Source organism: Legionella yabuuchiae (assembly GCF_900640115.1).
GTDB lineage: Bacteria > Pseudomonadota > Gammaproteobacteria > Legionellales > Legionellaceae > Legionella_A > Legionella_A yabuuchiae.
In genome coordinates this window covers 1-57,671 of sequence record NZ_CAAAIW010000015.1, presented here as the reverse complement: position 1 = coordinate 57,671, position 57,671 = coordinate 1, and the positions used below count along the sequence as shown (strand labels likewise).

Sequence of the window (57,671 nt, the reverse complement as noted above, 5' to 3'; positions counted from 1 at the left end):
TCACATTATCTAATAATACCTTATCGCTAAATTGTTCTCGATTAGGGGTATCCAGCATGCGCCAACTACGACGAATCAGTTCATTATTCTGACAAAGATAGGCAATACGTTTTAAGGTACTTCGTTTCTCAATGCTATTAGGGTTTACAATGCCATCGCGAGTAAACTCAGTATAACTTGGCTCACCAATGAATGAAGGAATTAATAACATATCATTGCCTCGAATCGCGCGATCGATGATCTGTTTTGTATCTCGTTCAATAATGGTCATGGTTAATTGCAATGAATTAAGACGATCGGCTTGTTCATTAACACGCGATCGTGTAGTAAACGCATGATACATCGAGGTTGAGGTAATGACGGCAAGAATTGCAAACACAGCCAAAGCGATCATAATTTCAATTAATGTATAGCCCTTTACGGTCATGGCAAATACCTATAGGCAATCAACTCATCTGTAAACGGTCCGGCTTGATTTGTGCTGACCTTAATGGAAATCAGCTGCGTTTTTTTAAATGGTCCGGGCAATAGTTGGGCTCGCCAGTACCAGTTCTGATTAAGCATTGTGGTGACTTCTGTAATTGGTTGTCCTGATGGAACAGTGATTAGCCCAAGCTGGATAGCACTGACACCTTGCATAGCAACCCAGTGGCTAATGGTCCGTTCTTTGATACGCTGGGTATAAGCCACATCTTGAGAAGTAGCTCTTAAAAGAGCAGTAAGAGCAATGGCAATCACCGCCAGCGCTAACAAAACCTCAATTAATGTAAACCCTTTATATTTGTTTGATATACTCATTTAGCCAGAACCATCTCAATCTGTCCGTCATGTTTGCCTTTAACCGTAACGAGATTTGACTGATTGTCTGAGTCGAACATTACAGCAAAAGGACTCATATCTCCTGAAGCGTTAATGATAATTTCTGGTCCATCTTGTTGTGATTGTTTTCCATCCCAATGCATATGCGCAGAGCTAGGAAGTTTTTGAAATGAAAAAATTCCTTTGTCAGAGACATTATGCCAGGCTCCTTGTGGATCGTACCGTACGACCTGATATCCATGAGAGCGTAAGTCTATACCCAAGGTGCTAGCTTCTAATATGGCTTGTTGCTGCGTTAATTTAATATAGTTTGCAAATTGTTCTGCTGCGATGATAATTTTCCTTTTTCCGCCAAAGTCCCCAAACGATAACAGTGCAAAAGTCACAGCAACGCCGATGATAACAAGGACAATCAAGATTTCCAGGAGGGTAAATCCCGAGTTAAACATCTGTGTAGTAGAACGCTTACTTGGCATCCCAGTTGCCAATTTCTGAGTTAATGCCTTTGCCGCCTGGTTGTCCATCCGCGCCGAGGGTGAATATATCAATTTCACCGTGTTGGCCAGGATTTAAATACAGGTAGTCTCTTCCCCAAGGATCTTTGGGCAACGACTTAAGATAAGGTTTCCAGTTTGGCGGCACAGGATTTGTCGTTGGCTTATCCACTAAAGCCGCTAAACCTTGATCTGTAGTTGGGTAGTATCCATTATCTAAACGATATAAATCTAGGGCATTTTGTATAGATAATACGTCTTGCTTGGCTTTAACAACACGGGCCTCGTCGGGTCTACTGATGATTTTAGGAACGACAATAGAGGCTAAAATGCCAAGAATAACCACAACCACCATAATCTCAATAAGAGAAAAACCACTGCGTTTGTTCATATAACTAACTGCTCCATAGAAAAAATCGGCAACAACGTTGCCAGTACAATAAATAAAACCACCGCCCCCATTAACAAAATAATTAGTGGCTCGAGTAGTGTAAGCGCTGTATCAATCAAACGCCTCACTTCTTTATCTAGATGAGAGGCTGCTCGTTCCATCATTTCAGCAAGTAGGCCACTTTTTTCACCGCTTGCAATCAGATGAATGGCCATGGGGCTTAAAAATCCTGTCTTTTTCAAGGCGATATGAATTGCAGTTCCTTCCCGAACTTGAATTGTAGATTCATTAAATGCTTTTCGAATCACTAAATTATTTAGAAGACTCGCTGAAACTCTCATTGTCTCGAGAACGTTGACTCCTGCAGCAAACAAAATACTAAAAGTATGAATGTATCGGGCAACATTAACAGAACGAACCAGATAAGCCACTATAGGTACTTTAAGCATAGCACGATCCCAGTACATTCGAACGGTCTGATTACGAAGACTTCTTTTAATCGTAAAGGAAAGCAATATCAAAGCAATTAAAATATAGAACCCATAGGAGGCAATAAAGGCGCTGATAGCAATTAATACTTGGGTCATGGGAGGTAACGTTTGTCCGCTGGTACTAAATACTTCTATAATCTTCGGAACCACAAAGGCTAATAAAAAGCTAATAATAGCCAGAGATACAAACACCATTAAGCTGGGATAGATGAGGGCTTGTTGAATTTTTTGGCGAGTCTGTTGCTGCTGTTCTGTGTAATCCGCTAGTTTTTCTAAAACAACATCAAGGCGCCCTGATTGCTCACCAGCCGCGACGGTAGCTTGGTATAATTCTGGAAACGCATAAGGGTATTCAGCCATCGCTTGTGCGAGAGAATACCCTTCAACAACTTTGGCTCGAACGCCCATAATAAGCTGACGAGTTTTATCTTTATCGGTTTGTTCTATGACCCCACGTAAGGATTCTTCAACAGGAATTCCTGCGGCCAATAAAGTTGCCAACTGACGAGTGAATAATGATAAATCTTGCGCAGAAAGCTTATTTTTAGGCTTGCCGTGATGCAGGCGTTTTAAAGGGTGAATTTTCGTTGGTACCAGCTCTTTTTCTCGAATTAATTGTCTGGCTTGGCGCTCTGAATCGGCTTCGATCACCCCTTTACAGGTTGCACCAGATTTCGTTATTGCCTGATATTGGTATGCTGCCATTTCAACCCGTTTGAATAATCCATGCCCACCAAACTCTGTTCAATAGGGCAGAGCTCTATGAGATTTCTTATGTAGAAAAAAATAATCCTTCTTTAAATAGTTTAATCTATTGGGTTTAATAAGTCACTTAAGGTAAACTAATAAACAGAGTCAGTATCGTGGGTATAGCTAATGTAAATTGGGCTCTGGAATGATAAATCTAGCGCTTATGTTTTTGGCATTTTTTATATTAAATATCCTGTCATGCCCCGAAACTACTCTGAATCTTAGTCACAACGATTCGATCTTGGGGAAAAGCCAGATTTAAGCGCAGGTGAATTGTGCACAAGCGTCAGGAAATTACCGTAGTGCTGTTACATGGAGATAACGATGAGTAAAGATGTACTGCTTCAAGCGATAAACGAACACGAGATTAAATTTATCGATTTACGATTTACAGATACAAGAGGAAAAGAACAACATATTACAATACCTGTATCGGCTGTAAATGATGATTTTATTGAGCATGGGAAAATGATTGATGGCTCTTCGTTCAAGGGTTGGCAAAAAATCCATCAATCTGATTTGGCCTTGGTTCCAGATTTTGACAGTGTTCATCTTGATCCGTTCTATCAAGAAAATACTCTGTTTATTCGATGTAATGTCGTTGAGCCGCAAACAATGCTTGGGTATGACCGAGATCCGCGTTCTTTAGCATTACGTGCCGAAGCGTACTTACAATCCACCGGGATTGCAGATAAAGCCTATTTTGGGCCTGAGCCAGAATTCTTTTTATTCGACGATGTGCGATGGGAAACCAACATTAGCGGCTCTTTCTATAAAATTGATTCAGAAGAAGCGCAATGGAATTCAGGTAAAGTCGTTGAGGGTGGCAATATAGGACATCGACCGCAGATTAAAGGTGGTTATTTTCCAGTGCCACCCGTGGATTCATCACAGGATATTCGTTCAGCCATTAGCCGAATTTTAGAAGACCTTGGCATTGAGGTTGAAGCACATCATCATGAAGTAGCAACCGCTAACCAATGCGAAGTAGCAACCCGCTATAACAGCTTAACGAAAAAAGCCGATGAATTACAGATTCTTAAGTATGTGGTTCACAATGTTGCGCATAACTACGGTAAAACGGCGACTTTTATGCCCAAACCATTAGTTGGCGATAATGGTAGTGGCATGCATTGTCATCAATCACTCAGTAAAGATGGAATAAATTTATTTTCTGGTGATCAGTATGCCGGTTTATCAGAAACCGCCTTATATTACATTGGTGGCATCATCAAACATGCTCGCGCATTAAATGCGTTCACGAACCCCGCTACAAACAGTTATAAACGACTAGTCCCAGGTTTTGAAGCCCCCGTGTTATTAGCCTATTCTGCACGTAATCGGTCCGCTTCTATTCGAATTCCTCATGTCAGTAGCCCAAATGCTCGTCGAATCGAAGTCCGCTTCCCAGACCCAACGGCTAATCCCTATTTAGCGTTTGCCGCGATGATGATGGCCGGTCTTGATGGAATTCAAAACAAAATTCATCCAGGGCAACCCATGGATAAAGATCTGTATGATCTACCTCCTGAAGAGTTAATTGATGTTCCTACCGTAGCAAGCTCATTAGAAGAAGCAGTCAACCATTTGCGTCATGATCATGAGTTTTTATTACAGGGGGATGTATTTAGTAAAGAATTTATTAAAAGCTATATTGAGTTGCGTGAACAAGATATTGCGCAAGTTCGAAGTTTAGTACATCCTTTCGAATTCGAGCTATATTATAGTAGTTAATTGTATTTTGGGGCTATTAGGGAACGTTTCTTTATACCATGGATATGACCGTGTAAGAGTTTAGAAATAGCCCCAAAACAATCCGAAACAAATGATATAGCTGGAGCATCGATGAAAAAGATCGTTCTTTTAGCCGTTCTAGTGTTACTAAGCCTGCCTATGCAAGCACAAATTTACAAATGGACTGATAGCAGTGGTACGGTTCACTTTACCGATAAACCCCGCCCTGGTGCAGAGAAGGTAGATTTGCCTGCTGTGCAAACGTTTTCTAGTCCTCCTATTGAGCAAGCTTCTACTCCTGAGCCACCACAACTGGGCGATGAAGTCAAAAATTATAAAATCGAAATTGTAGAGCCTCAAAATCAGGCTACTATTCGTAATAATCAAGGCTATATATCCGTTATGCTACAGGTAACTCCAGAACTCAAGGAAGATGATAAAGTACAAATCCTTTTTGATGGCTCACCGCTTGGCGAGCCCCAAGCCAATACAGTGTTTGCATTACAAGACGTCAACCGTGGCTCTCATTCGATTGCAGCTCAACTTGTTGGAGCTGATGGGAAAGTCATCAAAACAAGTGAAACCATAACTGTGTTCATGCACCGTCCTCGCGTTGGGATGGTTCCACAAACGCGACCTGCTGGCAGAGCCCCTTGAAATTTTTCCTAGCATCCCAATATATCTCTTAAATAGGTTGCTCTGGATTCACCCGATTGCATTCCACAAAAAGTTATTTTATCGAAAGTGCTATTAAAAGCTATTCGGCCCAGAGTTTTTTAAATTTTTAAAAGTTACGGAGATTTATCAATGACAAGTAAACAGCAAACGATGGGATTTCAAACTGAAGTCAAACAAATGCTGAATTTGGTGGTTCATTCATTATACAGCAATAAGGAAATTTTCTTACGAGAATTAATTTCAAATGCTTCAGATGCATTGGATAAACTTCGATTTCTTGCGTTATCAAATAGTGAGTTATACGAAGGCGATTCCGATTTAAAAATAACCATTGATTTCAATGAAACACTTAAAACGATAACGATTAGCGATAACGGCATTGGGATGAGTCGCGAAGAGGCGATTGAAAACTTAGGAACAATCGCTAAATCTGGTACTAAGGAATTTTTAAGCAAGCTCACTGGTGAATCCGCCAAAGACTCTCATTTAATCGGTCAGTTTGGCGTAGGATTTTACTCCGCATTTATTGTTGCAGATAAAGTCACTGTAAAAAGCCGCAGAGCAGGACTTAAGCCCGAAGAGGGGGTCGTATGGGAGTCAGCCGGGGAAGGTGAGTTTACCATTGCCCAAGAAACGATTAAACAACGCGGCACAGCAATTACGCTTCACTTAAAAAAGGAGGAAGAGGAGTTTTTAAGCGAATGGAGGCTTCGAAATATTATCAACAAATACTCGGATCACATTTGTTGGCCTATTGTCATGAAAGTGACCGCAACTGATGATAAAAAGAAAGAAGCCTACGAAACAGTGAATAAGGCAACGGCATTATGGACATTACAAAAGTCTGAAATTAGTGATGAAGAGTACCAAGAGTTATACAAGCATATTTCTCATGATTTTCAAAATCCTTTAGTTTGGTCACATAACCATGTTGAAGGGAAACAGGATTACATCAGCTTACTGTATATCCCTAGTCATGCACCATTTGATCTCTGGCAACATGAAGTAAAGCACGGCTTGAAACTGTACGTTAAGCGCGTCTTTATTATGGATGATGCATCTCAATTTTTACCTCGTTATTTAAGGTTTGTTAAAGGTATTGTTGATGCAAGCGATTTACCATTAAATATTTCACGTGAAATTCTGCAAGATAACAAACAAGTAGAAAGTATTCGATCTGCGTGCACAAAACGTGTTCTTTCAATGCTTGAAAAGTTAAGTCGAAACGACTCTGAAAAATATCAACAATTTTGGGATGAATTTGGTCTGGTAATGAAAGAAGGGCCGATTGAGGATCCGACAAATCAAGATTCACTCGCAAAACTGATGCGTTTTGCTACCACTGCATCGGACTCAGAAAAGCAGACTGTTTCTCTTCAAACCTATGTGGATCGCATGCAGAAGGATCAGGATAAAATCTATTACATAACGGCTTCAAGTTATAATGCTGCCAAGAATAGTCCTCATTTAGAAATATTTAAGAAAAAAGGGATTGAAGTTTTATTATTAAGTGATCGGGTTGATGAATGGTTAGTGAGTTATTTAACTGAGTATGATGGAAAGGCACTGCAATCCATCAGCAAAGGAAAAATCGATTTAGTGGATGAAAAAGAGGTTAAACAACAGGAAAAGTCCTTCGAACCGATGCTCAAACACATTAAAGAAGTGTTAGGGGAGCGAGTTAAAGACGTTACCATCACTCATCGTCTTACTGACTCACCTGCTTGTGTTGTAGCTGATGAAGGCGATTTAGGATTAGAGATGCAGCGTATTCTTCAAGCCGCGGGTCAAAAACTTCCTGAAACAAAACCGATTTTTGAAGTTAATCCTGATCATCCTTTAATTAAGCAACTCCATGATTGCCAGGATGATGATCGCTTCGCCAAGTGGACGGTTGTCCTATTTGAGCAAGCGGTATTGTCTGAAGGTGGTCAACTTGATAATCCTGCGGATTTTGTAAAACGCATGAATGAGTTGCTTTTAAGCGCTTAATTTCATTTCTGCTTCGATTGTAAAGAAGCGCTTGGATACCATGGTTCAGGATTCAGAATTAGAATATTTTTTTCTGAAGCCTGAACCTTATTACAATATAAATTATTCTTGAATCTTACCAAATAGCCAAGTCTTTCCGTTTGAAACCACAACCGATTCTACACCTGACAATTGATCATATTCTTGTTTTGGGATTGTAAAGATCATCTCATGTTGATTTCCATCCTCACCAAAGCGACTTTGCATAAATTTCTTTTCACCTATGCTTAATATTGGTAAGGAATCAGAAACAATAAATTTTTCCCGACTTTCCAAATGAATTTCTACAAGTTCTTCATCTGCGCGGTATGGATGAGCAGGACGAATAACTCGAATCGCTTTAATCTTATTGAATGGTGTCTGAACTAGTAAAGCCTCTGGTACTACCATTTGGGTAGATGATGAATAGGGTATTGAAATTGGTCGCATAGGTATTGGCGGTCTGTTTTCATAAGTAGACGCTATCCCTTTGCCATAATCTTTATTAAATCGAATATTTGATAAATAAATACTTCCAGTAAGCGTTTGATCAAATGCAAAGCGAACGGCATGGATATTTTTTAGATCAATCCCATCAAATTGTGTGAGTGGAATTCTAATCGTTTGAAATATGGGGTTAAACTGATATTCATTGTAACTACCGGGTCCGTTCAATAGCGAAAACTCACTTAGTTTAACCGGGTTGGACGGTTTTAAATTTGCATCGACCAGATGAATACTAAAATCGGTTGTGCTAAGTGTATTTAAAATACTGTCTGAGCGGGTAATTCGAAAATCGAGCGTAACGAACGAGGACACATCCTTTCCTTGACCTTTCGCTGACCACACTGACTCAAAAAAAGGTGTGTCTCCTGTATTTTCCCAGTGAATAATCGCCGCTCTTTGTTTTATTTTAAACGACGGATCAATATTCTCATGTTCAATTCGTATCAGATGGTGATTATTATTAAAGCCAGATGAGTTTACGCCAGTAGCTTGATTAAAATCATCAACAACCGCGATCGAGTCAAGATCACGTGAGGGTAAATAATCACGATCAATTTGAGTAATTTTTTTGAGACGGGCAGGAAGAGGGTATAATGGATTGAAATGTGTAAAATCTTCCTTTTTATCAAGTAAATGAGCGCTGAAAAACGCTAATGCACTAGTTTCAGCAATAATTTGCTGAGATTCTGAACCTTGCGCTTCTTGAGAGTAGAGCTTATCAGTATGTGCGCATATTTCAAAGCGCACATCTGGTATTTGCCACTCAGTATTAAAAAAATTGTGGTTTGCACCCCATACTTCATAGAGTGATTTTTGTGTCTCATCCATAAGAGAGTAATTACTAATCATTCGTTCGAAAGGGTTTTTACCCTGTGCGTCAACTACGTCTCCATCGCATAAAGGAAGAAGTTGATTCCAAGCGACTTGATCCGCGTTTAAATAATCTAGGGCATGAGTCACTGCATTAACGATTGGAAAATCAGTACCGCCAATTTCATAAAGCGCTTTAATGGATAGCTCTGGAATTAGGGTTTGCCATAGACTTCCTGGCTCTTGATAAAGAGCATAGGCTGCGCGAATCCCTTGTGCTCCACGTGAATGCCCAAATAAGCCAACGCGGTTAAAATCTATCTTTCTAATCAATTGTCTAAATTTGGGTTGCAATTTCTTTGAAAGAGAACCGCGTTCAAACCATTTATTGAGCAATGCAAGATGTTTTAAGATTAAACGTCCACGAGCCTTGATTAAGGCAACATCATCCGGTGAACTTTTGCCGCCATTAATTCCACGATTTGCATTAATGGATACTGTAATGACTCCCCAAGAAGCTAATTGTTTGGCTAAATAATTGTATCCTTCATGGTTAGGTACAACCACATAACCTTGAGGACACTTACCAGTCGTCGTGTATTTTGAATTATCATCTATTCGCGGGTTTTTACCTCGGCCGCAGGTTGCGTGATTACCATGTAACATGACCACTAGTGGTAAAGAATTTAATTCTTTAATGTTGCTTGGAAAAAAGACACGCGCCCAAATTTCTGTTTTTTCATCTTTCAATATTTCTGGGTGTATTTTCGCTGGTAAGCGATATTCTTCAGAATCCACCTGATAAGGGCCTTTTTGATAAGCTAAGGCCAATGCGTTATCGGCTACACTGGGCCTTACAACGAAAAAAACAGCGATAAAAAAAAGACAAAATGAGGAAGATTTCATAGAGACCTCGCAGAATATGACTACAGAAAATAAAAAAGGCCCGCAATGGCGAGCCTTGATTGTAAAAACGAAGATGTTTATTCCTCAGTCAAGCGGAAGTATTTTGTTCCAAAATATCGTTGAAGCTTTTTACGAATAGTTCCGCGGCTGATCCCCAGCATTTTGGCGGCTTGAAGTTGATTACCTCTGCGCTTTTCCATAACCGCTTGTAAAAGAGGGGGTTCAACTTCTGAAAGAATCATGTCATAAAGGCCAGAAATAGATTTATTTTTATTTTCAGCAAGAAAACGATTAACTAATCCATATACCAATTCTTGTAGGCCTTTTTCTTGAGTTGCGCTGGCGCTGCTAACATTTCGTGATTCAGTAACATTCATTGTAACTTCCTTATTTTTAGTTAAATCTTACAGTCCAAGTACTCTCATGGATTAAACAGAGAGAAATTCATTTTACACGAACAGAAATCAAGAATCTAGAATCTTGGAAAGAATATAGGCCTTTGATTGCATACGATTTTTGCAACAAAGGTTTGCATCATGAGCAGTTGGCTTCTTTGTCAATCAAGTTGGCAATGCTGCAGTCAGCCTGGTTGGGCGAAAGTGAATTTTTTAAAGCCACCAGGTTGTTTACCATTCGCTGCGAAAACGCCTCATCTGACAATATATCTTTTACGATGTGAGATAATTCGTTAACGTTTAAATCATATTGCAACAATTCAGGGACAATCATTTTATTTTGTAATAAATTTGATAATCCCAAATATTTAACTTTGATTAACTTCGACGCCAAGAGATAAGTGAGCAAGGACGCTTTGTAAATAATGCACATCGGTTTTCCAAGCAGGGCGCACTCAAGCGAGGCTGTTCCCGATGCTACGATTACACCATCGCTTACAGCAACAACATCAAGAGCATGACCAGAAACTAACGTATAAGAAAAGGTTTTGTCCCGTAAAAAATATTCAATCTCACAGCTATTAATAGTACCTGCTACTGGAATAATCACATGCACATTATCAATTGTTTTATGTATGTGCTCTAGTGCCTGAGCCACTACAGGCATGTTTTTTTTAATTTCATGTGTCCGGCTGCCGGGGAGAACTGCCAAGTATCGTTTATGCTTTGGTAGTCCAAGAGAGGTTAATGGATCTGCCAACGGCTTATGATGTTCAATACGATTGACCAAGGGGTGTCCTACAAAAGAAACCGGTACACCAGCGTTTTCATAAAGGGATTTTTCAAATGGGAGTATAACCGCCATTCGATCAATGTGCTGTCGAATGGTATGAATTCTACCTGCTTTCCAAGCCCAAATTTGGGGGCTAATGTAATATAATATACGTAAACCAAGCTCTCGTTTAGCAAACTTAGCTAATCGCAAATTAAATCCCGGGTAATCGACTAAAACGAGCAAGTCAGGCTTTGATTCGCTAAGATGAGCTTTTATGGCTTTGAACGCTTTTTTAATGACGTTGAAATGGCGCAAAACCTCCGTAAAACCGGTAACACCAAACTGCGCCAGTTCGCTAACGAGCTCAGCGCCAGCCGCTTTCATATGTTGTCCACCAATCCCTGTTATTTTCAGAGAGGGATTTTCTAATTTTAATTGATGAATGACTTCGGCAGCATGCTGATCACCAGATTCTTCACCAGCTATAAAAACAATGTGTTTATGCGGCCGCATATCGTGCGATTAGATGGTTGTTAATTAAAGTCGTGATCTTTTCCGCGGTAGAAAGCGCATTGCGGCCATCGTGACCTGTGACTAAGGGTTCACTGTCTTCTTGAATACATTTTACAAAAGCCTTAATTTCCTCGAGTAATGCATCTCCTTTTTCAAAGGCGGATTGATGACGAGTGATTTCAGGGATACCAGGAAACATTTCACCTTCTCCCTTTTGAAACACCGCAAATTGTTTATTTTGATAATCAATAGAGATATAAGTGTCTTGTTGAAAAATACGAGTTTTCCGTTCAGATTTAAAACTTATTCGGCTGGCTGTTACATTGGCTACGCATTGATTTTCAAACGTGATTCGGGCATTAGCTATATCAATAGCCTTAGTTAAAACTGGTGCTCCTTGGGCATCAATACTTTTGATAGGGCTGTGAACAATTGACTGAATAATATCGATGTCATGAATCATTAAGTCCAAAATAACATTCACATCGGTTCCGCGGGGATTAAAAGGGGCGAGCCGATGAGACTCAATGAATAAAGGTTGTATGAGATGCTCTTCCAACGCTAACCGAGCGGCATTAAAACGCTCTAAATGACCAACTTGTAATTTAAGACCATTTTCTTCAGCCAACGAAATTAACTCCTCGGCTTGAGCTACGGTTTCAGTAATTGGTTTTTCGATAAGAACGTGCATGCCATGCTGTAAACACTCTTTGGCAATTGCAAAATGAGCGCTGGTGGTTGCAGAAATGCTGACCGCATCAACCTTGCCAAAGAGCTGTCGATAGTCCTTGACGCCTTGAACATTCAGTTCTTTTGATACGGCGTCAACAACGCTTGAATCAACATCACAGACCGCAACCAGTTCTACACCATCCAATAATTTATATTTTTGCGCATGAAAGCGACCAAGGTATCCAACCCCAATAACAGCACATTTTAATTGAGTCATAACAAAGCACATTTAAATAATTTGGCGCTATTATCGCATTAACGAAATCCCATAGCAATTTATACCCAAGACACTTTATACTCGAGACACCTCAGGGATGGGACGATAAATCATCTCCCAAGATAGAAAAGGTAGACACAATACCTTTACGCTGCCTAAAATTTTCATCCGTATTTTACTGACTTTTTTGAGTGCATTGTGGTATTGTTGCTCATTATTTGCTCTTCTAGTCAGGATTGAGTCATGCCAGAAAAAGCCGCAGTACTTGATGAAAAAAACAACCTGGTATTTGTAACTCTTTTTGAATCTTATTTGGCCAAATTTGTTCTAGAACACCCTGAGTTTTACTCTAGTGCCTATAAAAAACTATTGATATCTCTTGAACGTCTGCTGAATATCGAAAATGAAACCCTTCAAAGAATCTTATCAACTAAGCCACATTCACTTGATTTGGATCGAGTTCTTTTTTCAATATTTTCTCAACTTAAGACGCAGTATTCGAGGTATGATTCACTGCTTGACGTAGTAAGTCAGTTTCATTTGCCGGCTGCAGATTATCTTGTAAAGCTATTAACGGATCACATATTTACACCAGCGACATCCATTACAATACACTCATTTGCTCAAATGAGTATGTTCAAGCCAATTGATGATTCATCTGCTAGACGGAGTCCATATAATCCGTCACGTAGTTCTTTATTGTTTCATGAACGAAACCGAGGCGTCCTTGAAAAATCATCTGAGTTTTTAGAAGAGGAAGAGGGTACCCAAACTTTGGGGATTGTTTCCGATGAATTTGCGCCAAAAGATTTGATAGATTACTTCGAAAAACCTATCTATCCCGCAAGAAATATATACAAGCCTAATGAAGAGAGCTATGTAGCGAAATGGCTGAGACAAAGGAGTTGTCCTGTTATTTCTGGGGCCTCGGGATCCACAGAGGCTTTATTGGCCCGTATTTTCCCTCTAATACCGGCTTTGACCTCAGAAGAGAGGAAAATAATTTTGTTTGCACAGGCTTGTAATATGATTGCAAATGGCCATCATTCTTTTTTTGAGACAATGATCGTTGCCGACTCTTTTGGCTATAAGCTTGAGGATAAACCTTCCTTGCTTGAATTTTATTTGCAGTGCGTCCCTGAATCAATTCTTAGCAGCGAGGTATTTCAAGATTTTCTGGCCTCGGAAGCGGTTCAATCCTTACCCATGAATAAACAAATGACACCTACGGCACATGAGTCCGAAGACGATGAAGCGCTTTGTGAAGAAATTGCGCGTTTAACAGCGGTTTGTCCTTAAACATGGCGTCCCAGGCAGGATTCGAACCTGCGACCTGCCCCTTAGGAGGGGCAAAATATTAAATCCATCATTGTCCCATAAAATCTTAAATTCGTTTTAAAGTATACCTTTTTCTCATTTGCTTTTATTCAAAAAGCTGTTTGGCAAAGTGGACAAGTTATTGCTGTTCCTTCTACCAGATCAAAAGCCGATGTTGATAAAAAAGCAATTAGAGCTAGTAACAAAAGACGTAAATGCCCTGTATTTCATGATTAATTTTATTTGTGACTAATTTTCAATCATATCACAATTTTGTGATAAAATGCCCCCCAAATTTTATAGGGGAAATATGATGGATTCTTTTTTTTCTGCATTAAATCCCGTGTCTTCAAATTCTGGTATTACTTTTCGTGCTACAAAACATCCTTATTCAGAGAACCTGCTTCAACAAAATATGCCAGATTTAACCTTAGATTTGGTTATTCCTTTTTTATGGAGTCGTAATCTATCAATCCTGGATGGCATTTATGAAACATTTTCTGTGTTTTATGGCGATCATTTTGATAAAAATTATCGAGGTTTTGGTCAAAAAGGGATTTTAGATTTTACACTGTTACCTTTATTGTCGCGAAAACTGATTGCAGATACTTATCTCGAAGAGCGGAAAGACAGTCACTTTCTTAATTTTTTAGCATGGGCAGTAGCATTACCGATCAAAGCAATAACTTTCGGGGTAGCATTAGCGTTTACTATAGCCATAACACCTATTGTTATTGGTATAACCATATTGAGGTGTTTATTTCCTGGTTCTCCACCTCCTCCGCCACCAGGTGGGGCAGGTGCGGCGGACGCCGCAGCTATGGTTTTATCTACGCAGGCAGCTTATGCTGCTTTGCATGTTGCGTTACACCGTCTTGAGTTAATGGAAATACGTAATCCAAACAATATTCGACGTCTACTGCAAGAACCACAAAATTTAGCTCTAGTATATGCAATGGAGCGTTTAACACATGTTGTTAATGAGGATGGTTATCTTATAGGAAATCAAGAGATTTTTGATTTTCTTTTAGAACACCGTACTTTTTGGACTGATGTCAGAATTATTGAAAATCTAGATGGTTTGCGCGCAGTTAATCAGCCTTTTGTTAGATTCGACCAATTGCAAAGAGAGGTGGCAAGACCAGTTGCGAGAATTGCTCAAGACGTGAATGGCCCTCAAAGTACTCATACGGCAAGTGTGCATAATAGCACTTCTAAATCGGCTACTCGATTACAGGAATGTTATAAAAGTAATGCCACAGCGTTTAATACAGTGCTAGATATTTCAATAGCTCAAAGAGTTAGATGTTATGACAAGAATTTGGTTGGTCAACGTTCAGATCAAGAGATATTGGATAGTTTAAATTCAGCAATAAATAAATTGGTTCATTCTGCTCATACTGATGCAACTTCAGGTGTTTCTTCAAGATTGTTGTTACAATATTGTTGGGCTGCAGTACATGATTTGAATCAATGGCGTGAAGGAGTAACCCAGGAAACAGCAGAAGCTTGTTTTTATGCGGCATTGTATGAAGTAGATCGTGAATACGCGTTGTCAGAATCAGGTGTAGATAACGGACAGTCAGGATCTCATCAAGCGTGTGCGAGCGGTACCTTTAACAAAATGATTGAGGGTATGGCAAAAATTAATAAACTTTGTGAAGTGAATTTCATTACACCAGCTACTGCCGCTTTGCAGTTACCTTGTGTTGTTCGTCAAGTATTGAAAGAATATTTAGCTGAGAACTTTCAAGCGCTAGAACAAATAAAAAATGAAGGATTATCTGCTGTATGGTCTGAATTACAACCATGCGTATTAGAAGAGATGCAACGTAATTTTTCTGCTATCTATCCCTCAGCAAGTGGGCATATAAATCCTAACTTGTTGGCATTAGTTGAGGCGGGAGAATATACTGACCTGACTCAAGATCTACAAATGTTGGAACAACAAGCACAGCAGAAGAGTGCTAGCCAACAGACTGGTGAGCGAGAAATGATGATGTGCTAAGGGAAATATTTCTAGCTTTTGGCAATGATGCCTATGCTAGATGATTTTTTGGTTTATGCGTTAATCTGCTTCTAACAAAATTCTAGTGTTTCTTTCTCTAAGTCTATTCGCTGATGCGGAAGCCTAAATGTATCAATCAATTTTAAATTTTAGCACCCATGTAAGCACCAATAAAATAAAATACTTCAAAAACTTTAATTTAAAACTCATAACCCATTGTTTTTATTGGCGTCCCAGGCAGGATTCGAACCTGCGACCTGCCCCTTAGGAGGGGGCTGCGCTATCCAGCTGTGCCACTGGGACGCTTAAGCGACTAAGTGTATCCTTATGAATTTAGTATGTCTACTTCACATCCCAATATAATTTGGTCCGCCACCACCTTCAGGGGCATACCAAACAATATTTTGACGCGGATCTTTGATATCACAGGTTTTACAGTGTATACAATTTTGTGCGTTAATTTGTAACCTTGGACCAGATTCCTCTTGGACTATCTCATAGACAGAGGCTGGACAATAGCGAGTTTCAGGGGAAGCGTAGATTTTATAATTAACATCTATAGCCAAAGATTTATCTATTAACTTCAAATGACTGGGCTGGTTTTCTTCATGAAATGTATTGGTTAAATATACGGACGACAAACGATCGAACGTAAGAACTCCGTCGGGTTTTGGATAATGTATTTGTTGACATTCTTTCGCTGGTTGTAAGGTGAGATGATCGGCATGGTTTGATAGAGTCCATGGAGAGTATCCTCGAGTTACATAGGTTTCAAATGCTGCGTTAATAAGGCCTGGTATTAGACCATATTTAAATCCCGGGCGTATATTCCGCACGTTGTATAATTCATTCTCTAACCATGATTGTTGAAGTTTTGTTTTATAGTCCTTAAGCTCAAACACTTCCTCTGTCGTTTCTTTTAAAGCATTAAAGCATACTTCCGCAGCCACCATAGCGGATTTAATCGCCGTATGAATGCCTTTTATTTTAGGTACATTCAAAAATCCAGCAGCATCACCAATCAACACACCACCAGGAAAGGTTAGCTTTGGCATGGATTGCCAACCACCTTCGCTTAGAGCACGCGCACCAAACTCAATTCGCTCACCTCCTTCAAGCAATGAGCGAACCAAAGGATGGGTTTTAAACCGTTGCATTTCAGAAAATGGGTTTAACCACGGATTTTGATAATCTAACCCCACCACAAACCCGATTGATACTCGGTTATCTGAACAGTGGTAAATAAATGATCCGCCATACGTTTTATGATCCAATGGCCAACCCACCGTGTGAATCACTTCGCCAAGCCTGTGATTTTTAGGTAAAATTCTCCAGATCTCTTTAATTCCTAACCCATAGGTTTGCGGTTGACAAGACTTACGAAGATCGAAGCGATTCATTAAATTTCGGCTTAGTTGTCCTCGACATCCTTCTGCAAAAAGAGTTTGTTTCGCGTGTAAATGCATACCTGGCTGATAAAGATCCGTTTTTTGACCATCTTTATCGACGCCCAATTCACCAGTAGATACTCCAATCACTTTACCTTCACCGTTATAGAGAATATCAGTCGCGGCAAAACCTGGGTAAATTTCACAGCCCAATTCTTCAGCAATACCCGCTAAAAACTGACACAATTGACCTAAACTAATAATATAATTGCCTTTATTGTGCATAGGTTTTGGGGTTGGTAAACGAAGCGCGCGTTGTTTTGATAAATAAAAAAATTTATCCCGCTTCACAGGTGTATCGAGAGGGGCATCTTGCCAATGCTGTGGAAGAAGCTCTTTAAGGCTTCCTGGCTCTAAAACAGCTCCTGATAAGATGTGCGCCCCTACGTTTGCTCCTTTCTCCAAAATACAAACGCTTAAATCGTGCTGTTCTTGTGCTGCCAATTGTTTGAGTTTAATGGCTGCCGCTAATCCAGATGGACCTGCGCCCACAATGACCACATCATAATCCATTGTTTCGTAACTCACACCAGCTCCCAACAGGTAAAAACAGAATAATCGCTTGTCTGGTCATGAAGATCAAGAACGAATTTATTACGAAACATTATGTACATTGCAAAGAATTCAACCGGAGAGGTTAATACCAAAACTACAGCAATGTTAACAGTGTATCATCATTGCAAGATAGTAGGGCCGTTTTCGCGACATCCTTAGATATTTTTTATTGACATGATTTGTTCTTACCATATGATGGAAAAAGATAATTGCCACTAAGTTGGGCCAAAAATATTAAAAAAAATCAATAGATTCAGTGTTATTAGCTTGTGTAGTAGGGCTTAACTGCTTTTTTTTAGGTTTAAAGAGATAGGTGTGCTGTGTTGACTATAATAAGTCTTATAAGTACTCATTTTTAATATTATTTCTTAAGGACAGCTATGCAAGTGTTACCATTTAAAGAATCCAAGCTTGGTTCCCTTGGCGTAGAGGTAGAACTGCAGATTATTGATAGTGAGACCTTTAAACTGACTTCTTGGGCTAAAGAGATCATAGATGAGCTGAAACATACAAAATATGAGAATCGAGTCAATCATGAAATTACCCAGGGTATGATTGAAATTAATACTTCGGTTCATGAAGATCCTGAGGCCATTCACACTGATCTTTTAGAGTTACAAACGGTTCTTTTAAAATTAGTTAAAGATAAAAATATCACTTACTGCGGCGGAGGAACGCATCCGTTTCAAGATTGGCATGATCAAAAAATTTTCCCTGATCCTCGCTATAAAAAGGTGTTAAAAAAATTTCAATTTTTATGTCAGCAGGCGACTATTTTTGGACAACACGTTCATTTTGGTTGCGAAACCGCCGAAGATGCAATTTATTTAACTCACGCGCTTGCGCAATATACGCCTCACTTCATCGCCTTGAGTTCATCATCCCCATTCTTCCAAAGCATTGATAGTGGTTTTTGTTCTTCAAGAAACACACTATTTAATGCTTTTCCTATCTGTGGTTACATGCCTTTTATAGAGAACTGGACTGAATTTACCAGCTATTTTTATCATCTGAAACACTTGGGTCTTATTGAAAGTATGAAAGATGTTTACTGGGATATTCGCCCTAAACCTGAGTTTGGTACGGTTGAAATTCGAATATTAGATACCCCATTGACGTTGAAAAGGGCGGCGGCAATTGCCGCCTTTATTCAGGCTTTATCATTATATTTGATTCAGGAAAAACCCTTTGTACCAACCAAAGAATTTTATTTTTTATACAGCAGCAATCGATTTCAAGCTAGCCGTTATGGCCTAGAGGGCAAACGAGCAGACTGCATTACTTACCAAAATCATATTATTAAAGACGAGCTTTTAGACCTCTTTGAAACGTTAAGACCTTATAGTAAGGAGAAAAGCTCAGGGAGATTATTTGATGATCTGCATCAATCCGTGATTGAACACCAGTGTGATGCATCAATACTTCGCGAAATGTATAACCATAATACTCACTCCTTGGAAGCTGTTGTAGCTGAGCAATGCAATCGATGGCTTAAGGACTCTAGGGATAGGCTATGAATAAGTCTTCAACCAAACCGTTTACCATCCAATTGAATCAAGAGCAAATCAAAGCCTTAGAAACTGGGAGCCTGGCTGATTATTTAAAACCAGAACAAATTGCTATGCTAATTCATCAATGCAAAGCGTTTAGTTTTTTAAAAGGACAATGCATTATTCAACAAGGTAAGCCTGTGGAAGGGGTCTTTATCATTGTTGAAGGCAAAGTTGATATTGTGGTCAAGATACTCGGCGAAGGTAATACTAAATTTGAAACCCTTGAACATAATGGCTTTATTGGGGGAATCAGTTTTATTGAAAAGGGTTTATCACCAACCTCTGCAATCGCACAAACCCCCGTGGTTTGTTTATTCCTGTCAGCGACTTATTTTGATTTTTTAAACGCGATTGACCCAGATGCCAGATACAAAATTACAAAAGCTATTAACACCCAACTTTGTCTTAGTATGAAATATACCCATGATCGAGCCGTTGAACTTATTACTCAATCTCCAATGTTAAGCTTGTCGTTTATCGGCAGAGCATTACAGTCGGTAACCGAGCCAACTAAACTACCTTTGCCAGGTGAAGACGATCCGAAGCTTAATTCTTTACTATTAAACCCTTTATTTTATAATTTTACCAATGAAGAAAAATCAGAACTGTTAGAACATTCCTGCTTTATAAAAGCCCCTAAAAATTGCATTTTACTTCATGAAGGAGAAAAAAAGTCCTCCTGCTTTGTTGTACTACATGGCGCGGTGCAATCAAGCATCTTACAAGACAATAAGCTGGCTAAGCTTTCAGTGATTGGGCCAGGTTCATTGTTTGCAGGGGTTGCGTGTATCGATAAAGAATCAACGTTTACGATAAGCTTTATCACCTGCGAATCATCGATTTTGTTTAAACTCTCTGAAGAGGATTTAAATTATTTTAAACAAGAAAAGTCCATTGTTTGGTATAAGCTGTTTAATCTCATCAGCCAGTCTCTGGTGGCACTTGGCAAATCAATTAATAAGCTGGATGTCAGGCTGCATATTGAAAAATACAATAGGTGACCGAAATGTGCAGGATATTGTCTTATCTGGGAAAACCGACGTTAGTTGAAGAGCTTTTATACAAGCCTGATAATTCGTTTATTAAACAAAGCTATAACCCCAAATATATGTCTTCCTTGTTAAATCTCGCTGGATTTGGTATGGCTGCATGGGTTGATCATTCCTATGATCCCAGGAGACCGTTTCTCTATAAAACACCTGAACTCCCATTCTACGATGAAAATCTCAGAAATTTGGCCACAAAAATTACTCCTCGCTGTTTGATAGCTCATTTGAGAGGGGTTGATTATCATGAGGCACAAGTGATAGCTAATCAAAATGTTCACCCATTCTTATTTTCTGGGGTTAACATCGCGTTAGCCCATAATGGTCATTTATATGATTTTGATGTAATGCGCTATGATTTATTAAACTATATTAAAGAAGAATTTCAGCCGTTTATTCGTGGAACGACGGATAGCGAATGGATTTATGCTGTATTTCTTTCTCAGCTTCCAAATCCCTCTGCTGCTCATTTTGATGCTGAAGAGATTATCAGCGCACTTCTTGAAACATTTAAAATTTTAAAATATGTGCGCAAGCAACATGATATTGCGATTAATTCACCAGTTAATTTATTTCTTACCAACGGTGAGTTTATTGCGGCCACTAGATACGTTTTGGATTATGGCTGGCTACCTGAAAACGGGACTCCGTCGAGTCATTTTGCTTATCATTCACTTTGGTATACCTATGGAGAACATTACGGCTATTTTGAAGAGGAGTATAAAATGAAAGGTGGAGGTAAAAAATCAAGCATTATTATTGCTTCTGAACCCTTGACGGAAGACACGACGACTTGGTTAGAAGTGCCAGAATACACATTGCTATTTGTTCACAAAGAGGATCAAGAAGTTAAAATTATTTCACGGGATATTAACTTATAGAGTCACTCTAAGAAATACCAATTTCTTAAGATATATACCCGTAATCTTTCAAAATGCGTGTTTTTAGGCGCCTTTATTTTTTGTCCTGCCGCATTTTAAAAAGCGAGTAATGGCTCATTCCCTTGCGAGTTTTTTAAAATGCGGCAGGGCGAAAAAGAAAAAGCATAAATCACGCATTTTGAAAGATTACGGGTATAAATTTGCACCTTGGCAAATCACTAAGCAACGATAAAACGCTCGAATGTTACAGTCCTTTCAGAGAATACACACAAGGTTATCCACAGAATTTGTGGACAAAAAGTCGGTGTCGCGAAATTGAATTGATTTCTGTAGATAGAATTTTAGCAAATTTATAAAATTCCTACGTCATTTCAAGCTTTGCGAGGAATCTCCTGACTGTGGATAATCCAGCTTTGGTGCATGTGGTGGGTGAAATCATCACAAAGCTGGCAATACGCAGAAATCATGAGGTGGTTTATGCAAGTCTGTCGAGATAGTGCGGTGAAGAGCATCGCCGCGACTCTACTCGACCGGGCTGCAATCAAACGCTCATGCTCTGCGCCATTGGCGGTGGGTTTAAATGTTCACGCGACTGCGTGAGCTCGATGGCTCTCACTTCATCTAGGCGGCTAACGGCCGCCAAATCAACCCGCGAGGTAATGACCCGCCGCGCGGCGCGCGGCATCAGGTGCCAACCCCGAGCCAATGCAAAATCAAAACCGAGACCAGAATTAGCAGATGTTAAAGGAAACCAGGATTCGCACCGCAAAGTAGTCCAGTGATCAAAAGTTAAAATTCGTGGTAATGCCGGTTCATTAAAAAGTGGGCAGGGATAAAATGCATGGTCCGGTCTACAATATTCTTGAGCCACATGAGCAGGCACATCGCGCTGCGCTTTGCCTACCTCCATCCAAGCAGCTTCCATTGCAGCCCAGTTACTTGCAGCATACCATGCATCATAGTTATCAACGTAAAATTGAAGGGCTTGTATCAATGGCGCAAAATCAAAATGATGCGTGCAATAGGCAACACCGTGTTGGGTATACGAAAGTCCTGTGTGTTCTATTTCTGTAACACGAACTAACATCTCTGCTTTGGTCGCATCATCCATATAACGCTCTAGCATGCGACACATGTGGGTATCTTTCGCCCAATAGGCGTATTCATAAGCAGAACAATTGAAGGTTCGACCAGAATAATCGGCAAATCTTCCTTGATGCAGGAGGGCTTGTTGTATCTTTCCCTCATTATCTCGATATACATCTGTAAATAACAGCTTTACTTTATCCTGCTCTCCATAGGCCACACGTTGCAGGAATTTATCCAACAACCGTTTTGGTAGTTGGAAAAGTGTATGCATTCTCTTTGAAACACTTCCTAGGCTTCTTATATCTGATTCATTTAAATTATCTTTAATTTCCAAAAGCATGTCATCAGGTAGCGCATCCAAATCAAATATCAGATAAGGCAACGATTGTTTAATCTCTTCAGATAAACCAGTGGTTTTTAATGCTGTATGTAAGGCAGTTATCAGCTCGACTTTATTCTTTGGTGGTAATTCATTAAAGTGCAAAAAATCTCGTTTTATACTTCCTGAAATGCGTTTGTCTTCAGGATGCTCATGAATCCATTTCACGGCATCTTTATACAAAAATTCATCGGCTTGACTTGGCATCGCTGTGCTCCAAATCTATTTGGATAAATAGTAGCACAAAAGATCAAAATAAAACCATCAAAACAGCTCAAAGAAAATAGTTGACTACAACTTTCTTCTATGTAAAACGCTATTTCTCGACACGGACCTTTTTGGTCGGTGTCGGGAAATAAAAATTAATTTTTTAGGCCATTTTAGGAATGCGAGCGTATTAGAGAAATCTCCTGAATTCCTCTATTTTCGTATGGTGAAGTGTGGAAAAAGGTCTTGCCGCAAAATAGGGCACAGTAAAAAAACGCCTAGGTGAATAAGTACCTTTAGTTTTCTTCATTAAAAATCAGTAACTGCTCTTTCCCGGCCGACTTCCCGCGGCTTGACTGCGGAATCCAAGACTTTTTCTACATCACTGGATCCTGGGTCAAGCCACAGGAAGTCGGCAAGGAGAGAACAGTTACTTTATATCTAAATAAACTGTTTCGCGACAGCGACCTAAAGGTCGATTATCAGTATTTATACGTATATTATTTAATCATTTTGACAGTTAAACTGTTTATATTGGACAAAATATTTGGAGTAAAGTAGATGAAAAAATTAAAGCGCATATTTGTCATAGGACATCCTGCAGTAGGCAAAGCTTATTTTGCTAAGCATTTGGCTGATAGACTTGGCTATCAATTCGTTGATGCTGATATGGGACTTGAGCACAGAATAGGTCTTACCCTCGGGGAAATACTAGGGCAAGCCGGACTTGAGCATTACGAGCGTTCACAAGAAATAATATTCGATTCATTATCAAAACGGAGTGGAGTTGTAGTCGGGCTAGATTGTCACATTGGAAAAACTCCAAAGATACGGGAGTGCTTAAAGAGTGCTTGTGTTGTATTTTTAAAAACGGCTCTTGAGACACAAATCAGGCGATGTGGCAGTCGACATGAACCGCTTATTAGTGATCAAAATTACGAAGAAGTCCTTAAGACGCTGCATCATGATCGCAACGACTATTATAATGAAATAAGTAATGTTGTTTTGTCCTCAGATGATGGAGATGTCGAGAGGCTTATTGATGTGGTCTTAGATTATCTGAAACAGAATGAATTCATCCTAGACAAGCCAACAGGACTCACTGATAAAGATCTCGTGTTCTTCAAGTTCAAAAATGATACTTTTGTTCGTATTTCAGAGCAACAAGCAATTTGTCTAAAATATCTATCTAAGGGACTGTCAGCAAAGGAAATAGCCCGTGAGATGGATATATCATACAGGACTGTAGAGGTATATATTGCTCAGCTAAAAGAGAAGCTTGAATGTGATTCCAGCAAAGATCTTATTAGTCTGTATTTATCTAAACATTAATGCTGGTAACTTCTATTGTTACTCAAAACCTTATCGTATTAGCATATTCAGATGCGTACCCTAAAACCCTCATGTTTTTGTTCATTAAATCTTTGCTATGGTTTTATCTGCTTTTTGTCTATTTATCATCGAGATCAAAGAACAGGAGCAAGGCACTGTCATTAGCTAATACCCAAAAAACCAAGCTCGGTACGGATGTTAATTAATCTATACCCGTGATCTTTCAAAAGGGGTCTAAAAACACGCATTTTGAAAGATCACGGGTATATAAGTAATGCCATTGAAATTTGATTAAAGTATTGTCCATCAACTAAAAGACTATTGATGTGTTTGCCCTCGATGTTAAAGCCAAATTTTTTATAAAGATGTATTGCTCTTTTATTATCTTCTCTAACAGATAATTCAATTCTGGTTAAGCCTTTCTCTTTGGCTAACTCTAGAGCTTTCTTAATCAGTTGATGACCTATGCCATGACCTCGAAATTCATTGATGATTCCCATTCCCAACGTTCCTAGATGTTTACATGCATGCCGATTAGAGCCGACAATATCACACCATCCAATAATTTTTTCATATGATATTGCTACAACTTGTGGCCATGATTCTTTTATATTCGTCAGAACAAACTCTTTGGTCATTTCTAATGATGGAGAATCTAAGAAGGCTAAATAAAGTTTTTCTCTAGCAACACAGCCAACGGCCTGGCGAAATTGCTCTATGTCATGTTCAGTGATTGATCTGATTTCAATATTCATAATCACTTTTTTAAGTAAGTCACTTAATAGTGGTTCATATATTAAATGATTTTTGCTTTATTAACCACTTGATGAGACAAGTTAGTGCTAGTTCCCAAATGACATGATTCTTCATTAGGAAACAGCGGTACATTGGGGGAGGGAACATCACATTGGGAAGAACCCTAAAGAGGTTCCCCCAATAGCAGTACACCTTGCAAAGTATAGAGGCGGTTTTCTGAGAAAATTAAATGCATAACTATAGCGGGTTAAGCGGTATATTTAAAATTCACAAATAATTGATTGGCTTTCAAGCGTCCTGTCCAGGCAGAGGAGTCTTGATAACTTGTAGTAATACCACTCATCGTACTTGGCCCGTCAAACTTACCTCCATCAAAGTAACGATAGCCGATATCGAAACTTAAATGGTCTAAGGCAGGATTAACATTTAGACCAAGAGATCCCTGCCAAGCAAATGCATTCTTGTTCAAGTCTGGGCTAGTGGAGCTTGTAGTGGCATCTCTATAACTTGGTGTTTTAGCCGCATAGGAATCAGTAAGATTATTGCGAGCGTAGCCAATTCCTGCACCAATAAAAGGGGTTAAACTAACACTTGTTACGGTAAAATAGCGCTCGGAAGGGTGGAGAAAGGCATTTAATAATATGGCGTGATTGTTTAAGTTAAAATAACGATGCCTGGCATTGCTTGTACTGGCTGTGGCTGAAGAATAGCTTTGATCCACAAGATAATTGTATGCTTCATTGTTCAAGTAATTTAGACTAATGTCAAAATAGCGATGGATTTGCTTACCCACAGCAAAGGAATAAAACCCACCATCGCTCAACGTGTTACTATTTTTCTCATTAGCCGTACTCCAGTATGATGGATTTGAATCACCACCAGGTTTTACGGCCCAAGAATACTTTGTACCAACCTCACCAAACCATGAGTTGCTAGGAATTTCAGAACCCACCGTCCCTGCGAAAAGTGATAAAGGGGCGGTTAATGCCAATATTGTTATTCGTTTTTTGAGCATCTAAAGTTCCTGTGAGTTATGAGCAGGACAATTATAATTTTAAACAAAATAAGTTCAATAGGAGCTTACACTTAACACACGACAAAATCATAATTTGATGAACTACAGCGCTGTACATGACAAAAAACCTGTCATGCCCGCGCAGGCGGGCAACCATCCATCAAAATAATCCGATGCCCAAATCAAGCCACTGGGGGTTGTTTTGCTCGATAAGGTTTATTTTCATTGTCGGTTCCACTTCTTGATGCGTTTTTCTCTGGTTATTGCTTCGTAAACATCAGAATGAATTTCATAATAAACCAAATGATGAACGTTGTACTTTTTAGTGAATCCTTCAGCCAAGCCTTCCTTGTGTTGCCAAATGCGTTGCACAAGGTTACTTGTTATGCCGGTATATAGGGTTCCATAGTTTTTACTGGATAATATGTAAACCTAATATTGCTGTTTTTCATTGTTCATCCTGGTTGGTTGCTAAAAAAAATTACTTCCTGCCGGATCATCGCTATTTTTCCATAAGATAATCCGCTGGCTACCAGCCACTCACAAAAAACAATTTAAAAATAAATCCTGCTATTTGATGGTAATCCAAAGGAAATTCGGAAAAAAATCGTTGTATTCTACGGTACCTTGACGCTTGGAGGGCGTCACTGAATACAACACAAGCCAATTGGTTTAAATTAACGGTACGTGTAGCAAGCCATGCAAGCAACATAGTTACAAAACATGTCATTCTCGCCTTGTTCCAGCCAAAATACATATTTAAACGATCCTTCAACTCTCTGATACACTCTATACCCGTAATCTTTCAAAATGCGTGTTTTTAGGCGCCTTTATTTTTTGTCCTGCCGCATTTTAAAAAGCGAGTAATGGCTCATTCCCTTGCGAGTTTTTTAAAATGCGGCAGGGCGAAAAAGAAAAAGCATAAATCACGCATTTTGAAAGATTACGGGTATATAACCTCCTTTTGACGATCGAGATTATAGGATTTTCATTCTATGGTAGCGAGTTATCTTAATTTACTTCAATGCCAATCCAAAGATTAAAATTTAATCAATTGTTAAATCCAACCTTTTAATCGTTCTTTAAGCTTTTCATAGTATAATTTTTTGACATATTTATGATAAGCTCATTTGTTTAAACGGTTAGGATAGATTGATATGCCGAAGAAAGGTGAAGAAAAAATGAACGAAGGTGCAAGTGGAGATTCATTATCTTTACTAGAGCAATTACCCACTGAACTGATTCAAAAGCATATAGCGCCATGCCTTTCGGGCAAAGCCTTAGCTGCTCTTTCTAACAGCTCAACGACGATGTTTTCTCATTGTCAGTCTCCTGCAGCTAAAAGACTTATATCGCATGTTGTTAAAGGTGAGGAAGCCGAAGCGCTTGAAATGATTGATGCCAACCCTCGTTTACTACTTATTCCTTCTCAAGCCACCGATTACTCTGGTCGCTCCTACACAGGTTTCATGCCCTTTCAGGTCGCTTTGCTTTGTCACGATGTGACGTTATGGAAAAAGATAGAACCTTATTTTGATACACTGCCGAATGGACAGGAAGAAAAGGCAAGACAGTTTAAAGCATTATTTCCACAAGGTCTGCCTAAACAAGAACCCTATGATTTTAATACCCTGGTTCAAGTCATTACTAATAGTTCAATTGCTGATATTACGGCAGCTATTTACAAGGCGGATAATGACACAACCATTTGTCATGCTTTGAAGGGGTTTAGAGCAACTTTTACAGATTTAGCAATGAAAGAAACGTTTTTTAATCCATTGCACTTAATTGAGGCACTTAAAGTCTACGACGCGCAATTTGACTATTGGTCGTCGAATCAAAAGGCTTTATTCCTGCCCCAAGTTATTGGTTATATTCAGCGCTTTCTACCGACAAGTTATGCGCAAGCCCTCTGTCAAGGTCTTAATTTTGTTGTCGAAGAAAAAAAACCGCTTTATCGTTCATTAAAATTCCAATATGAACATGGTGTTTCTTATTTCCCATTGGATGATTCGAGTGGTCTTGGTTTCGATTTTGGCGTCTTTGAGATAAGTGGTTCGGCGGGTATACTGTCGGCTGCTTGGCCGCGTGTAACATTCATCGTGCGCAAGCTTGATAAACTAAGTCGAGCAAATACAGCAGAGCTATTTAGACTTGAGCATCGCATTCAGCATGATGGACAATCCATTAAATGCCTCGACACTCTGAGCTCGCGGTCGTGTTGTGAGATTTTTTAACGGATTGGTATTATTGTAACCTTACACACTGGCGAGAATTTAACGTTTAAAAAATGGTGACGTATTCAAAATGAGTCAACTGTTGTTGTTTAACAAGCCCTATGGTGTCCTATGCCAATTTACTGGGAGTCCGGGCGAAAATACGCTTGCTGATTTTATCCAGTTGCCAGGCTTTTATGCCGCGGGGCGATTAGATAAAAATAGCGAGGGATTGCTTTTATTAACAAATGATGGCGCTCTACAGCATCGATTAAGTCATCCTAATTTTAATAAAAAAAAATACTATTGGGTTCAAGTAGAAGGTATTCCGGATGATGTGCAACTAGATCCATTGCGACGAGGTATAAATATTAGGGGGATACAATATTTACCAGCCAGAGTAACAAGGATTGATGCGCCTAAGATTTGGCCACGGCATCCTCCCATTCGATTTCGCCAATCGATACCCACAAGTTGGCTTGAGATTATTTTAGAAGAAGGTAAAAATCATCAGATTCGAAAGATGACAGCGGCCATTGGTTTTCCAACGCTGCGATTGATTCGACACCGCATTGATCGCTGGGATTTAAATGGCCTTGCTCCAGGGGAACATCGTTTCTACGATAATGAATGTCTCTAAGATTACTCTTCATTTTTGCGATAAAGGATTGCGGTGTTGCCTATCAATTGGATCAGTTCTGCATTCAATTGATTCGCCATCTGCTCTGCAATAGTTAACCGGTCTTCTTTTTCTGCGCCACTAATTTTAACTTTTATAAGCTCGTGAGCAAGAAGGGCTTTATTGGTTTCTTCAGTGACGGCTTCGGTTAATCCTTTGGCGCCTATCATAACAACCGGTTTTAAATGATGCGCTCTTGATTTTAATGATTGTTTGAATGATGTATCCATAAAAATCCTAAAAAAATGCTACTATTTTAATGTTTTTGGCTAAAAAATGATAAATTATTGCACGTATTGCTGGGAAAAGATAGCATATTTCAGTATCATTAACTTACTTAATCATAAAAGCGCTTATTTATGTCCCGCTCAAAGAGCAGCAAACGTTGGCTGCAAGAACATTTTGACGATCTTTATGTGAAAAAAGCTCAGTTTGAAGGTTATCGTAGCCGCGCGGTCTATAAGTTAAAAGAGATAGATGAAAAAGAAGATTTAATCAAGCCCGGAATGACCATTGTCGATTTAGGCGCGGCGCCCGGTGGTTGGTCACAGTATGCGGTTGACAAACTTAATCACTCAGGCAAAGTAATCGCTTTAGATCTCTTACCGATGGACGCACTTCCTGGCGTGGTTCAACTTACAGGAGACTTTCGTGAGGAGTCGGTTTTGAATCAATTGTTAGAGCTCATTCCAAAACGAGGCGTTGATCTGGTTTTATCGGATATGGCTCCTAATATGAGCGGCTCGGTCGCAATTGATATTCCGCGAGCTATGTATCTTGCAGAACTTGCATTTGACTTTAGCGATAAAATGTTAAAACCTGGTGGGTCAATGCTTATAAAAATATTCCACGGCAGTGGATTTGAAGAATTGTTAAGGCAGACAAAAGCAAAATTTAAACGTGTTGCGGTCCGAAAGCCACAAGCTTCTCGTTCACGATCGCGTGAAACTTATTTGCTGGCTAAGGACTATAATGTATAGTAACTTAGATGTTCGCGCGTCGTATAATTCGTCCTTAAAAAGAGGTTAATGCTTTGAACGACATGGTAAAAAATTTATTTTTGTGGCTGATCATCGCCATTGTTTTGGTTTCGGTGTTCAGTAATTTTGGCCCCCGTCATGCCACGACGGAAAAAATTGCGTATAGTCAATTTCTCAAAGAAATTGATCAAGGCATGATTAGCTCGGTCACGATTGAAGATAATAAAGTGATTAAGGGCACAACAAAAAATAATCAACGCTTTGTAACCTATATGCCTATTCAGGATAGTGCGTTACTGGGCGAGTTATTAAAAAATAAAGTAGAAGTTACAGGTCAGGAAAAACAACAAGAAAGTTTCCTTCTGCATTTATTTATCAACTGGTTCCCCATGCTTCTTTTAATCGGAGTCTGGATTTTTTTCATGCGTCAAATGCAAGGTGGCGGCGGTCGTGGTGCGATGTCCTTTGGGCGATCGCGTGCTCGTTTGCTTGGTGAAGATCAAGTCAAAGTCACCTTCGCGGATGTTGCCGGGGTTGAAGAAGCAAAAGAAGAAGTCAAAGAGCTTGTGGATTTTCTACGAGACCCGAGTAAATTCCAAAAACTAGGCGGGCGCATTCCACGCGGAGTGCTATTGGTTGGCTCTCCCGGGACCGGTAAAACACTATTGGCTCGCGCTGTAGCTGGGGAAGCTAAAGTACCCTTTTTTACCATATCCGGCTCAGATTTCGTTGAGATGTTTGTGGGTGTCGGTGCCTCAAGGGTTCGCGACATGTTTGAGCAAGCTAAAAAACAAGCCCCCTGTATTATTTTCATTGATGAGATCGATGCGGTTGGGCGTCATCGCGGAGCAGGCCTTGGCGGTGGGCATGATGAACGTGAACAAACCTTGAACCAGCTTCTGGTGGAAATGGATGGATTTGAAGGCAATGAAGGCGTTATTGTGATTGCTGCGACGAACCGACCAGACGTATTGGATCCTGCATTGCTTAGACCGGGTCGATTTGACCGACAAGTTGTGGTTCCGCTGCCAGATATTCGAGGTCGAGAGCAAATTCTTAAAGTACATCTCAGTAAAGTTCCAATTGAAAGCTCGGTTGAAGTGTTACCAATTGCACGCGGAACTCCAGGATTTTCAGGCGCTGATCTGGCGAACTTAGTGAATGAAGCGGCGTTATTTGCAGCCAGGGCAAATAAACGCAAAGTCGGTATGGTGGAACTGGAGAAAGCAAAAGATAAGATTATGATGGGCGCGGAACGACGCTCCATGGTCATGGATGAGAATGAGAAAAAGCTAACCGCTTATCATGAGGCCGGGCATGCGTTGGTCGGCTTAATGGTTCCAGAACATGATCCCGTCTATAAGGTGACCATTATCCCTCGCGGTCGTGCGCTGGGGGTCACGATGTTCCTACCAGAAATCGATCGCTACAGCCACAGTAAGCGAAGATTAGAAAGCCAGCTAGCCAGCTTATTCGGCGGTCGTATCGCTGAAGAGATTATCTTTGGTGATGATAGTGTAACCACAGGTGCGTCAAATGATATTATGCGCGCTACAGAAATTGCACGGAAAATGGTAACCAGCTGGGGACTTTCTGGGCTAGGTCCTTTAACGTTTGGTCAAGAAGAAGGCGAAGTCTTTTTAGGGCGTTCTGTTAATCAAAATAAAGAAATTTCTGATGAAACGGCACGTCAAATTGATGAGGAAGTACGAAACATCATTGATCGTAACTACCAGCGAGCGAAAACCATCCTTACGGACAACATCGACAAGCTTCACTTAATGGCTGATGGACTTATTAAGTATGAAACCATTGATGTGAAACAAATCGAAGAAATCATGTCTGGGAAAAACCCTTCACCGCCAGAAGATTGGGAAGCGTTAAAAACTTCTGATAAAGATGGAGATGGTGGCACTCATTCCGATAAACGTGCAAAACCAAAAATAAAAGCTGAAAAGCCAAGCGAAGGCCCAGCAAGCGATGTGAGTTCGACATAAAAGCTCAAGGCTTTTATGTCCTCGAACGTTCAAAAATGCATGATTTATGCTTTTTTTCGCCTGCGGCATTTTAAAAATACTCGCACGCGAAAAGAGACATGACTCGCTTTTTAAACTGCGACAGAACAAAATATAAAGCGCCTAGAAACTCGCATTTTGAACGATCACGGGTATATATCCAATCCCTTCCATAAACATATTGCTTAAATTGATCTCAGGTTACAATCAACTAAAACAAATTCGTAATTTGGAATACTCAGTTTATGATTGATAATTATATTGACGCCTCTAAACCATTTAAAAAGCCCGTAATAATGGGCATTCTCAATGTAACTCCTGATTCTTTTTCGGACGGAGGCCAATTTTTAAAGAAAGAGACTGCAGTTCAAAAAGCCTTGCAGTTAATTCGCGATGGTGCGGAAATCATTGATATTGGTGGTGAGTCATCGAGACCAGGAGCCGGCGTTATTTCTGTTTCTGAAGAATTGGATCGAGTAATTCCTGTGCTCGAGCAGCTCCGCTGTGAAACTGATATTCCTATTTCGATAGATACTTATAAACCAGAAGTCATGGTCGAAGCAGTTCGTAGAGGTGCTACAATGATCAACGATATTTATGCCTTACGGAGCAAAGGAGCGATCGAAACAGCGGCAAAGCTCAATGTTCCTATTTGCATTATGCACATGCAAGGCACTCCGCAAACTATGCAAAAAGCTCCCCACTATAAGCAGTCGGTTATTGATGAAATAAATAGTTTCTTTCAAGAACGAATCATCGCTTGCGAACAAGCCGGGATTAATAAAGAACGACTTATTCTTGACCCAGGCTTTGGCTTTGGTAAAACTGTGCAGCATAATCTATTGTTGATTAAACGATTTAAAGCATTTCAATGCCACAATCGCCCTCTCCTTCTCGGCGTTTCAAGAAAAAGCACGCTTGGAGTCTTGCTTCAAAAAGAGGTGCACGAACGGATAACCGGAGGAATTGTAATGATGTTATATGCAGCGTTGCAAGGGATGGCTATAATCAGAACCCATGATGTTGAAGAAACAAGACAAGCACTGGAAATAATGCATGTGCTTTGTGAAGATGAGACGAAACTATGAGCCAACGAAAATTTTTTGGGACAGACGGCATTAGAGGGAAAGTAGGAGCCAGCCATATTAATCCGGAATTTATTTTAAAGCTGGGTTGGGCAGTAGGTCGGGTTTTAGCTAATGGTCAAAGGAAAAAGGTGATCATTGGTAAAGATACCCGGGTCTCTGGTTACATGCTGGAATCCGCACTTGAGGCGGGACTATCGGCTGCCGGAGTAGATGTTCGTCTCCTAGGCCCTATGCCCACGCCTGCGATTGCTTATTTGACACAAACGCTTCGTGCGAATGCCGGCATTGTAATTAGCGCATCACATAATCTCTTTCAGGATAATGGAATCAAGTTTTTCTCAGCGGATGGTAGTAAATTACCCGATAGCCTGGAACTCGAAATCGAAGCTGAAATGGAAAAAGGTCTTCAGACAGTCTCTTCAGAAAATTTTGGAAAAGCAGTTCGGGTGAACGATGCTCCAGGCCGTTATATTGAGTTTTGCAAATCAACGATTCCTTCTATGACCCGACTTTCGGGTCTTAAAATGGTTGTGGATTGTGCCAATGGTGCGACTTATCACATTGCGCCCAATGTGTTTAGTGAACTGGGCGCTGATGTTGTTGCAATAGGTGATAAACCAGATGGGTTTAATATTAACCAAGGATGTGGGTCCACTTCTCCTGAAACGTTACAGAAAAAAGTAATTGAAATGGGTGCCGATGTTGGTGTCGCCCTGGACGGGGATGGCGATCGTGTGCTTATGGTTGATGCTAAGGGTCAGTTGGTTACGGGCGACCAAATTCTTTATTTAATCGCTAAAGATCGCCTGCAAAAAGGCTTATTGCACGGAGGTGTTGTTGGAACCTTAATGTCAAATTATGGTTTGGAAAAAGCATTGGGCGATCTCAGCATTCCATTTATCCGAACTCAGGTTGGTGACCGATATGTCCTGGAAGCGCTCAAAGAACAGGATTGGAAAATCGGGGGAGAATCTTCAGGACACATTGTTTGTCTAGATAAAACGACCACTGGAGATGGAATTATCGCAGCGTTACAGGTATTGACCATGATGATTAAACAAGAGCAAGCGTTGGATTCTCTTTGTGTTGGCGTGACCTTGTTGCCTCAAAGTTTAATCAATTTAAAAACATCAAATGCTGTGAAATTAGCTTCTGATCCTAACGTATTGTCATGCGTTGAAGCGTTAAATAATGCGTTGCATGGCGAAGGCCGAGTGCTTTTGCGACCGTCTGGAACGGAGCCTGTGTTACGGGTTATGGTCGAGGGGCTTGAGCAGGATATTGTCCAAAAACAGGCAGAGCAATTAGGTCAAGAAATCATGAGCATTGAACAGGGAAAATTCACATTTTGAATGGATAGCCGCGAAGCAAGATAAGTGTCCGCAATAAGGAACAGCTGATGAGAAAAAAACTGGTAATGGGTAACTGGAAAATGAATGGTGATCGCAAAGAAATTACAGCCTTATTGCAACGCATTCAAATGAATCTTCCTGTAACAATACAACAAACATGCGCAGTCTTTCCCCCCGCCATCTACTTACCGCTAGTGAGTGAATTGTTAGCAGATAGCGTAATAAAATACGGTGCACAAAACGTTTACCCCGCAGATCAGGGAGCACTTACCGGGGAATTATCCGGTCCGATGCTATGCGACTATAATTGTCGGTATGTGTTGGTCGGTCACTCTGAGCGGCGACACATTTTTAAAGAAGATGAAAAATTTGTTGCAGAAAAATTCCACCACGTAAAAGAACATGGTATGATACCGGTTCTTTGCGTAGGGGAGACCTTACAAGAGCGCGAAACTGGAGTAACGGAACAGGTGCTTTTGCGTCAACTGCATGCAGTTGTGGCGCAGGGTGACCAATCGTTTCGTCAATGTATTGTAGCTTATGAGCCCGTATGGGCAATTGGCACCGGTCAAACCGCCACACCAGAACAAGCACAGAACGCCCATAGGTTTATTCGTGCAGCGGTGGCGAAAATTGATGCTGATGTCGCACAAACACTCCCTATTCTATATGGTGGAAGTGTTAACGACAAAAATGCACAATCTCTTTTCGAAATGCCAGATGTGGATGGCGGGTTAGTCGGTGGTGCGTCATTAAATGCACAGCAGTTTGTGGAAATTGTGAAATGTATCAATTAGTATTACTCATTCATGTGATGGTAGCCATTGCCATAATAGGATTGGTGTTGATTCAGCATGGAAAAGGCGCTGATATTGGCGCAGCCTTCGGTTCCGGTGCCTCAAATACCGTATTTGGAAGCCAAGGTACTGGCAGCTTCCTGTTTAAGTTGACGGGGTTCTTAGCTTTAACATTCTTTGTTACAAGTTTATCACTGTCTTCTATGGTAGCGTCAGAATATAAGAAAGCCGAGCAACAACTGTTACCTCAGCAAACAACTGCACCAGAGAGCAAAATCCCGGTTCCGGTTGATGGTGAATAATAAAATTTAAGATTTATGCCGAAGTGGTGGAATTGGTAGACACGCCGTCTTGAGGGGGCGGTGGCGAAAGCCGTGCCGGTTCGAGTCCGGCCTTCGGCACCATACTATGAGCAAATAAGATATGACGCTATCAGAATATTTACCTATTCTCGTCTTTATAATAATTGGTTTAGCGCTTGGCCTAGTCATGCTTGGAGCAGGGTCACTACTGTCAAAGCACAAGCCTGACCCAGCCAAAAACGCCCCTTATGAGTGTGGATTTGAAGCGTTTGAAACCTCCCGTATTCCCTTCGATGTTCGTTTCTATTTGGTCGCTCTTCTATTTATTATTTTTGACTTAGAAACCGCATTTTTCTTTCCCTGGGCGTTAGCACTTCGTAAAATCGGCTGGTTTGGCTTTACGGCGATGATGATCTTTTTAGGCTTACTGGTCATAGGATTTATTTACGAGTGGAAACGAGGAGCATTGGAATGGGAGTAAAACCAGAACAATCTTTGCAACAGCAAGGATTTTTAACCACTTCCGTTGATAAGTTAGTTGGATGGGCTCAAAGCGGTTCAATGTGGCCCATGACGTTTGGATTGGCTTGTTGTGCCGTAGAGATGATGCATGTGGGTGCTGCTCGTTATGATTTGGATCGATTTGGCGTTATTTTTCGACCTAGCCCACGCCAATCAGATGTAATGATTGTTGCCGGGACGCTCTGTAATAAAATGGCCCCAGCACTTCGTAGAGTATATGATCAAATGCCAGAACCACGATGGGTTATTTCGATGGGTTCCTGCGCGAATGGCGGCGGCTATTATCATTATTCCTATTCAGTGGTACGTGGCTGTGATCGCATCGTTCCCGTTGACGTCTATGTTCCAGGATGCCCTCCCACAGCCGAAGCGCTGCTATATGGAATAATTCAATTACAAAACAAAATTAAACGTAAGGCTATTATTGAAGCCTGACATTTGAATGACAGGGCATGCTATAGTTCAATCCGGTTATGCTCAGTACATATTCAAAGCTGGGCCAACAGCTCTGAAAATACCAAGGTAAGATCAGATGACAAATAATGTACATTTATCAGAACGCTTACATTCCGAACTGGAAGGTTATTTTGTATCCGTCGAAGCTGCATACGGCGAAGTAACTGTTGAATGTGAGGTAGCCAGTTTAAAACATGTGCTAAAAAGCTTACGCGATTACGATGCGTTTCGATTCGATCAACTCATCGATTTGTGTGCGGTCGACTATTTAAAATACGGTATTTATGATTGGGAAACGGAGCATGCGACCGAAAGCGGCTTTTCGCGTGGAGTCGAGCGCCAAGAACCCCGCGCTTATCATTGGAATAAGCCTCGTTTTGCTGTGGTGTATCATCTATTATCAACCAAATTAAACCATCGCTTGCGCCTTAAAGTATATGTTGAAGAAGGCAACCCCATTGTTCCATCTGCTCATGATTTGTGGAAGGGCGCAAATTGGTTTGAACGCGAAGCTTATGATCTTTTTGGAATATTATTTGACGGCCATCCAGATTTACGACGAATTCTCACGGATTATGGATTTGTTGGACATCCTTTTAGAAAAGATTTTCCGCTGAGTGGGTATGTTGAAATGCGCTATGATGCCAGCTTGCAAAAAGTGATTTATGAGCCGGTAGATATTGAGCCGCGTACGCTGGTTCCAAAAGTAATTCGACAAGATAACCGCTATATATCCGAAGACTCCAGGGGTGAACAATGATTGAGTTACAAAACTATACTCTTAATTTTGGTCCCCAGCACCCTGCAGCGCATGGTGTTTTACGGTTGGTGATGGAGTTGGAAGGCGAAACGATCGTACGCGCCGATCCGCATATTGGTTTACTGCATCGTGCGACAGAGAAATTAGCTGAGACAAAACCATATATTCAAAGTATTGGATACATGGATCGCTTAGATTATGTATCAATGATGTGCAATGAACATGCCTATGTGCGTGCACTTGAAAAGCTACTGGGAGTGGAAGCTCCTATCCGTGCGCAATACATTCGTACTATGTTTGATGAAGTGACGCGGATTTTAAATCACTTGCTATGGTTGGGCGCCATCGCTCTTGACATCGGCGCCATGACCGTTTTTCTCTATTGCTTTAGAGAACGAGAAGCGCTCTTTGATTGTTATGAAGCGGTATCGGGGGCACGAATGCATGCAACTTATTACCGTCCAGGAGGGGTTGCGCGCGATTTGCCAGAAAGTATGCCACAATACAAGCCATCACGCTGGCATACAGAGCGAGAAGTTGAAAAGATGAATGAAGATCGAGAAGGGGGCCTTCTTGATTTTCTATGGGCATTTACGGAGCGTTTTCCTCGCTGTGTTGATGAGTATGAGACACTCTTGACCGATAATAGAATTTGGAAGCAACGTACGGTAGATATTGGTGTTGTTTCGCCGGAAGATGCATTGCAATGGGGATTTACCGGCCCAATGTTGCGCGGATCAGGCATTGCTTGGGATCTGCGTAAAAAGGAACCCTATGCGGCCTATGATCAAGTTGATTTTGATATTCCTGTCGGCAAAACAGGCGATTGTTATGATCGATATTTAGTCCGTGTTGAGGAAATGCGACAATCGAATCGCATTATTCGCCAATGCATCGACTGGTTGCGTAATAACCCAGGCCCTATCAAGATTGAAGATAATAAAATTACACCGCCACCCAGACGGGTGATGAAACACGATATGGAAGCTTTAATTCATCATTTTAAGCTCTTTACCGAGGGGTTTAGTCTCCCCCGAGGTGAAGTTTATAGTGCCGTTGAGGCTCCAAAAGGTGAATTTGGGATTTACATGATTTCTGATGGGGCGAATAAACCTTATCGTATGAAAATCAGAGCTCCTGGCTTTGCACACCTCTCCAGCTACGATGAAATGACAAAGGGTCATATGCTGGCAGATGGAGTGGCAATTCTGGCTAGTCAAGATATTGTGTTTGGAGAAATTGACCGGTAAAGGCATAACCCAGACAAACAAAATAGGTAACCGATTATGACTGAGAGTTCAGCAAAATTACTTCATCAGTATATCAGTAAAGCGCGAGTGCAGGAGATTGATCATTGGATTGCTAAGTATCCAGATCAAGAAAAACAGTCTGCTGTGATGAGCGCACTGCGCATCGTTCAAGAAGAACACGGCTTTTTAACTCAAGAATTAATGGATGCGGTAGCAGAATATCTGGATATGCCAGCGATTGCCGTGTATGAAGTAGCAACGTTTTATACTATGTATGAGCAAAAGCCGGTTGGTCGTCATCAGATCAATGTATGCACCAATATTTCGTGCAAACTCTGTGATTCAGATGAGGTTGTGACACATCTCGAGAATAAGCTTGACGTTAAGTTAGGTCAAACGACTAAAGATGGCCGATTTACGTTACGTTCGGTGGAGTGCTTAGGCGCCTGTGTTAACGCTCCTATGATGCAGGTCGATAAAGATTATCACGAGAAATTAACTCCCGAAAAAATTGATGCTGTTTTGGAGCAATATCCATGACAGACCGCGCCAATCCATGCATAGATTTAGCTACAGGTGATTCCCATGGTTGAGTTGAATCAAGTTTGTTATCGAACCTTAAATTTGCCAGAGCCTTGGTCTCTTTCCACCTATGTGAGCGTCGGTGGTTATAAGGCTTTGCGCAAAATCTTAACGGAAAAAACCTCGCCTCAAACCATTATTGAAGAGCTAAAAACTTCTGCTCTACGTGGTCGTGGTGGAGCGGGATTTCCTACGGGATTAAAATGGAGCTTTATGAATCGCGATGCTCCAGTACAAAAGTACGTGGTTTGCAATTCTGACGAAGGAGAGCCAGGAACGTGTAAAGATCGCGATATTTTAAGATACAATCCCCATCAATTAATTGAAGGGATGATCATTGCCGGCTATACCATGGGTTCAAGTGCCGGCTATAACTACATTCGTGGTGAGTTTTGGGAACCCTTTGAGCGAATGGAAGCGGCTTTAAAAGAAGCTTACCAAGAAGGTTATTTGGGTAAGAATATCCTTGGCTCGGGATTTAATTTTGATCTTTACAATCACCTGGGTGCCGGCGCTTATATCTGTGGTGAAGAGACGGCACTCCTTAATTCGCTCGAAGGCAAAAAAGGCATGCCGCGATTTAAGCCACCGTTCCCAGCAAATTATGGCTTATATGGTAAGCCAACCACGATAAATAATACCGAAACCTTTGCCTCTGTGCCGGTTATTATGGAAAAAGGCGGTGATTGGTTCCTTAAACTTGGCAAGCCTAACAATGGTGGTACGAAGTGTTTTAGTGTGAGTGGTCATGTTAATAATCCTGGGAATTTTGAAATTCCCTTAGGCACGCCTTTTAAAACCCTGCTTGAATTGGCTGGAGGCGTGCGCGAGGGTCGCCGTGTAAAAGCGGTTATTCCTGGGGGGACGTCCATGAATGTTCTTCCTGGCGACGTCATGATGGGATTGGACATGGATTATGACAGCATTCAAAAGGCAGGATCAGGTCTTGGATCAGGTGCGGTAATTATTATGGATGAAACCACATGCATGGTCGACGCACTGTATAGAATTTCTGAATTTTATATGGAAGAGTCTTGTGGCCAATGTACGCCGTGTCGCGAAGGAACTGGTTGGATGGTGCGCTTGTTGCATCGAATAATGCATGGCCATGCTGAAGAGGGTGATGTGGAAAAGCTTGTTAATGTCGCCAATATGATTGAAGGTCGTACGATCTGTGCGCTTGGTGAAGCAGCGGCTTGGCCTGTACAAAGCTTTGTGAAGCATTTTTATAGCGAGTTTGATTATTTCGTTAAACACAAAAAATCGAGCGTAACGGGCAAAGCATATCGTTAATAAGGTTTGATACAGAAGGTTAGACAATGGCCACGATTGAAATCGACGGAAAAACATTAGAAGCCGATAATGGCAAAATGATTATTGAAGTAGCTGACGAGGCAGGAATCCATATTCCTAGGTTTTGTTATCATAAAAAGTTATCGGTCGCAGCAAATTGCCGAATGTGCCTGGTTGAGGTAGAAAATGGCCGTAAGCCCGTTCCTGCCTGTGCTACCCCGATAACGAATGGTATGAAAGTCTTTACCAAATCGGAAGAGGCGGTTCGTTCACAAAAAGCCGTCATGGAATTTTTATTGATTAATCACCCATTGGATTGTCCGATTTGCGATCAGGGGGGTGAGTGTGAGTTGCAAGATGTTTCTATGGGATTTGGCCGTGATGCTTCTGAATATGAAGAATCCAAGCGCGCAGTTGATGATGAAAATCTAGGCCCGCTGATTGCCACCGAAATGACTCGCTGTATTCACTGTACCCGCTGTGTTCGTTTTGGCGACGAAGTTGCAGGCTTACGCGAGCTAGGTGCAACGGGACGTGGTGAGGAGGTCGAAATTGGGACCTATGTGCAACACAGCATGACTTCAGAGGTATCAGGGAATATTATTGACTTATGTCCGGTAGGCGCGTTGACCTCCAAGCCCTACCGTTTTACCGCAAGACCTTGGGAATTAATCCAGCATGACAGCATTGCGCCGCATGATTGCTTAGGTTCTAACATTCACATTCATGTGCGTCGCGATGAATTAATGCGCGTGGTACCCAAAGAAAATGAAGCCATCAATGAAACCTGGCTTTCCGACCGAGATCGGTTTAGCTATCTTGGCATGAACAGCGAAGCTCGATGCAGCAAGCCTATGATCAAGCGCGATGGTCAATGGGAAACGGTTGACTGGGAAACTGCATTAACGTTTGCCGCGGATGGGTTAAGCCGCGTTATCAAGCAGCATGGTCCTGAAGAAGTTGCGGCATTTGCTTCATCTTCATCAACTCTGGAAGAGTTATATCTATTACAAAAGCTGATGCGTGAATTAGGGGTTCAAAACCTAGATCATCGTTTACAGCAAACCGACTTTCGTGATCAGGAGAACCTCGCTACTCTGCCGGAAAGCGCTTTGAGGTATAGCGATATTGAACACCAAGAGAGCATTTTTCTCATAGGGTGCAATATCCATCGCGAAGTTCCCCTGGCTGGTGTTCGAGTTCGCAAAGCATTTCGTAACGGCGGTACTATTTTTGCGTTAAATCCCGTGGATTTTGATTATCACTTTGATGTGGTGGAAAAAATCATTGTCGCACCTTACGACATCCCTTTACAATTAGCTATGATCGCTCATGCACTTATCAAAAATCACAGCGATTTGCCAGAAACGGCTCAAAAATTACTACTAGGCTTGACGCCCGATGAGAAAAGCCGACGGATTGCAGAAGCATTAACAAAAGATCGCGCCGCTATCGTGACTGGCGCGCTGTGTGAAAACCATCCAGAAGCCGCGCTCATTCGCACCTTAGTAGCATTAATTGAAGCCCATTCTGGCGCAAAGGGTTTACGCTTAACGGTGGGTGCGAATAGCGCCGGGGCGTCTTTGGCCGGCATGCTTCCGCACCGCCAAGCCGTAGGTAAAGCGGTTGAGCCTGCGGGGTTAGATGTACAGTCTGCTCTGTCGGCAAAGTTAAAAAGTTATGTCCTCTTAGGGGTTGAACCCTCTTATGATTTTGCTAATCCAGGATTAGCCAGACAATCGATGCTGGCCGCTGAATTTGTAGTCGTGCTGACGGCATTTCAAACAGAATCCTTGCAAGATTACGCAGACGTTATTTTGCCAATGGCGCCATTTTCTGAAACTTCTGGAACTTACATTAATGTTGATCATATTTGGCAAACGTTCAAAGGCGCTATGGCTCCATACGGTGAGGCTCGCCCAGCTTGGAAAATTTTAAGAGTATTAGGAAATCTCCTGAAGGTTAGTGGATTTGAGTATGTTTCTACAGAAGAAGTGTTGTATGAAATAAAAACGAAAGCGGATATGATGCCGGTAAGTCGCTATACCCCCTATTATCCGGATTCGTTGCCAGCCAATGCTAATCGCAATTTAGTTCGCGTAGGTGAGTGGCCTTTGTACCGTCTTGATCCAATTGTTCGCCATGCAGAGGCACTGCAACACTGTGCCGCTGCTGAATCCGCCTGCATTCGAATTAATCCCAATACCGCAGAACGGCTTAAATTGGGTGAGTCTGCGACTGTATCTCAAGGCGATATTGAGATAACATTGCCGCTTAAACGCGATCATCGGATGCCTCCGGAAGTTGTATGGGTAGCAAATGCTATGCCTGAAACAGTTGATCTGGGTCAAGCATTTGCAGCAATTAATATTAAGCGCTAAACAGGTAAGATCATGCTACAAGACATAGGAATATTGCTTTGGATCATTATTAAAATCATTGTCATTATCGTTCCGCTGTTGATTGGCGTGGCTTACCTGACTTATGCGGAACGAAAAGTGATCGGCTATATCCAAGTAAGGATTGGTCCCAATCGCGTTGGTTTTCGAGGCCTGTTACAACCGTTTGCCGATTTAATTAAGTTGATTCATAAGGAAATTATTGTTCCTACGCGCTCCAACAAATACCTATTTGTTATCGCGCCCTTATTTTCTTTAGTGCCTGCGCTCGCCGGTTGGGCCGTCATACCGTTTGAGCAAGGTGTGGTGCTTGCAAATATTAATGCAGGCGTGCTTTATCTGTTTGCGCTAAGCTCTTTAGGTGTTTATGGGGTGATTATCGCTGGTTGGGCATCCAATTCAAAATACGCCATGATGGGAGCATTGCGAAGCGCCGCGCAAACTATATCCTATGAAATCGCTATGGGATTTGCGTTTGTTGGTGTTTTGCTTGCCGCCAATAGCATGAATCTGACCGACATTGTCAACGCGCAAAAAGGAGGGTTCTGGCATTGGTGGTTCTTACCGCTTCTCCCGTTATTTGTTGTTTTCTGGATTGCAGGTATTGCTGAAACAAATCGAGCGCCATTTGATTTAGCAGAAGGGGAATCAGAAATTGTTGCTGGATTCCATGTAGAATATTCTGCTATTGGTTTTGCATTATTCTTCTTAGCTGAATATGCCAGTATGATTCTTATTTCAGCAATGATCACGCTTCTATTTATGGGGGGTTGGTTATCGCCCTTTGAAAATGTACCAATTTTAGATGACATTTTCTTCTTTGTTCCAGGTTTTGTCTGGCTGATGTTAAAGATAACCTTCTTCTTGTTTGTGTACTTATGGATTAGAGCCACATTTCCACGTTACCGTTATGATCAGCTAATGCGGTTAGGCTGGAAGGTTCTTATTCCCCTTACGATTGTATGGGTTATTGTTACAGCATTAATGGTTGTGACTGAACTAAAGCCTTGGTTTTGACGAATCATAAAGAGCCGTCCAATGAATAAACTATATCGATATTTAAAACATTATATTCGCAGCTACACCCTGTTTGATCTGCTAATGGGGTTGAAGCTTACTTTAAAATATTTCTTTAAAAAGAAAATTACGGTTCAGTTCCCGGAAGAGCAAACTCCGATTTCTCCTAGATTTCGTGGCTTATTAGCCTTGCGCCGTTACCCGAATGGCGAAGAGCGCTGCATTGCTTGTAAGCTTTGCGAAGCCGTGTGCCCAGCGTTAGCGATCACGATTGAATCAGCTCCCCGTGAAGATGGTTCTCGTCGTACGACTCGTTATGACATTGATATGTTTAAATGCATCAACTGTGGGTTATGTGAAGAATCATGCCCTGTTGATTCGATTGTGGTCACGCCTATTCAGCATTATCATATCAGCGAGCGCGGCCAAAATATTATGACCAAAGAAAAGCTCTTAGCGGTTGGTGATTTAATGGAACCAAAGCTGGCGGCTGATCGCACGGCTGATCGCAAATATCGTTAACGAGGTGTTCGATGCAAGACTTATTACCACACATCATTTTTTACATCTTTGCTGGAGTCGCGGTTGCATCCGCTTTTATGGTCGTTACCCAAAATAACCCAGTTCGATGCGTGTTATTTTTAGTACTCACTTTTTTTGCTAGCTGTGTGCTCTGGATAATGGTTCATGCCGAGTTTTTAGCGCTTATCCTGGTATTGGTGTACGTGGGTGCTGTGATGACCTTATTTTTATTTGTGATCATGATGTTAAATATAGATATTGAATCTATGCGTACGCGCCTCCTACGTTCTCTACCGTTTGGATTGATTATTGTCGCGCTTTTAACGGGTCTTTTGTTAGTGGCCATTCCAAGTGATTCATTTAAATCTGCGGTGCAACTCTCACAAAGCGTTGTCGAAATTGTTGATGAAAGTTTCACACCATTAGGCGTGACCCCAGAAAGACCATTATCTAATACGGAAAGCCTGGGGCTCGTACTCTATACCGATTATGTATTAGCTTTTGAGATTGCCGCTGTAATCTTGCTGGTATCTATCGTTGCTGCAATTACCTTGGCGCATCGAAAGCCACAGGGTTCAAAACAACAAGATATTGTGCAACAAATTATGACTCGCCGCGAAGATCGGGTCCGATTAGTGAGTATGAAACCAGAACATCGCAAGCCATAACCGCGCGAAGTTATCGTAATCTTTAAACCAGAGGAATGCCGCATGATACCGGTTACAAATTATCTGACTCTGAGTGCCATATTGTTCGGGCTTAGCCTGATGGGCATTGTTATGAATCGTAGAAATGTGATTTTGCTTCTGATATGTGTTGAATTAATGTTACTGGCAGTTAACACCAACTTTGTAGCATTTGCTCATTATTATGGTCAGAAAGCTGGTGAGGTATTCGTCTTTTTTATATTGACCGTTGCTGCCGCGGAAGCTGCGATTGGTTTAGCTATCGTTGTACTGCTCTATCGCAACCGAGGCAACATTGACGTGAACATGATGAATCATTTAAAGGGGTAACAGCGTGAGTATTTTACAGTGTTGTTTGATCGTTATCTTATCTCCCCTTGTTGGAAGTGTTATTTCAGGATTTTTTCGCCATCAAATCGGTCGCGTTGGAGCGCATTCTGTGACCATAGCAGGGTTGGCTGTTTCGCTTCTATTTTCCCTCTATGTAGCGAGCTTAATTCTATCCGGCTCGGTTCCCGTATTGGATGAAAATCTTTATACCTGGGCTAATGGCGGCGACTTATTTCCCTATGCCTTTCATATAGGCTTATTAATTGATCCACTGACCTCGGTCATGATGGTAATCGTAACCTTTGTATCCCTTCTCGTGCACATCTACAGTATTGGCTACATGGCCGATGATGATGGGTATCAGCGATTCTTTAGTTACATTTCACTGTTTACTTTCATGATGCTCATGCTTGTTACTGGTAACAATTTTCTTCAGCTCTTCTTTGGTTGGGAAGGTGTTGGTCTAGTTTCATATCTACTTATTGGATTTTGGTATCAAAAAGAGTCCGCGCTGCAAGGAAGTTTAAAAGCATTTTTAGTGAACCGCGTTGGTGACTTTGGATTTGTACTTGGTATCGGCCTTGTTTTAGCATATACAGGGAGTCTCCACTACGAAACGGTATTTCGTAGCGCTCAGAGCTTAGCTGGAGAAACCATTAGCCTGTTTACAGGCCATAGCTGGTCTTTGGTAACGGTTATCTGCCTGCTGCTGTTTGTTGGTGCAATGGGTAAGTCAGCTCAGATTCCTTTACACGTTTGGTTACCCGAGTCTATGGAAGGTCCGACCCCTATTTCTGCCTTGATCCACGCAGCCACCATGGTAACTGCTGGCGTATTTATGGTAGCTCGTATTTCGCCCTTAATTGAGTTTTCTGCAACGGCGCTAAGCGTTGTCTTAGTCATCGGAGCAACCGGCGCATTATTTACGGGTATTCTCGGTATTGTAATGAACGATATAAAACGCGTCATTGCGTACTCAACCCTGTCTCAACTAGGCTACATGATGGCCGCCATGGGTGCTTCCGCCTTTAGTGCAGGCATGTTCCATCTGTTAACGCATGCCTGTTTTAAAGCCCTATTATTTTTAGCGGCAGGTTCGGTCATTATTGGCATGCACCATGAGCAAGACATGCGTAAGATGGGCGGCTTGTGGCGAAAAATGCCGATTACGTACGTCACTTTTCTTATCGGCGGATTGGCCTTATGTGCAATCCCTCCCTTTGCTGGATTTTATTCAAAAGATACCATTATTGAAGCGGTGCAGTTGTCAACGATTCCAGGTAGTTCTTACGCCTATTTCTGCGTCGCCATTGGCGCAATGGTTACTGCCTTATACACCTTTCGCGCATTTTTTATGACATTTCATGGTCAGCCTAGAATGGACGATACAACCTACGACCATGTTCATGAATCCCCTTGGGTCGTCTGGGTTCCTTTGGTGGCCTTGGCGATACCTTCAGTCATTTTAGGATACATTCTTTATATGCCAATGTTATTTAACGAGCCGACGCTACTGAGTGAATCTATTTTTGTACTGCCGAAATTTGATGTGCTCGCAGAACTAGGCAAAGAAGTCGTATCACCCTTTGAAAGCATGATCCATTCGGTTACATCGCCTGTTTTTTGGTTAACGATTTTAGGTATTTTTATCACTTGGTTTTGTTACATTTTAGTTCCAGGAATTCCAGGACTTATAACGCGTAAATGTTCATGGCTATATCGTATTTTGCAAGATAAATACGGGTTTGACGCTTTTAATGATCTCGTATTCGTACGCGGTTCAAAAGCCTTGGGACGAGCGTTTTATAAAGTTGGCGATCGCACGTTGATTGATGGTCTTGTTGTTAACGGTACTGCAAACTCAATAAAGTGGATTGCTTTACGTACAAGAGGGATTCAAAGCGGTTACTTGTACCATTACATCACCGTGATGGTATTAGGTATATTTGGTTTTCTTTGCTGGTTATTACTGGGTTAATGCGGGTTAATTTAACCGGCTTACAACTTAGCGAAGGTTAGATAGCTTCCAAATTCACGCAGGCAGAACATAAGGTAAGGGTATGCATCATTTGCTCAATCTATTAATTTGGTTACCAATTATTGGTGGTGTTTTTGTATTCTTAACAGGCGATGACACTAGCCCCAATACGTCGCGTTATTTAGCGTTATTTACGGTTATCTTAACGTTATTAATTTGCGTTCCCTTAGTGACGGGCTTTGACATCAATACCATCGGAATGCAATACGTTGATGAGACCGCCTGGATGCCAGCTTTAGGAATTAATTACAGCTTAGGCATTGATGGGCTATCTTTGCTGCTGATAGTACTCACGGTTTTTACTAATCTAATCGTAGTGCTCGCGACTTGGGACAGCATCAAAAAACGAGTAGGCCAATATTTGGCCGCTTTTCTAATTATGCAGGGGTTCTTAGTTGGTGTTTTTGCGTCATTAGATGCCATTTTATTTTACATATTTTGGGAGGCCACCCTCATCCCAATGTATTTAATTATCGGCATTTGGGGTTCAGATAACCGTGTTTATGCTGCAATAAAATTCTTTTTATATACCTTCTTAGGATCCGTCCTTATGCTAGCTTCGTTTTTATATCTTGGCTATCTAGCGGGGACCTTTAAGATTGAAACACTTTATGCAGTGAAGCTCGGCATGACTGCTCAAACGCTAATCTTCACGGCTTTCTTCTTAGGATTTGCTATTAAAATCCCAATGTTTCCAGTTCATACCTGGTTACCGGATGCCCATACCGAAGCACCTGCTGGAGGCTCAATCGTACTAGCGGCTGTATTGCTCAAATTAGGTGCGTATGGATTTATTCGATTTGCATTACCTATCGTCCCTGATGCGTGCAGTCATTACGCCATGTTTATGGTTGTATTATCCTTGATTGCCGTAGTTTATATTGGGTTAGTAGCAGTTATTCAGCAAGATATGAAGCGCCTCATTGCATACTCTTCAATATCGCATATGGGGTTTGTAACGTTAGGTTGTTTTGCCATCTTTGCAATTGCCGATCATGCCAGCTTACGCAGTGCAGGCTTAGTCTTAGAAGGGGCGATTGTGGTGATGATTTCGCACGCCTTTGTATCTAGCGCGATGTTTGCGGGTGTCGGGTATGTTTACGATCGTATGCACACGCGTCAAATTAAAGATTTTGGCGGGATTGTTAATTCCATGCCAATATTTGCGTCCTTTTTTATGCTGTTTGCGATGGCAAATGCTGGATTACCAGGAACGTCTGGATTTGTGGGCGAGTTTATGGTGATCCTTGGGAGTATGAAAGCTGGTTTTTGGATGGCATTCTGGGCGGCTACCACGTTAATCATCGGTGCAGCTTACACGCTTTGGATGTACAAGCGAGTTATCTATGGACCAGTCATTAATGAGCGAGTCGCTGAGCTTAAAGATCTCACTCGCTTTGAATTGAGTGCGTATGTTTTATTGGCGTTGATGGTGGTTGGTATGGGAGTCTATCCTAAGCCCATGCTCGATTATGTCCATCATACCGTGAGTTATACCCTAGCTCTGGCTGATAAATCTAAACTTTAACTTTTTTACTAAATGTACGTAAGGCTTAGTAACATGACCGAGATACTTAATAACATTCATGTCGCATTACCGGAGATAGTTCTTCTCATCACTGCGTGCATTGCATTAATTGGTGAATTATTTTTTCGCCAACGCGTTGCAGCAATCGCACTGTATTGTTCTTTGATGGGTTTAGTTTTGGCCGGGATATGTAGTTACTTACTCTACAATCAGTATCAAATCGTTATTTTTCACGGGTTATTCATAAGCGATGATATTGCGCAACTCATGAAGATTTTTATCTCTATCTCAGTATTTTTATGTTTTTGGTATTCGCAACGATACATTGAAGAGAGAAACATGCCCTCAGGTGACTATTATATATTGGGGTTGTTTTCAACATTAGGCATGATGGTACTGGTTTCTGCTCACTCCATGTTAACCGTATATCTAGGGTTGGAGTTATTATCATTACCTCTTTATGCTATGACCGCCATCCGACGCTCAAATAGTGATGCTTCAGAAGCTGCTATGAAGTACTTTGTTATGGGCGCGATTGCATCCGGAATGTTGTTGTATGGTATCTCGTTAGTCTTTGGCGCGACCGGCGAATTGGATTTGGCCGCCGTTGCAAAAGCTATTTCAACCAATTGGCAAGAACAAAGCGGCCTTCTGTCCTTTGCGCTAGTGTTTATAGTCGCTGGTGTCGGGTTTAAGCTAGCCGCAGCCCCATTTCATATGTGGGCTCCAGACGTGTATCAAGGTGCGCCAACCTCCGTCACACTCTTTATTAGTGCGGCGCCTAAAATTGCTGCCGTTGGCATGGCCATTCGATTATTAACTCTAGGACTCGCTGATCTTGCTGCTCAATGGCAACATTTATTATTGATCATGACCCTTTTATCCACTGGGTTAGGAAATTTACTTGCCATTGCTCAGAGTAACCTAAAGCGGCTTTTTGCCTATTCTGCAATATCACACATGGGCTACGCATTATTCGGAATATTAGCAGCATCTGCGGCAGGATACGCAGCAGCACTTTACTACGTTTTAATTTACTCACTAATGTCGGTCGCAGCGTTCGGGTTAATTGTGTTGATGTCTCGCTCAGGACTTGAAGTGGATCAAATCAGCGATCTAAAAGGACTCAATAAACGCAATCCTTGGCTTGCGTTCCTTATGATGATTATTCTTTTCTCTATGGCAGGCGTTCCACCAACGGTTGGATTTTTTACAAAGTTACTTGTCCTTAAGGCGCTGGTTGATGTGCAATTGACTTGGGTGGCTGTTCTTGGTCTGGCATTTGCAGTCATTGGTGCCTTTTATTATCTTCGTTTAGTTAAAGTGATGTACTTTGAAGAAGCCGAGGAACACAGTGAGATTCAAATCACGGGCCTCACTAAGGTTTTATTTTCCCTAAACTGCTTATCATTGTTGTATTTCGGGATTTTTCCAGGGGCGCTAGTCGCGGCTTGTTTGAATGCCTTTTCCTAATGGCAGCAAATTGAAGCAATTTATTTGCGATTAAGGCTTGATATATCCCAAACTTATGCCTATAATTGGCCTCAATTGATGCGGGGTGGAGCAGCCTGGTAGCTCGTCGGGCTCATAACCCGAAGGTCGTAGGTTCAAATCCTGCCCCCGCTACCAATTTTATATAATAAACCCCGCTTATGGGGTTTTTTATTATCTAGAATTTACCAACACAGCTTTGGCGAGTTCAGTGAGAATTTAAAAATTTTGCGTACTCAAGTACGCTCTGCTGTCCGTCATCAAGAGAGGTCTATGCTACAAAACGAACTTGAACAGCTTCTGGCGCCGGTTATTGAGGACATGGGGTATCGCTTCTGGGGAAGCGAATATCTTGCGCAGGGCAAACATTCTTTATTGCGCATCTATATTGATCATGAAGACGGAATCGGGATTGATGACTGCGAACGAGTAAGTCGTCAGGTCAGCTCCTTACTGGATGTTGAAGATCCTATTTCAGGCAACTACCGTCTTGAAATTTCTTCTCCTGGGATTCCAAGACCTCTTTTTTACAGCTGGCAGTATTCAATGTTTGTAGGACAGGATGTATCTATAAAACTCTCTAAGCCAGTAGCGGGTAAACGTAAGTTCACCGGTAAAATTATTTCCGTTGATGATGACGTCTTGCACTTGCAAGCGGGTGATGATCAGCAGGAGTTTCTTATTTCTAATATTGTGAAAGCATATTTGACAGTCTAGTGAGGCGAACAATGAGCAAAGAATTGTTATTAGTTGCTGAAGCGTTATCCAATGAAAAGGGCGTGAGCAAGGAAGTGGTTCTAGAAGCAATCCAAGCGGCTCTAGAGTCAGCAACGCGAAAGCTATCTGGGATGGAGCTGGGAGTACGAGTTCACCTGGATCCTAAAACTGGCGAATATGAAACCTTTCGATATTGGGAGGTTGTACCCGAAGAGGAAGTTGAATTTCCAGAGCGGCAGCTGACCTTGGAGCAAGCGCGAGAGCGTAAGCCTGATGCAGAAATTGAAGATCGCATTGAAGAGCCCATGGAATCCATTGCATTTGGCCGAATCGCAGCACAAACCGCTCGTCAAGTGATTATGCAAAAAGTGCGAGAAGCTGAGCGAAAACTTGTGATTGATCAGTTTAAAAGCAAGCTGGGACAGTTGGTGTACGGTACGGTCAAGAAAGTGACCCGTGATAACGTTATTATTGATCTAGGCGGAAAAGCCGAAGCGTTTATGCCACGCTGCGAAATGCTCCCCCAAGAAATGTTCAGAACTAACGATCGTGTTCGAGCTTATTTGTACGATATCGTTGAACAATCACGAGGGCCTCAATTATTAGTAAGTCGTACTCGCAATGAAATGTTAATTGAATTATTTCGTATAGAAGTTCCGGAAATTGGCGAAAACGTGATTGAGATTAAAGCGGCTGCGCGCGAACCTGGAAGTCGTGCTAAAATAGCTGTTAAGACTAATGATGGACGGATTGATCCAATCGGCGCCTGCGTTGGTATGCGTGGTGCTCGCGTTCAAGCCGTTTCCAGCGAGTTAGGCGGAGAGCGAGTTGATATCGTTCTATGGGATGACAATCCTGCCCAGTTAGTCATCAATGCAATGGCTCCTGCAGAAATCTCATCGATTGTTGTTGATGAAGATACACACACCATGGATTTAGCCGTGCAAAAAGACCAGCTTTCCCAGGCAATCGGACGCAACGGTCAAAATGTACGTCTTGCGAGCCAACTCACTGGTTGGACCCTGAACGTAATGACGGTTGAGGAGTTTGAAGATAAAAGCCAGGAAGAATCTTCTAAAATTGTGAAACTGTTCACGTCAGCATTGGAAATTGACGAAGAAATTGCGTCATTGCTGTTGGCGCATGGGTTTTCTTCGCTGGAAGAAATTGCTTATGTTCCTAAAGATGAACTGTTGGCGATTGAAGAGTTTGATGAAGAAATTGTTGAAGAACTACGAACTCGAGCGAATGATACGCTACTAACTCAAGCCTTGACGTCAGGTGGGCTCGGGGTAGAAGAAGCTGATGAGAGTTTATTGAACATGGAGGGAATGACGAATGAGCTTGCCGACGAGCTTGCCAAACTTGGTGTAAAAACCATGGATGACTTGGCTGAGCAATCAGTCGATGAACTTCTTGAAATTAAAGGCATGACCGAAGAAAAAGCTGGTGCCTTGATTATGAAAGCACGTGAACCGTGGTTTCAATCTGATGAAGCCTAAGGCTTAATTCAGAATACTATGTAAACTAAATTGATATGCATCTCAAGCTAATGCTGTCATGATAGATCAAATGTTTCATCAAAGGTAACGTGTCAAACGTGTTAACCAAAAAAGTAGACCTTGATGAGAGATTTAGTTCAATATGATAGATATTCTATCTTGAGATAGCTGGATGAGGATTTAATTATGGCGGATGTGACGGTTAAACAATTAGCTCAAGTCGTTGGGATTCCAGTTGAGCGCTTATTGAACCAGTTGCAGGAAGCTGGATTGTCTATTACTGATGATCAGCAGACAGTCAATGAAGAACAAAAGCGCATTCTACTCAATCACTTGAAAGGTGGTGCTCGTGAAGCTCGCCCATCGCCTGAGCGAATTACGTTGCGACGAAAAAGCGTTTCTCAAGTCACACTTGGAAATGATGTCCACAGCGGTAAAACGGTAAATATTGAAGTCCGTAAGAAACGGACTTATGTTAAACGCTCCCTGCTTGAGCAACCTGAAGCCCAAGCTGATGAGTCTATGGATGAAATCGCTGAAGTTGCACCAATCACCACAGCGTCTTCTGAGATTGAGGAGGCTGTAGTCGATCATCATGAGCAAGAAGCCGAAGCAGGAACGCCTGCTGTGTTAGAAGAAGAAAGCAAGAAAGAAGCTGAACAAGCTGCAGAAGAGCCAGAAGAGTCCAAGGAAGAGTCCGAGGAAATCAAATCTGCGAAGCCGGTAGATGAAGTTCCGGTTGCGTCTGAAGCGGAAGGTTCTGCCGAAGAGAAAAAAGCAGACCGCACAAGTAAGCGAAAACCACAACCTAAAGAAGAGCGCGAAGGTGAGCGTGAAGAGTTTAAGCGCGGGAAGAAAAAGGGTAAGTATCAACCGGATATGGAAGATCGGGAGCGTGATATTTTTGCTCATGGCAAACGCCACAAGGGTAAGAAGCGAAAGGGCACTGAAAAGTCCGAAAAATACCGTGAAGCCGAAGAAGCATTAACGCACGGGTTTGCAAAACCTACGGCGCCAGTGGTTCGGGAAGTTACCCTTCCAGAAACCATTACAGTCGCCGATCTTGCTAAACGCATGTCCGTTAAAGCCGCTGAAGTCATTAAAACTATGATTAAGCTTGGTGCTATGGCAACCATCAACCAGGTGATCGACCAGGAAACAGCGATTATTGTAGTTGAAGAAATGGGTCACGTAGCTAAGCCATTAAAAGAAGATGAGATCGAGCAATCCTTAGGTGAGGTAGTATCGCAGGGCAGTGAACAAGTGACACGTGCTCCAGTAGTTACCATAATGGGACACGTGGACCATGGTAAAACCTCGCTCTTAGATTACATTCGTCGTACCAAGGTTGCTGCTGGCGAAGCAGGTGGGATTACTCAACACATTGGTGCTTATCATGTGACAACCCCTAAAGGTGAGGTCACCTTTTTAGATACTCCGGGTCATGCTGCTTTTACCGCAATGAGAGCTCGTGGTGCGCAAGCGACAGATATCGTCATTTTGATTGTCGCCGCGGATGATGGCGTAAAGCCACAAACTATTGAAGCAATTCATCACGCAAAAGCGGCAAGCGTGCCTTTAATTGTCGCTATCAACAAAATGGATAAACCTGGTGTTGACCCTGAGCGTGTGATGAATGAGCTTTCATCTTATGAAGTCATTCCTGAATCCTGGGGTGGCGATACGATGTTTGTAAACATCTCAGCTAAGACAGGGTTGGGCATCGATGAATTGCTGGACTCTATTTTGCTACAAGCGGAAGTGCTAGAACTTACAGCACATACCGATGGAGCTGCTAAAGGAGTGGTGATTGAATCCAAGCTAGACAAAGGCCGTGGTCCTGTCGCGACTGTTTTGGTTCAAAATGGAACCCTGCATAAAGGCGATATATTATTGGCCGGATTGCAATATGGTAAAGTTCGTGCCCTCATTAGTGATAATGGGGATATGGTAGACAGTGCTGGTCCTTCCATTCCTGTTGAGGTCTTAGGGTTATCAGCTATTCCTCACGCGGGTGATGAAGCGATAGTGGTTCCCGATGAAAAACGAGCTCGGGAAGTGGCTTTATTCCGCCAAGGAAAATTCCGAGACGTTAAATTCGCCAGACGACAAAAGGCTTCACTTGAAGGAATCATGGATACCATGGCTGCTGGTGAAACTAAGGTATTGAATGTCGTTCTAAAAGCCGATACACAAGGTTCTGTTGAAGCGATTTCCGATGCATTGGTTAAATTGTCGACTGATGAAGTCACCGTTAAAAATGTTGCTAGTGGCGTGGGTGGAATTACTGAATCTGACGTTCATTTGGCGTTTGCATCGAATGCCTTGTTAATTGGCTTTAATGTTCGAGCGGATGCTAGTGCTAGGCGTCTTGCTGAAACGGAAAGCGTCGCGCTTCAATACTACAGCGTTATCTATGATATTGTGGACCAAGTTAAAGGTGCTCTAACCGGAATGCTTGAGCCAAAATTTAAAGAAGAAATTGTTGGCATTGCTGAAGTTCGCGATGTATTTCGATCTCCTAAGCTTGGTGCTATCGCAGGATGTATGGTTGTTGAAGGCGTCATCAAACGAAATAACCCCATCCGCGTATTGCGAAATAATGTGGTCATTTACGAAGGAACGCTTGAATCTTTACGTCGCTTTAAGGACGATGTGCTTGAAGTACGTCAAGGCATGGAGTGTGGTATTGGCGTGAAAAACTATAATGACGTCAAAGCTGGTGACTTAATCGAAGTGTACGAAACGGTGGAAATTAAGCCAGTGCTGAGCTAAGAGTCAGGCTAAATTATTAGCTGACTCTAAAGCGCATCCCTTACCGACGCAACTCAAAAAATAGTGGGTATTGGTCTAATATTCTCCTAGAAGTGGAGAGAAACCTATGAGCAAAGAATTTAAACGAACCGATCGTGTGGCAGAAACCATGCTTCGCATTTTAGCGCCTATGATTCAGCGCGAAATTACTGATCCTAGATTAAAGGGGTTTATTACGTTATCTGGGGCAAAGGTATCGAAAGATTTAAGTCATGCCAAAATTTATTTTACCGTTCTTTTGGATGATCCGAATGTGGCCTCGGAAGTTTTAAGTTCGGCTTCTGGGTATTTACGAAGCCAGCTCGCTAAAAACATGAAGCTTCGTATTGTGCCTGAATTGCATTTTGTGTTTGATGAATCCATTGAATATGGTAAGCATCTTAGCCGGTTAATAGATGAGGCAAATCCCCCTAAAGACGATGAGCAAAGCGAATAAAAACAGAGTGAATGGAATCTTACTGTTAAATAAACCTCAGGGATACACCTCAAATTATGTGTTGCAAAAAGTAAAGCATTTATACAACGCTAAGAAAGCGGGTCATACCGGCAGTCTTGATCCCTTAGCCACTGGGATGTTGCCGATTTGCTTTGGGGAGGCGACCAAATTCTCGCAATATCTACTTGATGCCGATAAGGGCTATGAAGTGGTCGGACAGTTAGGGGTAAAAACCACAACCGCTGATGCTACGGGCGACGTGTTAAACGTATGTGAGACCTTATCCATTAGCCAATCAGAGCTTCTAAAAGCCCTATCACAGTTTAAAGGCCGGCTAAAACAAATTCCTTCTATGTTTTCTGCTTTAAAGCATCAAGGCGTGCCACTATATCGTTTGGCTCGTGAAGGCAAAGAAGTTGAACGTAAGGCGCGTGATATAGTCATTCATGCGTTGGATTTTAATGAGTTTGATGGTACATTTTTTAAACTAACGGTACGGTGCAGTAAAGGGACTTACATTCGTAATCTGGTTGAAGATATTGGCGAGCACCTCGGAGTTGGCGCTCATGTGGTTTCGCTTCATCGAACGTATACCAGTGGTTTTGAGCAAGATATAATGTATCCTTTAGATGATTTAATGAATTTTGACGTTGATACGTTACAATCATTATTACTACCAATAGATCGCGCCATCGATTTTTTGCCAAAACTCCAATTGAACGAAGATGATGTTGTTGCTCTAAGACAAGGGAAAACGATTCAATACAATATAATGCCTGAATCAACATTGATACGGCTATATCATCCGCAATTAGGATTTATCGGCTTAGGAGCGTTTGACCAAGCAAAAATATTGCGCGCAAAACGGTTAATTTCATTTTAGTATACTAATCGTCGCCCTGGCTACTCGCAGCCGGCAGTTCCCAGGGCAAGAGCATCAAAGTTTAAATTCCTAACACCTTTTCCCTATATTCATCATAAAGGCTCGCTTTTCGTCTTTTTCGAGGAACTGAAAACTTTGACTCGGACTCTTTTCTTATCAAATTCAGCGCCAGATGCCGCATAACGCTCATGTTTTCTGCAGCGACCCCGCGTCTAATTCTTGAGTCGTCTTCTTTAAACGTAACATCCATAACCCAATGCAACGAATTTTCAACATGCCAATGACATCGGATTGCGTGACTAATTTTAGATGCACTAGCTTCAAGTGAACTCACATAATAACGTGCTTCCTGTGTAACAACATTATTAATCTCACGAGAAGATATAATGCAAGCCAAACTTTTTAAATCAACCCAATCTTTGCGAAAATCCTTCAGATAATCGGGTAGTGGAACAGAATAACAAATCCTTGATTCAATCCGTCCGTGACCACAATCATTATCTTTAGTTCGAGAATGCTCAACAGCAGTAAAATCTTTATCAATGGCTGTCGTAAAAAAATCGCTCACCATTTCTTGTAATTCACTCTGATTACCTTTAAGCGCCAACACATAATCAGCTTCACATTCACGTATTTTTTTTGCAATATCACGTTGGCAACCCATCGCATCAATAGTGACAATACATCCTTTAAGTTCAAGGATATCTAGTAGCTGCGGGATGGCCGTTATCTTGTTGGATTTTGTGTCAGTCTTCTGTTGGCCTAAAACCACACCATTTTGACAGGCCCATGCACTAACCATATGAATCGCTGCTTTGCGACTTTTTTTATCATAAGAACGTCGAGCTTGTTTACCATCAATGGCTACTATTTCTCCTTCTGTTATTTTGGCTATGGATTGAACCCAGCTGACAAAACAAGACTGCAGGGCTTTTGGTGATAGACAAGACATTACACGAGTAACCATATCATGATGTGGTATGCCATTTTCATACGGTAGAAACTTCCTCAACCAATCTAATTTGCCGTGACCAAAGTCTTCAATCGCCTCCCAGCCGTCAAATCCAGAAATAATCGCGCTAATACACAGAAATACAATCTCTATTAATGGATAGTCTGTACGGCCTCTTACCCGTGGATCAGGTAAACCATCAAAATGTTCTATTAAACTGCATGACATTAAATAACCCCTTATTTCCAAATAAGGC

At 41.5% G+C, this 57,671-nt stretch carries 50 protein-coding genes, 3 tRNA genes and 3 pseudogenes (1 of these 56 running past the window's edge); 39 read left to right on the top strand and 17 right to left on the bottom strand.

Annotation, left to right across the window (positions count from 1 at the left end; genetic code table 11):
• The 5 genes in view from lspJ to gspF are tightly spaced (each overlapping or abutting the next) and all read right to left on the bottom strand, a layout consistent with a single transcriptional unit that may run on beyond the window.
• Positions 1-427, bottom strand: the 5' portion of a protein-coding gene (lspJ, locus tag E1O47_RS07190; protein WP_133130585.1) for a GspJ family T2SS minor pseudopilin variant LspJ. It extends 185 nt beyond the left edge of the window; 427 of the gene's 612 nt are visible here — the first part of the coding sequence; its start codon is at positions 425-427; the stop codon falls past the left edge of the window.
• Positions 424-798 carry a GspI family T2SS minor pseudopilin variant LspI gene (gene lspI, locus E1O47_RS07185; protein WP_133130584.1) on the bottom strand — a complete coding sequence of 125 codons (375 nt, stop codon included), beginning with the start codon at positions 796-798 and terminating at the stop codon, positions 424-426. Before lspI ends, lspJ begins: the two co-directional genes overlap by 4 nt.
• A complete protein-coding gene (gene gspH, locus E1O47_RS07180) occupies positions 795-1,295 on the bottom strand; it encodes a type II secretion system minor pseudopilin GspH (protein ID WP_165475064.1) in 501 nt (166 codons plus the stop codon). The genes lspI and gspH overlap by 4 nt, the downstream gene beginning before the upstream one ends.
• Complete coding sequence (lspG, locus tag E1O47_RS07175) at positions 1,285-1,704, bottom strand: GspG family T2SS major pseudopilin variant LspG (protein WP_133130582.1); 420 nt, start codon at positions 1,702-1,704, stop codon at positions 1,285-1,287. The genes gspH and lspG overlap by 11 nt, the downstream gene beginning before the upstream one ends.
• The gene (gene gspF, locus E1O47_RS07170; protein WP_133130581.1) at positions 1,701-2,900 is read right to left on the bottom strand and encodes a type II secretion system inner membrane protein GspF; all 1,200 of its coding nucleotides are present in this window, start codon (positions 2,898-2,900) and stop codon (positions 1,701-1,703) included. The genes lspG and gspF overlap by 4 nt, the downstream gene beginning before the upstream one ends.
• A gap of 369 nt (positions 2,901-3,269) precedes the next feature.
• On the opposite strand from gspF, the gene glnA reads away from it, so the two are divergent.
• The 3 genes from glnA to htpG all read left to right on the top strand — a co-directional run bounded on the left by glnA (position 3,270) and on the right by htpG (position 7,349).
• Complete coding sequence (gene glnA, locus E1O47_RS07165; RefSeq protein WP_133130580.1) at positions 3,270-4,679, top strand: glutamate--ammonia ligase; 1,410 nt, start codon at positions 3,270-3,272, stop codon at positions 4,677-4,679.
• Between the two features lie 111 nt (positions 4,680-4,790).
• Positions 4,791-5,336, top strand: coding sequence for a DUF4124 domain-containing protein (locus E1O47_RS07160; RefSeq protein WP_133130579.1), 546 nt, complete (start codon positions 4,791-4,793; stop codon positions 5,334-5,336).
• A 150-nt stretch (positions 5,337-5,486) separates the two neighbouring features.
• Positions 5,487-7,349: a molecular chaperone HtpG gene (gene htpG / locus E1O47_RS07155; RefSeq protein ID WP_133130578.1), complete on the top strand. Its 1,863-nt coding sequence runs from the start codon at positions 5,487-5,489 to the stop codon at positions 7,347-7,349.
• A 102-nt stretch (positions 7,350-7,451) separates the two neighbouring features.
• On the opposite strand, the gene E1O47_RS07150 is transcribed toward htpG, so the two are convergent.
• The 4 genes from E1O47_RS07150 to E1O47_RS07135 form a co-directional block, all read right to left on the bottom strand.
• The gene (locus E1O47_RS07150; protein WP_133130577.1) at positions 7,452-9,590 is read right to left on the bottom strand and encodes an alpha/beta hydrolase; all 2,139 of its coding nucleotides are present in this window, start codon (positions 9,588-9,590) and stop codon (positions 7,452-7,454) included.
• A 77-nt stretch (positions 9,591-9,667) separates the two neighbouring features.
• Entirely contained in the window at positions 9,668-9,967 is a 300-nt protein-coding gene (locus E1O47_RS07145; protein WP_133130576.1) for a helix-turn-helix domain-containing protein, read from the bottom strand.
• 157 nt (positions 9,968-10,124) lie between these two features.
• Positions 10,125-11,273, bottom strand: coding sequence for a lipid-A-disaccharide synthase (gene lpxB / locus E1O47_RS07140; RefSeq protein ID WP_133130575.1), 1,149 nt, complete (start codon positions 11,271-11,273; stop codon positions 10,125-10,127).
• Complete coding sequence (locus E1O47_RS07135; protein ID WP_133130574.1) at positions 11,260-12,222, bottom strand: Gfo/Idh/MocA family protein; 963 nt, start codon at positions 12,220-12,222, stop codon at positions 11,260-11,262. Before E1O47_RS07135 ends, lpxB begins: the two co-directional genes overlap by 14 nt.
• Before the next feature lie 243 nt (positions 12,223-12,465).
• On the opposite strand from E1O47_RS07135, the gene E1O47_RS07130 reads away from it, so the two are divergent.
• On the top strand, positions 12,466-13,521 hold the full coding sequence (locus E1O47_RS07130) for a hypothetical protein (protein ID WP_133130573.1): 1,056 nt from the start codon (positions 12,466-12,468) through the stop codon (positions 13,519-13,521).
• Between the two features lie 328 nt (positions 13,522-13,849).
• On the top strand, positions 13,850-15,547 hold the full coding sequence (locus E1O47_RS07125; RefSeq protein WP_133130572.1) for a hypothetical protein: 1,698 nt from the start codon (positions 13,850-13,852) through the stop codon (positions 15,545-15,547).
• Positions 15,548-15,773: 226 nt separating this feature from the next.
• On the opposite strand, the gene E1O47_RS07120 is transcribed toward E1O47_RS07125, so the two are convergent.
• Both E1O47_RS07120 and E1O47_RS07115 read right to left on the bottom strand, forming a co-directional pair.
• A tRNA-Arg gene (locus E1O47_RS07120) sits at positions 15,774-15,850 on the bottom strand.
• Positions 15,851-15,894: 44 nt separating this feature from the next.
• The gene (locus E1O47_RS07115; protein ID WP_133130571.1) at positions 15,895-17,523 is read right to left on the bottom strand and encodes an electron transfer flavoprotein-ubiquinone oxidoreductase; all 1,629 of its coding nucleotides are present in this window, start codon (positions 17,521-17,523) and stop codon (positions 15,895-15,897) included.
• A gap of 407 nt (positions 17,524-17,930) precedes the next feature.
• Between E1O47_RS07115 and E1O47_RS07110 the strand changes: the two genes are divergently transcribed.
• Genes E1O47_RS07110 through E1O47_RS07100 form a run of 3 tightly spaced genes read left to right on the top strand, consistent with a single transcriptional unit; the run spans position 17,931 to position 21,030 of the window.
• The gene (locus E1O47_RS07110) at positions 17,931-19,067 is read left to right on the top strand and encodes a YbdK family carboxylate-amine ligase (protein WP_133130570.1); all 1,137 of its coding nucleotides are present in this window, start codon (positions 17,931-17,933) and stop codon (positions 19,065-19,067) included.
• Positions 19,064-20,104, top strand: a complete 1,041-nt coding sequence (locus tag E1O47_RS07105) for a Crp/Fnr family transcriptional regulator (RefSeq protein ID WP_133130569.1) — start codon at positions 19,064-19,066, stop codon at positions 20,102-20,104. The genes E1O47_RS07110 and E1O47_RS07105 overlap by 4 nt, the downstream gene beginning before the upstream one ends.
• A gap of 5 nt (positions 20,105-20,109) precedes the next feature.
• Complete coding sequence (locus E1O47_RS07100) at positions 20,110-21,030, top strand: class II glutamine amidotransferase (RefSeq protein ID WP_133130568.1); 921 nt, start codon at positions 20,110-20,112, stop codon at positions 21,028-21,030.
• 541 nt (positions 21,031-21,571) lie between these two features.
• Here the strand turns inward: E1O47_RS07100 and E1O47_RS07095 are convergent.
• Complete coding sequence (locus tag E1O47_RS07095) at positions 21,572-22,705, bottom strand: F-box protein (protein ID WP_133130567.1); 1,134 nt, start codon at positions 22,703-22,705, stop codon at positions 21,572-21,574.
• A gap of 561 nt (positions 22,706-23,266) precedes the next feature.
• Between E1O47_RS07095 and E1O47_RS07090 the strand changes: the two genes are divergently transcribed.
• The gene (locus E1O47_RS07090; RefSeq protein WP_133130566.1) at positions 23,267-24,037 is read left to right on the top strand and encodes a shikimate kinase; all 771 of its coding nucleotides are present in this window, start codon (positions 23,267-23,269) and stop codon (positions 24,035-24,037) included.
• A 257-nt stretch (positions 24,038-24,294) separates the two neighbouring features.
• Here E1O47_RS07090 and E1O47_RS07085 read toward each other — a convergent pair whose 3' ends face one another.
• The 3 genes and pseudogenes from E1O47_RS07085 to E1O47_RS07075 all read right to left on the bottom strand — a co-directional run bounded on the left by E1O47_RS07085 (position 24,295) and on the right by E1O47_RS07075 (position 26,234).
• Entirely contained in the window at positions 24,295-24,792 is a 498-nt protein-coding gene (locus E1O47_RS07085; protein WP_133130565.1) for a GNAT family N-acetyltransferase, read from the bottom strand.
• Between the two features lie 248 nt (positions 24,793-25,040).
• On the bottom strand, positions 25,041-25,808 hold the full coding sequence (locus E1O47_RS07080) for an outer membrane protein (protein ID WP_133130564.1): 768 nt from the start codon (positions 25,806-25,808) through the stop codon (positions 25,041-25,043).
• A gap of 160 nt (positions 25,809-25,968) precedes the next feature.
• Positions 25,969-26,234, bottom strand: a pseudogene (locus E1O47_RS07075) (GIY-YIG nuclease family protein).
• A gap of 731 nt (positions 26,235-26,965) precedes the next feature.
• Between E1O47_RS07075 and E1O47_RS07070 the strand changes: the two are divergent.
• Both E1O47_RS07070 and E1O47_RS07065 read left to right on the top strand, forming a co-directional pair.
• Complete coding sequence (locus E1O47_RS07070; protein ID WP_133130563.1) at positions 26,966-28,045, top strand: hypothetical protein; 1,080 nt, start codon at positions 26,966-26,968, stop codon at positions 28,043-28,045.
• 70 nt (positions 28,046-28,115) lie between these two features.
• The gene (locus tag E1O47_RS07065) at positions 28,116-28,664 is read left to right on the top strand and encodes a pseudouridine synthase (protein ID WP_133130562.1); all 549 of its coding nucleotides are present in this window, start codon (positions 28,116-28,118) and stop codon (positions 28,662-28,664) included.
• 2 nt (positions 28,665-28,666) lie between these two features.
• Here E1O47_RS07065 and yhbY read toward each other — a convergent pair whose 3' ends face one another.
• Positions 28,667-28,933, bottom strand: coding sequence for a ribosome assembly RNA-binding protein YhbY (yhbY, locus tag E1O47_RS07060; RefSeq protein WP_133130561.1), 267 nt, complete (start codon positions 28,931-28,933; stop codon positions 28,667-28,669).
• Positions 28,934-29,062: 129 nt separating this feature from the next.
• Between yhbY and rlmE the strand changes: the two genes are divergently transcribed.
• The 28 genes and pseudogenes from rlmE (at position 29,063) to truB (ending at position 56,463) form a co-directional block, all read left to right on the top strand.
• Positions 29,063-29,683, top strand: a complete 621-nt coding sequence (gene rlmE / locus E1O47_RS07055; protein ID WP_133130560.1) for a 23S rRNA (uridine(2552)-2'-O)-methyltransferase RlmE — start codon at positions 29,063-29,065, stop codon at positions 29,681-29,683.
• 62 nt (positions 29,684-29,745) lie between these two features.
• Positions 29,746-31,680 (top strand): ATP-dependent zinc metalloprotease FtsH, encoded by a 1,935-nt coding sequence (ftsH, locus tag E1O47_RS07050; RefSeq protein WP_165475063.1) that lies wholly within the window; start codon positions 29,746-29,748, stop codon positions 31,678-31,680.
• Positions 31,681-31,943: 263 nt separating this feature from the next.
• The gene (gene folP / locus E1O47_RS07045) at positions 31,944-32,786 is read left to right on the top strand and encodes a dihydropteroate synthase (protein ID WP_242602047.1); all 843 of its coding nucleotides are present in this window, start codon (positions 31,944-31,946) and stop codon (positions 32,784-32,786) included.
• Positions 32,783-34,138 carry a phosphoglucosamine mutase gene (gene glmM, locus E1O47_RS07040; protein WP_133130558.1) on the top strand — a complete coding sequence of 452 codons (1,356 nt, stop codon included), beginning with the start codon at positions 32,783-32,785 and terminating at the stop codon, positions 34,136-34,138. The genes folP and glmM overlap by 4 nt, the downstream gene beginning before the upstream one ends.
• A 47-nt stretch (positions 34,139-34,185) precedes the next feature.
• Positions 34,186-34,935 carry a triose-phosphate isomerase gene (gene tpiA, locus E1O47_RS07035; protein WP_133130557.1) on the top strand — a complete coding sequence of 250 codons (750 nt, stop codon included), beginning with the start codon at positions 34,186-34,188 and terminating at the stop codon, positions 34,933-34,935.
• On the top strand, positions 34,923-35,237 hold the full coding sequence (gene secG / locus E1O47_RS07030; protein WP_133130556.1) for a preprotein translocase subunit SecG: 315 nt from the start codon (positions 34,923-34,925) through the stop codon (positions 35,235-35,237). The genes tpiA and secG overlap by 13 nt, the downstream gene beginning before the upstream one ends.
• Before the next feature lie 17 nt (positions 35,238-35,254).
• A tRNA-Leu gene (locus tag E1O47_RS07025) sits at positions 35,255-35,339 on the top strand.
• Positions 35,340-35,358: 19 nt separating this feature from the next.
• On the top strand, positions 35,359-35,718 hold the full coding sequence (locus E1O47_RS07020) for an NADH-quinone oxidoreductase subunit A (protein WP_133130555.1): 360 nt from the start codon (positions 35,359-35,361) through the stop codon (positions 35,716-35,718).
• A complete protein-coding gene (locus E1O47_RS07015; RefSeq protein ID WP_133130554.1) occupies positions 35,709-36,194 on the top strand; it encodes a NuoB/complex I 20 kDa subunit family protein in 486 nt (161 codons plus the stop codon). The genes E1O47_RS07020 and E1O47_RS07015 overlap by 10 nt, the downstream gene beginning before the upstream one ends.
• Before the next feature lie 97 nt (positions 36,195-36,291).
• Positions 36,292-36,975 (top strand): NADH-quinone oxidoreductase subunit C, encoded by a 684-nt coding sequence (locus E1O47_RS07010; RefSeq protein WP_133130553.1) that lies wholly within the window; start codon positions 36,292-36,294, stop codon positions 36,973-36,975.
• Positions 36,972-38,225: an NADH-quinone oxidoreductase subunit D gene (locus E1O47_RS07005; protein WP_133130552.1), complete on the top strand. Its 1,254-nt coding sequence runs from the start codon at positions 36,972-36,974 to the stop codon at positions 38,223-38,225. Before E1O47_RS07010 ends, E1O47_RS07005 begins: the two co-directional genes overlap by 4 nt.
• Before the next feature lie 36 nt (positions 38,226-38,261).
• On the top strand, positions 38,262-38,765 hold the full coding sequence (gene nuoE / locus E1O47_RS07000; RefSeq protein ID WP_133130551.1) for an NADH-quinone oxidoreductase subunit NuoE: 504 nt from the start codon (positions 38,262-38,264) through the stop codon (positions 38,763-38,765).
• Positions 38,766-38,810: 45 nt separating this feature from the next.
• Complete coding sequence (gene nuoF, locus E1O47_RS06995; RefSeq protein ID WP_133130550.1) at positions 38,811-40,100, top strand: NADH-quinone oxidoreductase subunit NuoF; 1,290 nt, start codon at positions 38,811-38,813, stop codon at positions 40,098-40,100.
• 26 nt (positions 40,101-40,126) lie between these two features.
• Positions 40,127-42,481, top strand: coding sequence for an NADH-quinone oxidoreductase subunit NuoG (gene nuoG, locus E1O47_RS06990; protein ID WP_133130549.1), 2,355 nt, complete (start codon positions 40,127-40,129; stop codon positions 42,479-42,481).
• Positions 42,482-42,493: 12 nt separating this feature from the next.
• Complete coding sequence (gene nuoH, locus E1O47_RS06985) at positions 42,494-43,516, top strand: NADH-quinone oxidoreductase subunit NuoH (RefSeq protein WP_133130548.1); 1,023 nt, start codon at positions 42,494-42,496, stop codon at positions 43,514-43,516.
• Positions 43,517-43,537: 21 nt separating this feature from the next.
• The gene (gene nuoI / locus E1O47_RS06980; RefSeq protein WP_133130547.1) at positions 43,538-44,038 is read left to right on the top strand and encodes an NADH-quinone oxidoreductase subunit NuoI; all 501 of its coding nucleotides are present in this window, start codon (positions 43,538-43,540) and stop codon (positions 44,036-44,038) included.
• A gap of 11 nt (positions 44,039-44,049) precedes the next feature.
• The gene (locus E1O47_RS06975; protein WP_133130546.1) at positions 44,050-44,706 is read left to right on the top strand and encodes an NADH-quinone oxidoreductase subunit J; all 657 of its coding nucleotides are present in this window, start codon (positions 44,050-44,052) and stop codon (positions 44,704-44,706) included.
• A 42-nt stretch (positions 44,707-44,748) separates the two neighbouring features.
• A complete protein-coding gene (gene nuoK, locus E1O47_RS06970) occupies positions 44,749-45,054 on the top strand; it encodes an NADH-quinone oxidoreductase subunit NuoK (protein WP_133130545.1) in 306 nt (101 codons plus the stop codon).
• 4 nt (positions 45,055-45,058) lie between these two features.
• Positions 45,059-47,032, top strand: a complete 1,974-nt coding sequence (gene nuoL, locus E1O47_RS06965) for an NADH-quinone oxidoreductase subunit L (protein WP_133130544.1) — start codon at positions 45,059-45,061, stop codon at positions 47,030-47,032.
• A gap of 82 nt (positions 47,033-47,114) precedes the next feature.
• On the top strand, positions 47,115-48,620 hold the full coding sequence (locus tag E1O47_RS06960) for a complex I subunit 4 family protein (protein ID WP_133130543.1): 1,506 nt from the start codon (positions 47,115-47,117) through the stop codon (positions 48,618-48,620).
• Positions 48,621-48,653: 33 nt separating this feature from the next.
• Positions 48,654-50,093 (top strand): NADH-quinone oxidoreductase subunit NuoN, encoded by a 1,440-nt coding sequence (nuoN, locus tag E1O47_RS06955; RefSeq protein WP_133130542.1) that lies wholly within the window; start codon positions 48,654-48,656, stop codon positions 50,091-50,093.
• Positions 50,094-50,172: 79 nt separating this feature from the next.
• Positions 50,173-50,249 (top strand) — tRNA-Met (locus E1O47_RS06950).
• Between the two features lie 135 nt (positions 50,250-50,384).
• Positions 50,385-50,828: a ribosome maturation factor RimP gene (gene rimP / locus E1O47_RS06945; RefSeq protein WP_133130541.1), complete on the top strand. Its 444-nt coding sequence runs from the start codon at positions 50,385-50,387 to the stop codon at positions 50,826-50,828.
• An 11-nt stretch (positions 50,829-50,839) separates the two neighbouring features.
• Complete coding sequence (gene nusA, locus E1O47_RS06940) at positions 50,840-52,330, top strand: transcription termination factor NusA (RefSeq protein ID WP_133130540.1); 1,491 nt, start codon at positions 50,840-50,842, stop codon at positions 52,328-52,330.
• A gap of 186 nt (positions 52,331-52,516) precedes the next feature.
• Positions 52,517-52,820 (top strand): annotated as a pseudogene (locus tag E1O47_RS12710) (translation initiation factor IF-2 associated domain-containing protein); the annotation flags it as partial.
• Positions 52,821-53,164: 344 nt separating this feature from the next.
• A pseudogene (gene infB, locus E1O47_RS06935) lies at positions 53,165-55,105 on the top strand (translation initiation factor IF-2); the annotation flags it as partial.
• A 106-nt stretch (positions 55,106-55,211) separates the two neighbouring features.
• Positions 55,212-55,580, top strand: a complete 369-nt coding sequence (rbfA, locus tag E1O47_RS06930; protein ID WP_133130538.1) for a 30S ribosome-binding factor RbfA — start codon at positions 55,212-55,214, stop codon at positions 55,578-55,580.
• Positions 55,564-56,463: a tRNA pseudouridine(55) synthase TruB gene (gene truB / locus E1O47_RS06925; protein ID WP_242602048.1), complete on the top strand. Its 900-nt coding sequence runs from the start codon at positions 55,564-55,566 to the stop codon at positions 56,461-56,463. The genes rbfA and truB overlap by 17 nt, the downstream gene beginning before the upstream one ends.
• Positions 56,464-56,524: 61 nt before the next feature.
• Here the strand turns inward: truB and E1O47_RS06920 are convergent.
• On the bottom strand, positions 56,525-57,671 hold a 1,147-nt coding region (locus E1O47_RS06920), incomplete at its 5' end, for an ISAs1 family transposase (protein ID WP_207384301.1).

Bases quoted from the DNA above. Each gene is read 5' to 3' on its own strand.
- lspI (WP_133130584.1), bottom strand. From the start codon at position 798: ATGAGTATATCAAACAAATATAAAGGGTTTACATTAATTGAGGTTTTG.
- gspH (WP_165475064.1), bottom strand. From the start codon at position 1,295: ATGCCAAGTAAGCGTTCTACTACACAGATGTTTAACTCGGGATTTACC.
- lspG (WP_133130582.1), bottom strand. From the start codon at position 1,704: ATGAACAAACGCAGTGGTTTTTCTCTTATTGAGATTATGGTGGTTGTG.
- gspF (WP_133130581.1), bottom strand. From the start codon at position 2,900: ATGGCAGCATACCAATATCAGGCAATAACGAAATCTGGTGCAACCTGT.
- glnA (WP_133130580.1), top strand. From the start codon at position 3,270: ATGAGTAAAGATGTACTGCTTCAAGCGATAAACGAACACGAGATTAAA.
- E1O47_RS07160 (WP_133130579.1), top strand. From the start codon at position 4,791: ATGAAAAAGATCGTTCTTTTAGCCGTTCTAGTGTTACTAAGCCTGCCT.
- htpG (WP_133130578.1), top strand. From the start codon at position 5,487: ATGACAAGTAAACAGCAAACGATGGGATTTCAAACTGAAGTCAAACAA.
- E1O47_RS07150 (WP_133130577.1), bottom strand. From the start codon at position 9,590: ATGAAATCTTCCTCATTTTGTCTTTTTTTTATCGCTGTTTTTTTCGTT.
- E1O47_RS07145 (WP_133130576.1), bottom strand. From the start codon at position 9,967: ATGAATGTTACTGAATCACGAAATGTTAGCAGCGCCAGCGCAACTCAA.
- lpxB (WP_133130575.1), bottom strand. From the start codon at position 11,273: ATGCGGCCGCATAAACACATTGTTTTTATAGCTGGTGAAGAATCTGGT.
- E1O47_RS07135 (WP_133130574.1), bottom strand. From the start codon at position 12,222: ATGACTCAATTAAAATGTGCTGTTATTGGGGTTGGATACCTTGGTCGC.
- E1O47_RS07130 (WP_133130573.1), top strand. From the start codon at position 12,466: ATGCCAGAAAAAGCCGCAGTACTTGATGAAAAAAACAACCTGGTATTT.
- E1O47_RS07125 (WP_133130572.1), top strand. From the start codon at position 13,850: ATGATGGATTCTTTTTTTTCTGCATTAAATCCCGTGTCTTCAAATTCT.
- E1O47_RS07110 (WP_133130570.1), top strand. From the start codon at position 17,931: ATGCAAGTGTTACCATTTAAAGAATCCAAGCTTGGTTCCCTTGGCGTA.
- E1O47_RS07105 (WP_133130569.1), top strand. From the start codon at position 19,064: ATGAATAAGTCTTCAACCAAACCGTTTACCATCCAATTGAATCAAGAG.
- E1O47_RS07100 (WP_133130568.1), top strand. From the start codon at position 20,110: ATGTGCAGGATATTGTCTTATCTGGGAAAACCGACGTTAGTTGAAGAG.
- E1O47_RS07095 (WP_133130567.1), bottom strand. From the start codon at position 22,705: ATGCCAAGTCAAGCCGATGAATTTTTGTATAAAGATGCCGTGAAATGG.
- E1O47_RS07090 (WP_133130566.1), top strand. From the start codon at position 23,267: ATGAAAAAATTAAAGCGCATATTTGTCATAGGACATCCTGCAGTAGGC.
- E1O47_RS07085 (WP_133130565.1), bottom strand. From the start codon at position 24,792: ATGAATATTGAAATCAGATCAATCACTGAACATGACATAGAGCAATTT.
- E1O47_RS07080 (WP_133130564.1), bottom strand. From the start codon at position 25,808: ATGCTCAAAAAACGAATAACAATATTGGCATTAACCGCCCCTTTATCA.
- E1O47_RS07070 (WP_133130563.1), top strand. From the start codon at position 26,966: ATGCCGAAGAAAGGTGAAGAAAAAATGAACGAAGGTGCAAGTGGAGAT.
- E1O47_RS07065 (WP_133130562.1), top strand. From the start codon at position 28,116: ATGAGTCAACTGTTGTTGTTTAACAAGCCCTATGGTGTCCTATGCCAA.
- yhbY (WP_133130561.1), bottom strand. From the start codon at position 28,933: ATGGATACATCATTCAAACAATCATTAAAATCAAGAGCGCATCATTTA.
- rlmE (WP_133130560.1), top strand. From the start codon at position 29,063: ATGTCCCGCTCAAAGAGCAGCAAACGTTGGCTGCAAGAACATTTTGAC.
- ftsH (WP_165475063.1), top strand. From the start codon at position 29,746: ATGGTAAAAAATTTATTTTTGTGGCTGATCATCGCCATTGTTTTGGTT.
- folP (WP_242602047.1), top strand. From the start codon at position 31,944: ATGATTGATAATTATATTGACGCCTCTAAACCATTTAAAAAGCCCGTA.
- glmM (WP_133130558.1), top strand. From the start codon at position 32,783: ATGAGCCAACGAAAATTTTTTGGGACAGACGGCATTAGAGGGAAAGTA.
- tpiA (WP_133130557.1), top strand. From the start codon at position 34,186: ATGAGAAAAAAACTGGTAATGGGTAACTGGAAAATGAATGGTGATCGC.
- secG (WP_133130556.1), top strand. From the start codon at position 34,923: ATGTATCAATTAGTATTACTCATTCATGTGATGGTAGCCATTGCCATA.
- E1O47_RS07020 (WP_133130555.1), top strand. From the start codon at position 35,359: ATGACGCTATCAGAATATTTACCTATTCTCGTCTTTATAATAATTGGT.
- E1O47_RS07015 (WP_133130554.1), top strand. From the start codon at position 35,709: ATGGGAGTAAAACCAGAACAATCTTTGCAACAGCAAGGATTTTTAACC.
- E1O47_RS07010 (WP_133130553.1), top strand. From the start codon at position 36,292: ATGACAAATAATGTACATTTATCAGAACGCTTACATTCCGAACTGGAA.
- E1O47_RS07005 (WP_133130552.1), top strand. From the start codon at position 36,972: ATGATTGAGTTACAAAACTATACTCTTAATTTTGGTCCCCAGCACCCT.
- nuoE (WP_133130551.1), top strand. From the start codon at position 38,262: ATGACTGAGAGTTCAGCAAAATTACTTCATCAGTATATCAGTAAAGCG.
- nuoF (WP_133130550.1), top strand. From the start codon at position 38,811: ATGGTTGAGTTGAATCAAGTTTGTTATCGAACCTTAAATTTGCCAGAG.
- nuoG (WP_133130549.1), top strand. From the start codon at position 40,127: ATGGCCACGATTGAAATCGACGGAAAAACATTAGAAGCCGATAATGGC.
- nuoH (WP_133130548.1), top strand. From the start codon at position 42,494: ATGCTACAAGACATAGGAATATTGCTTTGGATCATTATTAAAATCATT.
- nuoI (WP_133130547.1), top strand. From the start codon at position 43,538: ATGAATAAACTATATCGATATTTAAAACATTATATTCGCAGCTACACC.
- E1O47_RS06975 (WP_133130546.1), top strand. From the start codon at position 44,050: ATGCAAGACTTATTACCACACATCATTTTTTACATCTTTGCTGGAGTC.
- nuoK (WP_133130545.1), top strand. From the start codon at position 44,749: ATGATACCGGTTACAAATTATCTGACTCTGAGTGCCATATTGTTCGGG.
- E1O47_RS06960 (WP_133130543.1), top strand. From the start codon at position 47,115: ATGCATCATTTGCTCAATCTATTAATTTGGTTACCAATTATTGGTGGT.
- nuoN (WP_133130542.1), top strand. From the start codon at position 48,654: ATGACCGAGATACTTAATAACATTCATGTCGCATTACCGGAGATAGTT.
- rimP (WP_133130541.1), top strand. From the start codon at position 50,385: ATGCTACAAAACGAACTTGAACAGCTTCTGGCGCCGGTTATTGAGGAC.
- nusA (WP_133130540.1), top strand. From the start codon at position 50,840: ATGAGCAAAGAATTGTTATTAGTTGCTGAAGCGTTATCCAATGAAAAG.
- rbfA (WP_133130538.1), top strand. From the start codon at position 55,212: ATGAGCAAAGAATTTAAACGAACCGATCGTGTGGCAGAAACCATGCTT.
- truB (WP_242602048.1), top strand. From the start codon at position 55,564: ATGAGCAAAGCGAATAAAAACAGAGTGAATGGAATCTTACTGTTAAAT.